Below are 57,671 nucleotides of genomic sequence, written 5' to 3'. Positions count from 1 at the left end.
CAGCCAGTTGGTGAGGAACACGTCGGCATTCTCAACCAGCTTGAGCAGCAGTTCCCGGCCGACTTCGTGGCGCAGGTCGAGCCCGACGCTGCGCTTGCCCCGGTTGCCCAGCTCCAGCATGTAATCCAGCGCGGTCTTGCCCTTGCCGGGTGCGAGCCCTCCGACCACCAGGGCACGGCCCGGGTCACCTCCCTGCGGGTGCTCGATCTTGATCACATCGGCACCCCAGTCCGCCAATGCCACTCCCGCGGCCGGGACGAAGGTCCAGGACGCCAGCTCGATCACGCGGACACCTGAAAGCACGTCGGTCATGTAAACCACCTCTGGGCCGTGCGGCACAAGGCCGCGCTCGGGGCGGGAGCAGCGCGGTCGTTCCTGATCAGGCTAGGAGACCGGAAAGCTCGGCACGCCCGTTGTAGCGTTCTACCGTAGTGACTACTGTATGGCTCACTATAAGCCTGTGCAATGGGACGGCCTCGATCTCGTGCGTACGGATTGAGGCCCTGTGGGAGGAGGCGGACAGCCGCGATGAACACCTTGATGCTGCTGGACATGGCCGTGTCGGGATTCGGGGACCGGGTAGCCCTCGGATCCCGCCGAAACGGCATCACTTACGCGCGGCTGCGAGCGGCCGCCGCCGTTGGAGCGAAGCTGATCAGGGAAGGGGGCCGGCGGACCGTCGTGTTCGTGGGCGAGAACGGCCCGGCCCTTCCGGTCGCGATGTTCGCCGCAGCCGCGGCGAACGTGCCGTTCCTGCCGCTGAACTACCGGCTCGCACCGGAAGCCATCGCCGACGCCCTGTCGAAGCAGGATGCCCCGCTGCTCATTGCCGGCGACAAGATCGCCGCACTGGCCGGTGAGGAGGTGACGTCGGTCCCGCTCGCGGACTGGCCCGCCCGCTGCCTGGCCGAGACTGACCTCGACCTGCCGGTCGAGTTCGCCGACGCCGACGACGTGGCCGTCCTGCTGCAGACCAGCGGCACCACCTCAGCGCCCAAGAGCGCGGTGCTGCGCCACCGTCACCTGGCATCGTACGCACTGGGCACGGTGGAGTTCGGCTCCGCCGGTACGGACGAGGCCACGCTGGTCGCGGTTCCGCCCTACCACATCGCGGCGGTAGCGAACTTGCTGACGAACCTGTACGCCGGGCGCCGCATCGTCTACCTGGACGCTTTCTCCGCCGCCGGGTGGCTCGACATCGTGCGGGAGGAGGGCATCACCCACACCATGGTCGTACCGACTATGCTGGCCCGGATCGTGGACGAGCTGGAACGCACCGGAGAGTCCGCGCCCGGCTCCCTGCGCTCGTTGTCGTACGGCGGGGCCAAGATGCCGCGCCCTGTGATCGAGAAGGCTCTGAAGTTGTTCCCCAGCACCGACTTCGTCAACGCCTACGGCCTGACCGAGACGTCGTCGTCGATCGCGGTGCTGTTTCCCGAGGACCACCGTCAGGCCGCCGCCTCCGAGGATCCGGCGGTGCGGGCCAGGCTGGGGTCGGTCGGACGACCTCTTCCGGGGATCACGATCGAGATCCGCGATGATCGGGGGGAGGTCTGCCCGCCGAACTTCCCGGGCGAGATCTGGGTTCGCGGCGCGCAGGTCGCCGGCGAGTACCTGGAGTCAGGCACACTGCTGGACGCGGACGGGTGGTTCGCCACGCGCGACCACGGTCACGTTGACGAGGAGGGATATCTGTTCGTCGGCGGCCGGTCGGACGACACGATCATCCGCGGCGGGGAGAACATCGCCCCGGCCGAGGTGGAGGACGTCATCCTGGATCATCCCGCGGTGGCCGAGGTCGCCGTCGCCGGGGTGGACGACGACGAGTGGGGCCACCGCATCGTGGCATTCGTCGTCACCAAGTCGGGGCAACCTGTCGACCCCGAGGACATCCGCGAGTGGGTGCGGGCCAGGCTGCGCAGTTCCCGCACGCCGGACGAGGTGTTGTTCCTCAGCGAGCTGCCGCAGACGGCGACTGGCAAGATCCTGCGGAGAGAGCTGGTAAAGCTGGCCGCGGGCTGACGACAATCAGCGAGGCCTTTCCGAAGCAATTCATCATCTCTTGCCTGCATCACCTGCCCCTAAGCCGAGGGGAGAGGCGCGAGCCCTCGCCTCTGGGCGTCTCTCCTGGCAGCAGACACCGTGCCTGCGGCCCGGCGAGGCGGGTGGCATGACTTGTCCGCCGTCAGCGGGCGGGGCCGCCGAATGGGCTGGCAGCTTAAGGAGGAACTGGACGTGGAAGAGACAGACGTGGCATTGCTCGTCATCCGGGTGTGCGTTGGACTCACCTTGGTGGCGCATGGCCTCAATCACGCCTTCGGCGGAGGCAAGATCGCCGGAACGGCGCGCTGGTTCGAAGGGCTTGGGCTGCGGCCGGGCGTTGTGCACGCCTGGTCGAGCGTGCTCGCCGAAGTGGCCGCCGGGCTAGGCCTCGTCTTCGGCCTTCTCACCCCGCTGGCTTGCGCTGCCGGGATCGGTGTGATGACGGTTGCCGGGGTCATCTCGCATCGTCGCAACGGCTTCTTCGTGTTCAAGGACGGTTACGAGTACGTTCTGATGATCGCGATGATGTGCGCCGCCGTCGCGCTCGCCGGTCCCGGGGCAGCCTCGATCGACCACGCACTCGGCCTCGAACTGGCCGGCGTGACCGGCCTGGCCGTCGCGGTGGGCCTCGGGCTGGTGGGCGCCGGGCTGCTGCTCGCCCTGGCCTGGCGTCCCACCCCGCCTGAGGTCTCAGAGGGAAACAAGTGACGGCGGGAGAAGCCAGGCCACTCGAGTCACACCCCTGCAATCATCGAGACGGTCTCGGCCACAGCAGTCCTCGGCAAGGCGTGGCCCAGACTGCTCTTCTCGGCCACTGACATTCGGTGGTGATGGGCAGCACCCCTCCTCGGCGGTCAACTCGCCGCGCCTGGCCCGCCTCATGCGGGTCACGCGCGATCCGCCGGGAACCGTGGATGCTGCCCTCTCCCCCGCGGACGGAACCTTGACGACACACGCCGCTCCCCGCCCAGGCCGATACCGCAGAGCGATGTCGTGGGCGAAAGCCACGCTTCCCCCGGACCGAGAATGTCGCCGATCAGGACGTCGGGTGCGACTCAGTCCACGATCGAAGTGTTGCATGCCGAAATGGTTTCGGTAAGACTATCGGTATGGCTATTACCCATGATGATCGTGCATTTTATGGGCCTGTCGCATCAGGGCCTGGCACGGTTGCGGAAAGGGAGCGGACATGACGATGACCGAGAGGGCGACGGCGTTGAACACGCCGCCGGTGCCGGTGCCCACCGCCCTTACGGAATTCTTCTGGGAGGGCGTGCGATCCGGAGAATTGCGGATCCTGCGCTGCCAGGCATGCAGGTACTTCGTGCACTACCCGCGCCCGCTGTGCAACAAGTGCGGATCCACCGACCTCGCACCGGAACAAGTCTCCGGACGGGCCGTCGTCTACAGCTACACGTGGGCGGCCCAGGCGTTCCATCCCTACTTCGTGGACCGCGTGCCGTACAACATCGCGGTGGTCGAACTGGTCGAGCAGCCGGGGCTCCGCATGACCACGAACGTCGTGGACTGCCCGCCGCAGACGCTGCGAACTGGCATGGCGGTCGAGGTGGTCTTCCGGCAGGTCGGCCCTGACCTGGTCCTGCCGCTGTTCCAGCCGGACACCACGGGTGAGCCGGTATCCACACAGAATGAGGAGGAGCGATGAAGGGCAACGAGCGGGTCGCCGCAGTTGGAGTGGGCTATTCGACCACCGGGCGGCGTACCGGCCTGACCTCCTGGCAGCTCGCGATCCAGGCGGCCACCGCTGCGCTCGCCGATGCCGGAATGACGGCGAAGGACCTCGACGGTGTCGCTCTGCTGTGGGGTGTGGCAGGACCCGCGCCGGAGGGCCTCGACGTGGTCGATCCGCAGGATCTCGGCTACATGCTCGGTGTCGAGGAACTCAACTGGTATGCCACCGCGGGGCCGTCCTACATCGGGCCCGCACTGCAGGCAGTCGCTGCGATCAAGGCCGGTTTCTGCCATACCGTGCTGACCTTGCGGATCATCAACCAGGCGGTCAGCGCGAAGGACCAGCTGGCCCGGACGGATGTCGCGCCAGAGCCGACCCCTGCCCTCGGCGACAGCCAGTTCACTGCACCGTTCGGCTCGGTCTCCCCTGTGCAGTCGGTCGCTGCGCTCCCCACCCGGCGACACATGGACGTGTTCGGCACCACAGAAGCGCAGTTCGGTGCGCACGTCGTGGCGCAGCGCCACCACGCGAGCATGAACGAAGAGGCGTTCTTCCGTGATCCGCTCACCGTGGACGACTACCTGGCCGCGCGGTACATCAGCACGCCGGTGCGAGTCCTGGACTGTGACTATCCGGTGGACTCGGCGTCCGCGGTCATCTTCACCAGCGGTGAACGGGCGCGCAACTGGCGGAAGAAGCCGGTATATGTGGAATCGGCGGCCTACTCGTCCGTGAAGTACATGACCTTTGAAAACCTGGACGACTTCACCCAGTCGTCGCCGTTCCACGCGGCCCGTGAACTCTGGAAGCGTACAGACCTGCGTCCAGAGGACGTAGACTGCGCCCAGCTCTACGACGGATTCACCATCATCGTCCTCCAGTGGCTGGAGGCGCTCGGGTTCTGCGGGCTCGGCGAGTCGGGCCCGTTCGTGGAGGAGGGGCATACGCGGCTCGGCGGCAGGATCCCGGTGAACACTGACGGCGGCGCGTGCAATGTGGGCCGCAGGCACGGGGCGAACTTCTGCATCGAGTCGATCCGCCAGCTTCGCGGTGAATGTGGGGAGCGTCAGGTCCCGGGAGCCGAGGTAGCGGTGTGGACCAACGCGGCTGGCCCGTTCTCCGGCGCCATGCTCATGACAGCATCATAGTCTCGAAATCCGCCGTCCCGTGGGTCTGCCGGCTCCACGGGACGGCGGCGACCCGTCCCCGCTGAAGAGCCGGCTTGAATGGACGCCCGGGGCCGGAAGACCGTCTCAGGCTTGTGCCCGGGCGCGGGCGAGCTGCTGACCCAAGCCCTCGATGGCGGTCGTCAGGCCAGCTTCAAAATCGTCGTCGGTGGCGAAGCTGCTCGACCAGTGCTCGACCGCTTGAGACATGACCGGCATGGTCTCCGGGTCGGCGATGGAGGCCAGTGCCTTCCTGTCGTCAGTGGGCTGGCCCGCAGCCGCATACAGCCGGTCCTGCAATACGCAGCCTCTGGTGTAGACAGATAGCGTCTTATAGGCGTGAAGGGCCTCACGTACCGGGAAACCGGCGTCCACGAGCACCTTCAGCTCCCGCTCCAGCCGTCTGAAGATGAGCTCCTTCGCTCGCTCCGACCGCATAGGGGCTCGCAGGACGATGAGGTCGCACAGGGCCGGGTTCTCGACGAAGACCCGCCGAAAGGCGCGGAAATAGTGCCGCAGGTGATCGTCCCAGGCGTAACCGGTGAACGTGGGCATGATCTCGTCGAACTGTGTGGCGGCCTGCTCGACAAGCGCGTCGATCAGCTCGTCCTTGCTGCGGAAGTACCAGTAGATACTGGTGACTCCGACACCGAGATGGCGAGCGAGCTTGGGCATGCTCAGCTCATCGACACTCTCCGCCTCGACGAGTTCGAAGGCCTTCGTGATGATCTCCTCACGGCTCAGCGACCCCCGTGGCCGACGGGTCGACCTTCCAGGCTTTGTCCTCGTCTGCCCTGCTCTCGGCGGCATGCGGATCTCTCCCAGCAGTGTGCCTTACAGTTAACATTACCGAAGCCAGTCTACGGTGGTTTGCCGTTACGGATACCGGAATCGGCGACTCTCATGCCGTCCAGCCCTCCGGGCCACGGTCGTCCCCGAGCAGGGCCGCCCCATCTCTTCGACGAGACTCCTTTCCGTGCGCTGACGTCCACCCAGACAGGCGGGATTTACGCGCTCCTCATTCTTTCATACATCACCGTATATCTTACGGTAAGCATGTTTGCAACTGCTTTCAAACTTCCTGTGAGCGCCGGCTGGGGAGCAGACACCCGCCGCGGACCCGCCTGGCGGGATGATCTGCACCAGGACTAGGGCCCTCTCGCCTTGCCCGTGCGACAAACCCGCCGCTAGCGGGAGAAGCAGGTAGTGACAAGACGTCCAGTTGGAAGTACCGTAAGCCTTACGAACTAACAGACGGCAGGCGTTTCAGCCGGAGCCAGGCTTTCCGGTGGTCGCGCGGTCGGCCAGGCGGAGTCTCGCCGAAATGCGTGCGCTTTGCGCCCGAAGTCCTTCAGAAGGAGGATCCCGTTGCTTCCCGAAGACGCGAAAATCATCTCCGTTGATGATCACGTGATCGAGCACAGGCAGGTCTGGCTCGACCGGCTCCCAAGTAAGTACCGGGACGTCGCACCCCGGATCGAACGCGTCGCCGACGGCAATGACTGGTGGATCTACGAGGGCGAGAAGGCCGGGAACTTCGCCCTCAACGCCGTCGCGGGCAAGCGTCCCGAGGAGTACGGCCTGGACCCCCGCTCCTACGACGACATGCTCCCCGGCTGCTACAAGATCGAGGATCGGATCCGGGACATGGACACCGAGGGGGTCTGGGCCCAGCTCTGCTTCCCGAACATGGGCGGCTTCGCCGGCACAGTGTTCTCCAAATCAAAGGACATGGAGCTGGCGAAGCTCTGCGTGCAGGCCTACAACGACTTCATTCTCGACGAGTGGTGCGCCTACGCGCCGGAGCGCCAGATCCCGCTCGTCATGGTGCCCTGGTGGGACGTCGAGGCGTCGGTCGCCGAGGTGTACCGAACGGCGGCCAAGGGGGCGAAGTCGTTCACCTTCATCGAGCTGCCACACCGGCTCGGCCTGCCCTCCTGGCACACCGACCACTGGGACCCGCTACTCTCCGCGGCCCAGGAAACCGACATGCCGATCTCGCTGCACTTCGGCTCTGGCGGCGCTCCGGACGTGTCACCCGAAGGCAGCTCGAAGAACTTCACGGTGGCGATCTCGCTCTTCGGGCTGAACTCCATGTCAGCCACCGCGGAACTGCTGCTGTCTCCCGTATTCCACAAGTTCCCGAACCTGAAGGTCGCACTGTCCGAGGGCGGCATCGGCTGGATGCCGTACATGCTGGAGCGGATCGACTTCGTCTGGGAACGGCACCGCTGGTATAACGAGGTCAACCGCGAGGTCCGGCCGTCCGAGCTGTTCCGCAAACACATCTACGGCTGCTTCATCTCCGACTACGCCGGGATCGCGAACCGGCACCTGATCGGGATCGACAACATCATGTTTGAGAGCGACTATCCGCACTCGGACAGCAACTGGCCGAACACCCGCAAGATCCTGGCCGAGGCGTTGCTCGACGTGCCGGACGACGAGGCGCGCAAGATGGTCGAGCTGAACGCCCGCCGGGTGTACAACTTCCCGGCCTGACCCTCACGTTCCGTGAGACGGGTCCGCTCCTGGTGTTTCGCGCCCGCTCCCACCGTGCGGTCGGAGCGGGCGCGCGGCATGCTCCCGGCTGGAGCCCGTCCTCCCTGGTGGCGAGAGTGTCATGCTGCTGCACGAGCCGCATGACACGCCCCGGACGGTTCAGGGGGCAGGAATGCCCAGCTCGGCGAGCACACGCCCGGTGTCCTGCCCGCTGGCCGGCGCGGTGCCGGTGACCTTGCGCGGCAGCGGCTCCTGGACCTCCACCGGGCCGTGCACGGTGTCCACGACCCACTTGTCGCCCCGCCTGTGCGCCGCTGCCGAAGGGGTGCCCGGAGTGTCGTCCGGGTCAAGTGCGGCGGCGCACACGTCGGCCATCGCCACGTCCCACAGCACACCGGAACCACTCGGCGAAGTGCTCGCCGCGAGCACCGCGGCGGCCAGCCCTGTGAGCGGATCGGCGATCGCGTCGCCGCAGAACAGAGGGTTTCCCTCGGCGTCGTACGCCAGAAGCCCGCTCGCCGCTGCCACGTCGTCGCCGAAGCCGACCCGGTTCGCGGACCTGCCGTACGCGGTGATGGAGATCCAGACGGTCCCGGAGGCGACCGCCTCGTCCGCGTCGAGGCCGAACCGGGCAAGCGCGCGAGGGCGCGACGCCTCGATGACGATGTCGGCAGCGCCCACCAGCCGGGCCATCGCGCGTCGCCCCGCTGGTGTGTCCGGATCGAGCACGACCGAGCGATGTCCAGCGTGAAGCAGCCGATAGAAGCCCCGGTTGCCGTCCCTGGCGCCGTCCGGCCGCCGCGGCGTCTCAACCTTGACGATGCGCGCCCCGGCGAGGCCAAGCAGGTGCGCGCAGAGCGGTCCCGCCCACAGTGCGCTGAAGTCCACTACGAGCAGATCGCGCAGCGGCCGCCCGCCTGGTCCCGGTCTGGGGAGCGCGACCGGTTCGGCGGGCGGCCGCACCGCTCCCGCGGCCACGCCGAGCAGTTCGGCGCGCTCGGCGAGTTCCGCCCCGGTATGCTCGCGCAGCCAACGGGCGACGCCGGGCCAGGGGTCGTCACCGACGTCGGCGCAGACCAGCGCACCGAGCAGCGCCGGGTCGTCCGGCCGCGCACAGGAGACCGCCGCCCAGCCATCCGCGGTGGGCAGCAACCGGCACGCCCCTCCCACGGACACCGCGCCTCTCCTGCGGCCCCCCGTGAAGGCCGCCCGCTCCGACAGCAGCCGGGCGCCGTCCAGCGGCACGGAGGTCAGCTCAGTGAATCGGTCTGCCAGCTCGTGCGCCAGGGTGGCGGCGTAGCCGGACGGCACCAACGGGGGCCCGTCCGGGCGGCCGGTGAGCGGCATGACGCCACTGCGGGCCCAGTCGGCTACCGGGTCCCGGGGGTACCGCGATATGTCGTCCCGTTCGTCGTCCAGCACACAGCAAAGGATACACTTTTAAAAGTTTTGCAAGATGTCGTACCTATTCCGTTAAAGCCGTGTGTGGTCGAAGGCGAGAGGCGGACACGATGACGGATCTTCCACTCCCTGCCGACGTCCAGCGACTGTCCGTCGCCGAGCTGGCCGCGGGTCTCCCCGGGCTCTCCGCCGGTGGACCACTGCTGGACTCTTCCGGGCGTGTACAACATCCGCTGGCGGTTGTGGAACTGACCGGCGAGGACGACGTGGCGACTCTTAGGACGGCGGCGGAACGCGCTCGCTCCTGCGACCGCATACTCGCCGGGTTTGCCGCCATGCCGCTGTCGGCCGCGTACGACAAGCTGATCGAGGCCCTCGATCTGACCCTGACCGGCCCCGCGGCCGGTGAGGCGGGACGCCCGTGCGTAGCCGTCCCGGACCTCAGCGAGGGGCTGGCCATCTTGGCAGAGGCTGTCGCACGCAATCCGCAGGCGTCCGTGCTGCTGGCAGGCGTGTTGCGGATGACCGAGCCGATGACGGTGCCGTGCGCACTCGACGCCGAGTCCTTGGCGTACTCGACTCTGCTGGGCGGGCCGGAGTTTCGCCGCTGGCTGGAGGGACGGCGGCGCAGGCCGGTGCCGGATCCGCCTGCGCCGCCGGTGCTCGCCGAGCGGACTGACGAGGCGATGCGGATCACACTCAACCGCCCTGAACGGCGCAACGCATACGGCAGGGCACTACGTGATGCGCTGGTGGAGAGCCTGCTCCCTGCGATCGTGGACGACAGCATCGCCCGTGTAGAAGTCACGGGGGCCGGGCCGTCTTTCTGCTCCGGCGGAGATCTGGATGAGTTCGGGCTGGCCCCGGACCCGGTGACCGCTCACCTGGTGCGCACCAGAGGCGGGGCAGGGCGGTTGTTCCACGATTTGGCGGACCGGCTCGAGGTACGGGTGCACGGCAGTTGCGTCGGCGCCGGTATCGAGTTGCCTGCCTTCGCCGGGCGGGTGGTCGCCGCGCCGGGCACGACTTTTCGGCTGCCCGAGGTAGGCATGGGGCTGATCCCTGGGGCAGGCGGCACAGTCAGCATTCCACGCCGGATCGGCCGGTGGAGGACGCTCCACCTCGCGGTCACCGGCACCCTCCTTGACGCGGAGACCGCGCTGGCCTGGGGTTTGGTAGACGAGATCGCCACCCATTGAACATTGGCGGCGGAGACGCCGACTGCACCACGAGTTGAATCTTCTTCGCAGGGTTTCCTGCGAGCGATCACAACTACGAGCGCGCCCCCGGGGCTGGCCCCGGGGGCGCGCTCGACGAGAGACTGATGCTCCCGTTCCTACGTGCTGCCCATGTCAGTCGGAGGCCGGCAGCGGCTTCGCGGTCTGGACCGACAAGACCTCCCCGTCCATCGTGAGCGGACCGCCTCCCGCCTTGACGCACAGCAACTCGATCCGGCGCGCCTCGTCGGAGTAGCGCTTGCCGAGCACGATGTCGGGGGTGGTGGGACCGCCGTTGGCCGCAACATCAACCTGCTCGTCTGCGCGAGCCAACAGCTGGCCGCCGCAGCGCAGCTCCACGTCTTCACCCGGAGCGCGGATAACGATCACCTCGGTCGTGCACACCCGGCTGCGCAGACGGTCCCCCGCCTTAACCAATCCCATCCTTCGTCTCTCCCTGACCATAGGCACCGACGTCGCAGCGCGCGCCAGTGCGGACATCCGCTTATCGAAAGCTATACGGTATATCTAACCGTAGCTGACTGGAGAGCGATAGGTAAACCCTGCAAAGCCACTGTCGCTCTCCGGCCTGCCACAGCGTCCCGCCTGTTCAGTCACCCTGTTCCGCATCCCAGACACGCCCCAGCAAGGACTCCACCAAGCCGAGCAGCGGACGATGGTCAGGGTTCCACAGGTCGTGACCTAGGCCCTCCAGCGTGTGAACCTCCACGCCCGGCAGCGCCTCCCGGTAACGGTCGGCCGTCGCGTCGGTCACCAGAACGCTGCGCCGAGTGCCCCGTACCACCAAGAACGGGCCGCGCAGCTCGCCCAGGCGGTCCCACATCGGCCGGTCGACCGCCTCACGCTGGATGGCCCGCACGGCGTGAGGAGCGACCCGCTCGGGGATGGGCACTCCGCGCAGGACTTGACTGAGTGCCTTGCGGGGCCAGGCTTCCGGCAGGGCAACGTGCTCAGCGCCGTAATCTCCGGCGAGGAATCCGCGAACCCGGCAGGGATGTCGCAGTGCGTAGCCGAGGCCGTAGCTGACCCCACGCGAGATTGCGACGACGGTGAAATCCCGCAGTCCGGCCGCCTCGGCCACCGCTTCCAGGTCGCACACGTGGTCGGCCAGGTCGTACCCGGAGTCCGGCACGTCGCTCGGCCCCCGGCCACGCAGGTCGACGGCCACCACCCTGCGCGGGGCCAGGGACTCGATCAGCCAGGCATACTCTCGGGCCAGCTCACCGAATCCAGGCACCACGAGCACCGCCCCGCCGGGGGCGTCGTCCCTGCCGCCCTCCACATAATGCAGTCGTACATCGCCGTTCGACGCCCATCCGCTGCGTACGGCCTGATGGGCTACGGATGTCGGCCTCACGAGAGGTTTGGGTCGCGGGGCAGCTTGAGCAGCCGCTCGGCGATGACATTGCGACCGATCTCCGAGGTGCCACCCGCGATGCTGAGGCACCGGTCGAAGAGGTACTCGAAGACGATTTCCGGCTCGCCATCGCTTACCGCAGCGTCCCCCGCGATCCGTAGCCCGAGTTCTGAGACCCGCTGAGCGTGCTCGGCCGAGAGCAGCTTGGTGATGTTGCCCTCCGGGCCGGGGCCGCCACCGGCGACCGCCCGGGCGGCCTGACGCAGATTGAGCAGCCGCATCGCCTGCTCCTCCGCGATCAGCCGGGCCACGGCTCGTCCCTCGGCCACATCGCTGGGCAGACGCCGGTCGAGCAGCGAGAGAACATCCAGTGCGGAAAGCCCCTCGCGACTGCCGCCACCGATGGAAACCCGCTCGTTGCCCAGCGTGGCCCTGGCGACGGTCCAGCCCCGGTTCACCTCGCCGACCACGTCTGCATCGGGGACGAACACGTCGTTGAGGAAGACCTCGTTGAAGAGCGCCTCACCGGTGATCTCGCGGAGCGGCCGGATCTCCACCCCGGGGGCGTGCATGTCGATCACCATGGTGGTGATGCCCTTGTGCTTAGGCGCATCGGGACCGGTGCGCACGGTGGCCAGGCCACGGTTGCAGTCCTGCGCCCCGCTGGTCCACACCTTCTGGCCGCTGACCCGCCAGCCGCCCTCCACCTTGGTCGCCCTGGCTTGCACGGCCGCCGCATCAGAGCCCGCCCCCGGCTCGGAGAAGAGCTGGCACCAGACCAGCTCGCCGCGCAGGCTCGGCCCGACCCACCGTTCGACCTGTTCGGGTGTGCCATGCTGCACCAGGGTGAGGACCACCCAGCCGCCGATGCCGAGATTCGGGAACTCGACGCCGGTCAGCTCCTCCTCGATGACGAGCTGCTCGACCGCACCTGCGCCGCGGCCCCACGGCTTGGGCCAGTGCGGCACCAGGTAACCGGACTCGACCAGAGCTTGGCGGCGCTCTTCTTCGGGCAACGCCGAGTAACGTTCGGCGAACGCCCGGGCGTCAGCGCGGAAGCGATCCGCCTCTTCGGGCAGATCAAGGCTGTAGGAGCGGCGGACCCCGGCGCGGGAAAGCCGCACAATTTCCTCCTCTGCGGCGGAAACCGGTCCGAACAGTGCGGCCGTCGCCACTGCCCGCCGCAGGAACAGGTGAGCGTCGTGTTCCCAGGTGAAGCCGATACCGCCGTGGATCTGGATGTTGGTCTGTGCGTTGCGCACCGCCGCGTCCAACGCGATCGACGCAGCGACTGCGGAAGCCAAGTCCGACTGGTCACCCCCCTGGCTGCCCGCGGTGAACGCCCGGGACGAGTCCCAGGCGACCGCAGTCGCCAGCTCGGCGGCGACCAGCATGTTCGCGCAGTGATGCTTGACCGCCTGGAAGGTGCCGATCGGCCGGCCGAACTGGACCCGGATCTTCGCGTACTCGGTGGCCATTTCAACGCAGGCGTGCGCGATGCCCGCGGCCTCCGCAGCCGTCAGCGCCCGTACCAGCCGCATCCCCGCTGTGCGGGCACCGGCCAGTACCCGGGCGTCGTCGATCGCGACACCTTTCAGAAACACCGCCGCCGCCCGACGGGTCGGGTCGATCCCGTCCAACGGCACGACATTCACGCCGGGGGCGTCTGCGTCCACCACTACGAGGTCGTCGCCGACTGCGAGAACCAGCAGCGCGCCGGGGACATGGCCACCGAGTACGAGACCGGCGTCCCCGCTGTAGGTTCCCGCGGCGTCCTTGGCCAGGACCCCGCCCAAACCGAGCGCGGCGGGCTGCGAGCCGTCGGCAAGGCCGGGCAGCACTTCCCGGCACAGTTCAGGCGATCCCGCTGCCGCTATCACTCCCGACGCGAGCACCGTGGGCAGGAAGGGCCCTGGGACCACCTCTCGGGCCAGTTCCTCGAGGACCACGGCCAGCTCGGGGACGCCGTAGCCCTGCCCGCCGTACTCCTCGGGCAGATGCAGTCCGAGCCAGCCCAACTCGCAGAGTTGCTTCCAGTACGGCGGAGCTGACTCCTCACCGCCGTCGAGCCGTTCGCGTGCCGCCGTACGCGCGTTCTGGTCGGCGAGAAACGCGCGCGCGACCTCGGCCAGCGTGCGGTGGTCATCCGTGATCGCCAGGGCCATGTGCCCCTCCACTTCCAGTTCACGATGTCAGCACGGAGGCGCCGAGCGCACTCCCATAAGCATTACCGTATGCTTTTCGAAAGGCGCAGACAACACCGGGCTGTGCACTGACATGTCCGGTGGCCTCGACCCGGCAACCGATACGAAGGACCCCTATGGCGTCTCCCTCGCGACTTCTGCCACTCCTCAACGAGTTGGGGCCGGCACCCAAGAATCCTCATCAGGGGACGCCCCGGCGCGAGCCGTCATCCGTTCGCCGGACGAGCCACCTCGACATGACCTGGCCAGGCGGGCTGGAAAACGACATGCACATAAACGCGGCAGCACGCGACCTCGTCACCGACACTGAGGCGAATCCCCGCGCCTTGGCTGATGCCACCCTGCATGTGACTGTGGACCGCAGCCGGACCCTTACCAGCGTGACCAGCAAGCCGAACCGGGATGAGCTTAGGGAGCTGGTAGGAACGGGCGGCGGCAGCGGCTACCGGTCCCGCCTGCAGTCCCTGGTACCCGATGACCTGGCCCAGGGGACCCCGCTGTACTTCCTGCTGGATGACCTGCCGGGTGTGACCCTCGTCGGGCCGTTCGCCTGGTGGCTGTGGCGCCAGGGAATGGCGGGGTACGCCAGCCGTTCCCAGGGCAGCACCGCGCGGCACATGCAGGATGTCTGCGCAGGATTCCGTTCGGACGGGCTGCCGATCAAACAGATGATCGACGGCGTGGACCCGCCTTACAACCTGGTGCCCGCGTTGGACCTGGCTCAGCCCGATGATCCGCTGGCCTGGCACCCGATCCCCGAGCCTCCGGCCGCCTCGCCCATGCTCAGGCGCCGCCGCCTGGTGGACGTCGTCGTGGTCGACGGAGAAGTGCGGGTGAACTCGCTTTTCCGGGACAGTATGTGGAGCCCTGAACGTGTCGAGATGGTCGTCCACGAGTACGGCCTGCATGCCACCGTGGATCGGGAGACGATGCGGCTATCTGCGATCAGCGCAGATCCGCGGGTACTCCCGTTTCAGACCTGCCCTGCCGCGGCTGCGAATGTGGACCTGCTGCTGGGCGAACCGATGGGCAGCCTGCGGCACAGGGTGCGTGAGCTGGTGATCGGCACCGATGGTTGCACCCACCTCAACGACGCACTCCGCGCACTCGCCGAGGTCCCGGTGCTGCTGGACCAGCTATCGGCTGTCGGGGGCCCGGGATAACCGCGGGTGAGCGGGCACCACCCACAGATTCCCGGAATTGCCCAGCGGGTCCGCCTACCCAAGCCGCCGCCTGGCTTCCTCCAATCTGCGGTGACTCTGCGCAGCCTTCATCCGGCGGTGTCGCGGCCGAGCAGATCGTTCAGGCGACGCTGCGCGTTGGCCAGCCCAAAGTCCACATCAGGTAGCTGCCATGGCCCACGGCACCTCATGCCTGGGGGACCGTAGGGGGACCGGCAGTATCGGACACTCCCGTTTCGGGGCGGTTTTTCCGATACTGTCCGGCCCCTCTACAACTTGCTCACCTGCGGGAATGCCAGTAAGCGGCAAGGCTCGGCATCACCCGGCATGCTGATCGTCAGACTCATAATCCGTGGGTCGTGGGTTCAAGTCCCACCCGCCCTACCCACCTCACCAGGTACGAGGCACCCTATCCCGCTTCCGCGGGCGGGGGAAGCAGGGGCTGGGAGACCGAAGGGGGACCGCCAGTCGCGGACACCCCTCCGCCAGCCCCCTTCGAGGCACCGGAGCCGCGCTGGCCTCCGCGGCCGCACGCGCCATCTCCGGAAGCACCGAGGTGTAGATGTCTGAAGTGATCAAGCTCCGCTGCCTCCGCTCGTCAAGGTCCATCAGGAGATTGCCCGCGGAGTCCGGACGGCGAGGCAGGGACGCGTCGTTCAGTCCTGCTGGTCAGCCGAAGTTGATCCAGGCCCGGGTCGCGCCTGTTCCCGGGGCGACGTCGAGGTAGTCGGCCCGGCCGTCGGCGTTGAGGTCGGCGAACTGGATCCGGCTGCCGTCGACGCCGACACCGCTGGCGACCTCGCCGCCCGGATACCAGTACCAGTCGCCGCCGTCGGGCTTGGGGCCGCCGTTCCGCCAGACATGAACAGAGCTGTCGTACTGCGCCAAGCCGCCCTCTCTGGGATCGACAGGGTTGATGCCGCCCTCTCTGGGATCGTCGGGATTGACGCCGCCCTCTCTGGGATCGGGGTCGGTGCTGCCTATGAGGATGTAGTCGGCAGCCCGGGACCCGTGGAGCGGGGCGAACCGGATTCGGTGGCCGGGCTGGCCGACGCCGCCGGCGATGGTGCCTTGAGGGAGCCAGTACCAGTCGCCGCCGCTGGGCTTCGGACCGCCGTTGAGCCAAGCCTGGACGGAACTGTCATCGTTGACCTTCACATAGTCAGCTCTGCCGTCACCATCAAGGTCCGCGAAACGGATATTCGCTCCAGATGCGCCGACACCGCCGGCGATCGTGCCCTGGGGCAACCAGTACCAGTCACCGCCGCTGGGCTTCGGACCGCCGTTGAGCCAAGCCTGGACGGAACTGTCATCGTTGACCTTCACATAGTCAGCTCTGCCGTCACCATCAAGGTCCGCGAAACGGATATCGGCTCCAGATGCGCCGACACCGCCGGCGATCGTGCCCTGAGGGAACCAGTACCAGTCACCGCCGCTGGGCTTCGGGCCGCCGTTGAGCCAGGCGCGGACGGAGCTGTCATCGTTGACTTCGATGTAGTCGGCTCTGGCGTCACCGTCGAGGTCGGCGTAGAGGACTCTGCTGGTGTCTCCGCCGTTGGTCCCGGACGCGATCGTGCCCTGCGGGAACCAGCCTCTGACGGGGGCCGGGGCCGGGTTCCCGCCGCCGGGTGCGCCGATCCAGCCGGCCCGCCCCACCTGCACCAGGCCGTGGTAGAACGCTCCCGCCATCTTCAGGTAGCCGGAGTCGTTGGGGTGCAGGAGGTCGGCCAGGTCGGTGAGCGTCACCGACGCCATGTTGACCAGGTAGACGTGCTTGCCGGAGGCCCACCGCGCCCCGATCTCCGGCCGGATCGCCTCGTTGAACCGACGGATCCGCTCCTGGGTCGTCCCCGAGTTGGACGGGACGATCGTCGAGACGAGGAGGGTCACGTCGGGGGCGGCCCGGAAGATCTGGTCGATGAGGGCTCCGAGCCTGGCCGGCGCGCCGTCCGGGTCGTCGTTGTTGTTCATGTCGTTGGTGCCGATGTGCAGCAGCACCACGTTGGGCCGGTACGTGGCCAGCGCCGCGTCGGTGATGCCGGCGAGCTGGGAGATCGTCCAGCCGGGGCGTCCCTCGTGGGCGTCGGGCGCCGGGCCCGAGCGTTGTGAGCCGACGAACGTGACGTCGGCCCCCTCCTCCCTCAGCAGGTCGTTGAGCATCGGCCGGTAGCCGCCGCCGTTCGAGCTGCCCGCACCGTGGGTGATCGAGTCGCCCAGCGGCATGATCCGCAGATTTCGCTGGAGGTTCGATGCCGTCCCCGCCCAGGCCGCCAGTTCCGCTTCCAGGAGCTCCCTCAGTTCCTGACTCTCGAACCGCAGGCCGAGCTGCGTCACGTTCTCGGCGACGGTGCGGCCGAACCAGCGTTCCAGCCAGGGCGCCTGGTTCCTGATCCAGCCGCCGGCCTTCGCGAGGGACGTGGCGAGTTGCGCCTTCGCCCACGGGGCGAGGTACTTCTCCCAGACGAAGCCGCCGGCCAGCCCGAGCAGGCCGGCGATGATGATGTCCCTGGTCGCCTCGACGGTGCCCAGGGTGCCCGCGAACACGTGCGAGACCAGCGCCGACATGACGCCGGTCATGGCGCCCTGGAGAGGGGTGCAGATCAGCGGGATGAGCGCGGCTCCCACGCCGCTGGCCATCATGGAGCCGATGCACAGCATCCTGAGCCCGTATCCGACGACGTAGCCGACGGCGAAGGCGGCGACGTCCTGCCAGAAACCGGCGCTGGTGATCTCCCCGGCCGGGATGGTGAGGACCAGCCCGCTGCCGCTGGGAGTCAGCTCCACCGAACCGGCGAAGTCGGGCCACACCGAGGGGTCGAACCGGTCGGGCAGCGGGGTCGGGCTGTCCGCGACGGCCTGCTTGAGCGCGCCGCCCAGGCTGCCGTGTTCCCTGATCTCCGCCTGCATCTCGGGGACGATGTCCCGCATGACGGCAGGGTCCAGGCCGAGGTCGGAGGCGTTGAGGGTGATGGTGATGGCCTGGTCGGCCGCTCGCGCCGGCATGGCGGGGGCGAGGCACACCACCATCAGGATGGACAGCAGGGGGACCACGAAACGACGGGAGAATGCCGATAAACCGCGCGCTTGCAACATCTTCCACCTATGTGAGGGAACGCTACGTAATCGGGCTGCAGCTCCCCAGGAAAGTACCGCCGGTCAAGTGATGGTGATCAAGAGGCGGATAGCGGGGGGGTGAACGCTGCGTGACACGTTCCCTCGATCGACGGGCTGCGCAAGGGGTTCTCGACCGCGACGGTGCAGGCGCAGGGTCGCCGCCCGTGCCTGGCCGCAGGCACGGGCGGGTCCGGCGGGTCAGCGGCTGTAACGCGCCACCGTGATCTTGTCGATCACCGGTGCGTACTGGGAGCGCAGGAGCACTCCCGGGAACGTCTTCGACGCGTACGTCGTCCCGTCGAAGTTCGGCATTTCCTCGCTGGAGAACCGGATCGTGTTGGCCCCCTTCTTCAACCTCACCGGCACCGTGAGCTCCCAGAAGTTGTTCTCGTGGAACGTGTGGGGGAACAGCACGCGCTGCGGCGCCCCGCCGTTGACGGCGATGTCGGCGTGCCGGGCCAGCGGGTCGGGGTTGTAGTGGGTGGCGGGTGACTGCTCGGGGTTGGAGTAGCGCACCCGCATCGCGTACGTGCCGGAAGCGTCGGCGCGTACGGTGAAGGTCAGGGTGTTGGCGTTGCCCGGTGCGCCGCCGATGCCGGTGACGGCGGACTGGCCACTGGCGAGGGAGAGCGGTTTCGCGGCCGCCGTGCCCGCGAGCTGGGCCGACTCCGCTTCGTAGACGGTGGCCGGCAGCGTGCCGGGGCGCACGTCCAGACGGTCGACGAGCACCGTGGCCGCGCGGCCGGTGACCGTGACCTTGTTGACGCCGCCGGACAGCGACACGGTCGCGGTGGAGTGGCCGCGCCGGGCGTCGTCCAGGACTTCCAGGCCGTTGACGGCCATCCGCGCCTTGCCGGGTCCCGACAGCTTGAGGTCCAGGACGGCGGCGTCGTCCGCAGCCGAGTAGACCCAGAACGTCACCGACTGGCCCCGGGAGACCGCCGCCGCGCCCGAGCCGGAGATTCCGGCGCCCTTGACGTCGTAGACCGCCCGCGCCCCGTGCAGTTCGGCCAGTTCGCCCTCGTACCGGGTGGTGGCCGCCGCGGGGTTGGGCAGCGTCAGGCGGATGCGGTCGATGATGGCGTCGCCCTTGGTGGTCTTGGAGCCGTCGAGGCTGCGGGCGGCCAGGGAGATGACGTGGGTGCCGGCCGTCAGTTCCACGGTGGTGCCGGCGTGGTCCCACACCACCCACTTGTAGCCGAGGGGCAGGTGGAGTTCCTGCTCGGCGCCGCCGTCCACGCGGACGAAGACGTTGGTCGGGCCCTGTTCGCGCACCAGGTCGTAGGTGTTGAGCGAGTTGGCGAAGACGCTCAGGTCGTAGCGGCCGGTCTGCGGCACCTCGACGGTGAAGTCGAGCACGCCGTCCGAGCCGGTGCGCAGGCCGCCGACGTTGTAGCGGCCGGAGGTGTAGAACTTCGACACGTCCGACGGGGAGCCTTCGGGTCCGTTGCGGCTGTAGCCGCCGCCGGTGTACTGCGCGTCCTCCGCCTCGTACGACCGTTGCCACAGGTGCGGCGGCGGGGCGGTCGTGGTGCCGGTCCCCGAGGGGGACAGGATGATCTCGTACGCGGACGACTCCTCCAGCGCCGGCAGGTCGACGACCACGGTTCCGTTCTTGACCGTGATGTCGCGTTCGGCGACGAGCGCGGGCTGCGGCGAGTCGCCGAGCTGCCCGGTCCACGGGATCTCCCTGATCCAGGCGTGCGCCTTGCGGCCGAAGAGCTTGGCGGGGACGTTCTCGAAGCGGATGTGGGCGGCGCCGCTCGCGCCGCCGAAGATCGTGCGGGCCTGTCTCTTGGCGGGGTCGAGCGTCGCGAGTCCCTGGAGGCTGTAGTTCTTTCCGGGGTACGGGGGCGTGACCTGGACGGTGTGGCCGCTCATCTGGCCGTAGGCGTGCAGCAGCCACCACTGGCCGTTGGCCCGGTTGGCCTGCACGGCGGAGTCGGACAGGTTGCCGTCGATGTTCCAGTACGCGATGTCGGCGTCGACCTTGGACTCCTCGATGGCCGACACCCACTGGATCATCTGGCCGGGCACCGAGGTGTGGTAGTTGAAGGCGTACTCGTTGATGTTGATCGGGAGTTTCTTGCCCTCGTACGGGGTGCCGGCGAAGACCTCGGCCTCCATCTCGCGGTAGCGCTGCGCGCCGGCGCGCACCTGGGCGGGGTGGCTGAGCTCGTGCCAGGTCATCACCTCGGGGACCGTGCCCGCCTCGACCGTGTGCTCAAGGAAGCCCTTGACCTGGGAGTACAGCACGCTGGTGTTGGGTCCGGCGATGCGGGCGCCGGGCATCCTGCCCTTGATGAGCGCGTTGATCTCGTCCCAGGCCTGGAAGTAGTGCCGCGGGTCGCTGAGCCAGCTGACGCCGTTGTAGCTCCACTCCCCCGTGCCGAACATGTTGCCTTCGGGCTCGTTGAACGGGACGAACACGATGTTGTCTTGATATTTCGGGTCGAGCGTCAGGACCTGGTCCACCTGCTTGGCGATCTTCTGTTTGAACAGGTCCAGCTTCTCCTCCGGTGTGCTGCCCGGCCACTGGTACGGGAAGCCGCGGTGGATGTCGGTCATGTAGATGTACACGTCGCCGTCGGTGCTGTCGGCCAGCGGCTTGACCACCTCCAGGGCGTCCGCCCCCGGATGCTGCGGGCCGTCCTGGGCCTTGGTCGAAACCGTGCGCAGCCGCATGCCCTCGATGAGGTTGTTCGTCGGCACCCCGGGCCCGTACAGGCCGTAGAGCGTGCCGGACGCGCCGCCGTGGAAGGCGCCGGTGTTCTTTGCCAGGTCGATGACGAGCTGGCCCTCCCGGATCACCGTGACCTCGGCGGTGACGGGGTGCCCGCCCGCCGTGCCCGTGACGGTGAAGGTCCCGGCGGCGGCGTATTTCTCCGGGTCCACGGCCGGCCAGGTGACGGGCAGGTCGCGGTCGTACCCGTCGGAGAAGGCGGCGCGGACGGCGGGCGGGAGGTCGGGTGCGGTGCCGATGACCGTCCGCACGCCGAAGGCGTCCTGGGCGAGGGCGGTGGGCGCCGGCGGGGCGCCGACCGCCAGCTCGGCCACCTGCTCGGGCGTGAGCGCCGCGGCGTAGATGCGGAAGTCGTCGATCGCGCCGCCGAACAGCGGGTCGGGGTAGAACGAGCGCCCGATGAACCCGGCGGACGTCGTCGAGGCGTCGATCAGCTGCGCCGCGGTGATCGTCGTGGGGGCGGAGGCCACGGCGGCCCCGTCGAGGTAGGTCGTGATCCTCCCGGCCGCCGTGTCGAGGGTGACGGTCAGTGTCTTCCAGGCGTTCGCGGGCAGCGGGGCGTAGCCGGTGACCTGCGCCTCCGCGCCGCCGCCCGCGGTGGTGACCGCCGTGCGCAACAGGCCGTCGCCGTTGTACGGGGTGCTGAACAGGTATCGGGTGTTGTCCTTGCCGAGCGCGTAGATCCACTGCCAGGGGGACGTGGTGCCGTCCCATTTGACCCGGGCGGACACGGTCAGGTCGGTCCTGTCCTTGATCGCGGCCAGCGGGATCCTGACGTAGGCGCCGTCGGAGGTGGGGGCGCCGCCGGGCAGGCTCAGCGCGTGCCCGCCCGCCGCGCCGTCCACCAGCGCCGCGGTGGCCGGGTTGACCAGTTCGCCGTGCAGGCCGTTGCCGGAGGAGTCGGTGATGGAGGCGGTGGTGAGGTCGTCGGTGTCGAACTCGTACACGAGCACGGGGGCCGGAGCGGCGGCGGCGGCCGCGATCCCGGTGGTCAGCGAGAGGGTGAGGGCCGCGGGAAGGAGTGCTGCGCACCAGGCCCTGATCGGTAATGCCATGGCGATGTCCCCTGAATGTGAGCGCTAACAAGGCTGTGGGGAGCAGATCGGCAACGCGACCGAGGGGTTTCGCGCAGGTTACTTGGCTGCTTTCCAGCCGTCAATGGGGCACTTTTCCGCGATGTCACGATTAGGTATCGCCGGTTGCGGCGGGTCTTGACGTCACTCTCATCGAGCGCGACAGTCGTGCCACATCGTTGAACCGGTTCGCCCGTACCGGGGAACGCAGGATGCGCCGGTGCGGCGCAGACCTGCCCACTTCCAGGAAGAAGGCGACGTCGGAGCAGCGATGCGAGGGAGCACTGCAACGCGACCGTCGAACCGGTTCGATGAATCAGGAGGTGTGAGTGGCGACGATCGGAGACGTGGCCCGGGAGGCCGGGGTGAGCCGCAGCACGGCGTCGTACGCGCTGTCGGGCAAGCGGCCCATCTCGGAGGAGGTGCGCCGGCGCGTGCTGGCGGCCGCCGAGGCGCTCGCGTACACGCCGAACGCCGGCGCCCGCGCGCTCGCCACCGCCCAGACCAAGGTCCTCGGTCTGCTCGCCCAGTTCCACGAGGACGAGTTCGCGCCCGCGATGCTGCAGTACATCCTGGGCGTCACCAACACCGCCCGTGACCTGGGCTATGACACGCTGCTGGTCACCGAGGCCGACGGGGTCCGGGCGCTGCGCCGTATCACCGACTCGCGGATGGTGGACGGCGTGGTGCTCATGAACATCGCCCAGGACGACGCGCGCCTGCCCATCCTGCGCGCCGCGCCGCAGCCCGGCGCGCTGGTGGGCCTGCCCGGCGACTGCGCCGGCCTGGACGTGTTCGACTTGGACTTCGAGGAGGCCGGGCGGGTGATGGTCGATCACCTGCACCGGCTCGGCCACCGCGAGCTGATCCTGATCTCCCAGCCGGAGCACGTGGTCGAGCGGGGCGGCGCGTACGTGTGGCGGCTGCGCGACGCCGCGCTCGAACGCGCCCGCCAGCTCGGGCTCACCCTGCACGCCGTCTACGGGGAGTCCCGGCAACCGGCCGTGGGACGCCTGCTCAACGACCTGCTCGACGCCTACCCGGCGGCGACGGGCCTGCTGATCAACAACGAGGCGGTCGCGGCGGCGCTGCCTTCCGTCGCCCATGAGCGGGGGCTGCGGGTGCCCGAAGACCTGTCGGTCATCGGCCGCTACTCCGCCGACTTCGCCGCCACCTTCTCCCTGCCCTACTCCCACATCGAGAGCGCGCCCGACCGCCTCGGCTCCATGGCCGTGCGCCAGCTCGTGCGCCGCGTGGAGTCCACGGCGGCCAGGAAAGAGCCGTTCGTGGTGCGCTTCATCTCGCCCGAACTGACCGATCGGGGCAGCACCGCGCCCCCGCATTCCCGCTAGCACCAGGCCCCCGACCCCCCACACGTACGACACGCTCGCAATGGGAGCGTTAACACTTGGAGTAATCGATGAACCGTCCGTCGGTGTCCACGAGGGCGGCGGTCTTCGGAACCGCCGTCCTGGCCCTGGCCGCCTGCGCCTCCACTCCGCCGCAGAGCGGCACCTCCTCCGCCACCGCGAGCGGCGCGTACACCTGGTGGGACCCGTACCCGCAGCACGACGCGGGCTCCGCCTGGGCTGAGCGGGTCGGCGCCTGCGGCGAGGAGGCGGGCGTCACCATCCAGCGCACCGCCTACGACACGACCGCCCTCACCAACCAGGCGCTCCTGGCGGGCCAGGAAGGCAACGCCCCCGACGTCATCCTGCTGGACAACCCGGCCGTCTCGACGCTGGCGGACGCCGGCATGCTGACCGCGATGTCCGACTTCGGCCTTGAGGTGAACCGGTTCGACGAGAACCTCATCGCCGCCGGCGAACTGGACGGCAAGACGTACGGCATCCCCATCGGCGCGAACACCCTCGCCCTCTACTACAACAAGAAGATCCTGGACGAGGCGGGCGTCGACCCGGCCTCGATCACCGACTGGGCCTCGCTGGACGCGGCGCTGAAGAAGGTCAAGGAGGCGGGCAAGAAGCCGATCACCTTCGCGGCCATCGGCACCGAGGAGGGCTCCTTCCAGTTCCTGCCCTGGTTCTGGGGCGCCGGCGCCCAGCTCACCCAGCTCGACTCGCCCCAGGCCGTCGAGGCGCTGGAGCTGTGGACCTCCTGGGTCAAGGACGGCACCGCGCCCAACTCGGTCATCAGCAACTCGCAGAACACCACCTGGGAGGAGTTCCTGACCGGCGAGTTCGCCTTCGCCGAGAACGGCACCTGGCAGATCGACAGCGCCGCGAAGGCGGACTTCCCGACCGGCATCGTGCAGATCCCCGGCAAGGACGGCGGCGTCGCCCCCACCCCCACCGGCGGCGAGTTCATCACCGTCCCGGTGCAGAAGGACACCGGCCGCTACGACGTCACCAAGAAGATCCTCGAATGCATGACGACGCCCGAGGGCCTGGTGGAGACCGGGACGACCTTCGCGTACTACATCCCCTCGACGGCCGCGGGCCAGGAGGCCATCCTCGCGCAGGACGCCACGCTCAAGCCGTGGGTGGACGCCGTGCGCAGCGCCAAGGGCCGTACGAGTGACAACCTCGGCACCGACTACCCGAAGATCTCCGAGGCGCTGTGGACCGGCGTGCAGAAGGCGCTGAGCGGCGCGGCGAGCCCCGCCGACGCCCTCAAGGAGGCCCAGGCCCGGGCCAAGCAGGCCGTCGGCGGCTGATCGGAACGCCGATGGCCTCATCTCGCAGCATCGGGGCGGTGACCCGCCCGGCGCACCGGGCGGCGCGGCGGCCGTTCAGGTGGCCGGCGCTGGCGTTCCTCGCCCCGCTGCTGGTCTACCTGCTGCTGTTCTACGCCTATCCCCTGTACCGCAACATCGAGCTCAGCCTGCACGACTACACGCCCCGCGCCTTCATCCAGGGCGACCCCGAGTTCACCGGCCTGGAGAACTACGTCAAGATCCTGGCCGACGACGCGTTCCTGAGCGCGCTGGGCAACACGGCGCTGTTCACGCTGGGCTCCATCGCCGCGCAGTACGCGCTCGGGCTGGCCCTGGCGGTCTTCTTCCACCGGAGTTTCCGGCTGTCGGCGGTGCTGCGGGCGATGTTCCTGGTGCCGTGGCTGCTGCCGCTGATCGTGTCCGCCTCGACCTGGTCGTGGATGCTGAACAGCGAGCACGGGATCGTCAACGCGGCCCTGCAGGCGTTCGGGATCGGCCAGATCAACTGGCTGACCTCGCCGGACACCTCGCTGCTGGCGGTCACGATCGCCAACATCTGGCTCGGCATCCCGTTCAACCTGGTCATTCTGTACGCGGGACTGCAGAACATCCCGGCCACCCTGTACGAAGCCGCGGGGCTGGACGGCGCGAACGGCTGGCAGCGGTTCTGGAGCATCACGTTCCCGCTGCTGCGCCCGGTCTCGGCGATCACGCTGCTGCTCGGGCTGATCTACACGCTCAAGGTCGTCGACATCATCTGGATCATGACGAGGGGCGGGCCCGCGGACGCCTCGACGACGCTGGCCATCTGGTCCTACCGCGAGGCGTTCGGCACCGGGCAGCCCGACTTCTCCCCCGCGGCGGCGGTCGGCAACCTGCTCATCCTCATCGCCTTCGCCGCCGGGCTGCTGTACGTGCGGCTGCAGAGGGAGACGCCATGAGAGCGTGGAAGACGGCCGTGGGCGTCGTCCTGGTGATGGTGATGCTCTTCCCGGTCTACTGGATGATCAACGTCTCGCTCACGAAGACGAGCGACATGCGGGCCGACCCGCCGCACTGGTTCCCGTGGGACCCCACGTTCGAGGGGTACGCCGCCGCGTTCACCCAGCAGCTGCCGGCCCTGGCCACCAGCCTGTTCATCGGGCTCGGCACCGTCGTGCTCACGCTGGCGGTGTCGCTGCCGGCCGGCTACGCGCTGGCCAAGCTCCGCCCGCGCGGCGGCCGGGCGATCGACTTCCTGCTGCTGGTCGCGCAGATGATCCCGGCGGTCGTCATGGCCATGGGCTTCTACGCGATCTACATCAGGCTCGGCCTGCTCAACACCGTCCCGGGGCTCATCGTGGCCGACTCGACGCTCGCCGTGCCGTTCGGGGTGCTGCTGTTCCGGGCGTTCATGGCCGGGATCCCCGGCGAGCTGCTGGCGGCGGCGCAGATCGACGGGGCGAGCACGTGGCGGACGTTCCGCTCGATCATCCTGCCGCTGTCACGCAACTCGGTGATCACGGTGTCGCTGTTCACGTTCCTGTGGGCGTGGTCGGACTTCATCTTCGCCTCCACGCTCAACCGCAACAGCGACGTCATCCCGATCACGCTCGGCATCTTCCGCTACATCGGCAACAACACCACGCAATGGAACTCGATCATGGCGACCGCCGTGATCGCGTCCGTCCCCGCGGCGTTCCTGCTGATCCTCGCGCAGCGCTACATCGCCGCCGGGGTCACCGCGGGCGCCGTCAAGGACTGAAAGAAAGGGTTTCACCATATGACCAGCCCCGTGCTGCCGTCACACGGCCGGGCACGCCCCCTCGGGCTCGCGCAGGTCAGGCTCACCGGCGGGTTCTGGGGCCACCGGCAGGCCGTGAACGCCACGGCGACGCTGGCCCACTGCGAGTCGTGGATGGAGCGCCTCGGCTGGCTGGCCAACTTCGACCGGGTCGCCGACGGGACCACCGGGCCCGGCCGTCCCGGCTGGTCGTTCTCCGACTCGGAGGTCTACAAGCTGCTGGAGGCCCTGGCCTGGGAGAGCGCCAGGACCGGCGACCCGGAGGCGGAGGCGGCGATCAAGCGGCTCACCGCCCGCGTCGCCCGCGCCCAGGACCCGGACGGCTACCTCAACACCTGCTTCGGCCACGGTGACCAGCCGCCGCGCTACAGCGACCTGGAGATGGGCCACGAGCTCTACAACACCGGGCATCTGCTCCAGGCGGCCGTGGCCCGGCTGCGCACGCACGGCGAGGACGACCTGGTACGCGTCGCCCGCCGTGCCGCCGACCACGTGTGCCGCGCCTTCGGCCCCGACGGGCTCGACGGCATCTGCGGCCATCCGGAGATCGAGGTCGGCCTGGCCGAGTTCGGCCGCGCCCTGGGCGAGGACCGCTACGTCGAGCAGGCCCGCCTGTTCCTCGACCGCCGCGGCCACGGAAGGCTGCGGGACATCCCGCTGGGGCGGGCGTACTTCCAGGACGACGTACCGATCAGAGAGGCGGACGTGTGGCGCGGCCACGCCGTGCGGGCGCTCTACCTCGCCGCCGCGGCGGTCGACGTCGCGGTCGAGCGCGGCGACGACGACCTGCTGCGCGCCGTGGCACGCCAGTGGGAACGCTCGGTCGCCCGCCGCACCTACATCACCGGCGGCATGGGCTCGCGCCACCAGGACGAGGGCTTCGGCGAGGACTGGGAGCTGCCTCCCGACCGGGCCTACTGCGAGACCTGCGCGGGAGTGGCCTCGATCATGGTCTCCTGGCGGCTGCACCTGGCCACCGGCGACGTGCGCTACACCGACCTCATCGAGCGCACGCTCTACAACGTCATCGCCGCCTCGCCGAGCGACGACGGCCGGGCCTTCTTCTACGCCAACCCCCTGCACGAGCGGGCCGCCGGGCGGCCCGCCGACCCGGACGAGGTGAGCCCGCGGGCCGAGGCGGGCGCGCGGGCCGCCTGGTTCGACGTCTCCTGCTGCCCGACGAACGTCGCCCGCACCCTGGCCAGCCTGCACGGTTACCTGGCCACCAGCGACGACGACGGCCTGCAGATCCACCAGTACGCGCCCTGCGAGATCCGCGCCGAGCTGCCGGGCGGGCGGGCGGCGTCCGTGGACGTCGAGACCGCCTATCCCGAGAGCGGGACCGTCCGGGTCAGGATCGCGGCCGACGCGGACGCGCCCTGGACGCTCACCCTGCGCGTCCCCGCCTGGGCCGCGGGGGCCACGCTGACCGAGGGCGGCCGGACCCTCCCGGCCGGGCCGGGTGTGGTGAGCGTGCGGCGCGCCTTCCGCGCCGGCGACGAGATCGTCCTCGACCTGCCCATGGCGCCCCGCTTCAGCTGGCCCGACCCGCGCATCGACGCCGTACGGGGGTGCGTCGCGGTGGAACGCGGGCCCGAGGTGCTGTGCCTGGAGTCCCTCGACCTGCCCGATGGCGAGCTCGACACCCTGGTGGTCGATCCCGGTGCCGTGCCCCGGGCCGTTCCCGGTGGAGCCGTGGTCCGCGGCCGGGTGCTCGGCCTGGACGGCGGGGCCTGGCCCTATCCCCCGGACCCGGTCCGCGCCGCCCGCGGCGAGTGGTTCGACGTGCCGCTGGCGCCCTACCACCGGTGGGCGCGGCGGGGCCCGTCGAGCATGCGTGTCTTCCTGCCCCTTTCCTCTGCTCAACCCCCACCAGAAGGAGAGTGATGTCCATGTCCCGCATCCGAGTGCTCGCGTTAGCCCTGGTCACCGCGGCCGCCACCGTGGTGACCCCCGCTCCCCCGGCCGCCGCGGCCGGGGCGACGCTGACCGTCGACGTCTCCCGCCCGTTCCGCCCGGTCACCCACGCCGCGACCGGCGGCCTGTACGGGCTGGCGGAGAACTCCCGCCCGGCCGACTCCACCCTGCTGCCGATCAAGGTCAACTCGCTGACGCAGCCCGCGCCCGGCGTCGGCCAGCGTCCCAACGGCCAGCCGCCCGGCGGCGACTCCCTGCTGATCGCCCCGCAGGCCGACCGCGTCGGCGCCGGTCAGTACATCCGCATGCCGGACATCTACCCTAATTTCCCCTACCGCTGGGTGAGCTGGAACGACTGGCTGGCCAAGGTCGACACCATGGTGCGGGCCCGCCTGAACGCCACCACCGTCACCAACGTCCTCGGCTGGGAGCTCTGGAACGAGCCCGACTACACCTGGGACACCGCCGCCGCGGGCGACTTCAACGAAGGCTGGGTCCGTACGTACCGGGCCGTCCGCGCACTCGACCAGCAGACGCCGATCGTCGGCCCCAGCACCGCCGTCTACAGCCGCTCCTGGATGCGGGCGTTCCTGATCCGCGCCCGCGACACCGGCACGCTGCCCGACATCATCTGCTGGCACGAGCTGATCAACCCCGACAGGATCGCCTCCGACGTCGCCGACTACCGCAACCTGGAGGCCTCGCTCGGCATCAGCCCGCGCCGCATCTCCATCAACGAGTACGCCGCCCCCGCCGAGGTGGACGTGCCCGGCCGGGTGGCCAGCTACGTCGCCAAGCTGGAGCGGGCCGGCGTCGAGTCCGCCCACCGCGCCTTCTGGTACGAGTACGGCACCATGAACGGCCTGGTCGTGAACAACAACCAGCCGACCGGCACCTGGTGGCTGTACAAGTGGTACGGCGACATGGCGGGCAACATGGTCACCACGACGCCCGGCGGCCAGACGGGCCTCGACGGGTTCGCCGCGTACGACCCCACCCGCAGGATCGTCAACGTGGTCTTCGGCGACGAGGCGGGCACCAACACCATCGAGCTGACCGGGCTGCAGGCGCTCGGCTCCAGCGTCCGCGTCACCCTCCTGTCCACCCCCTCCCGGGGCCGCTTCACCGCCGTGACCGCCCCCACCACCGTCTCCACCTCCACCCGCACCGTCTCGGGCGGCCGGCTCAGCGTCTCCGTACCGAACATGTCCGCCACCAGCGCCTACCAGCTCGTCGTCGAACCGGCCTCCGGCGTGCCCGCCTACCAGCAGCGCTACGAAGCCGAGAACGCGTCCGTCTTCCGCGCCCTGCGGCTGACCTCCTCCAGCGCGTCGGCGGGCGGATACGTCGGCCGCATCGACAACTCCGGCACCCCGCGCACCGACAGCTACGTCGACTTCATCGTCAACGTGCCCGAGGCCCGCACCTACACCATGACCATCGGCTACGCCAACGGCACCGGCGCCACCGCCACCCAGGGCCTGGCCTACAACGGAGGCGCCTGGCGCACGGTCAGCTACCCGCCGACCGCCGGCTGGGGCCAGTTCGGCGCCACCATCAGCACCACCGTCGACCTGCGCGCCGGATACAACGTGATCCGCCTGGCCAAGGGCTCGCCCTACTTCGCGGGCGGCACCGGCTACGCCGAACTGGACTACATCCAGCTCACCTGACCACGAAGGGACCCTCCGCGCCATGACCACCGTGTTCTCCCCCTGGGAGATCCCGTTCAGCTACCACGGATCGTGGTTCTGCTTCTCGCCCGTGGTGGCGGAGGGAACCTACGCGGAGGAGGTGCATCTGGTCTCGCACCAGACCGGCATGCACCCGGTCATGAAGCTGATCCCCGAGACCACGGCCGCGATCACCGCAACCCCGCACCGGCTCACCTGGCACGACGGTGAGCGCCTGATCGACCTCGCCTACGAGAACGTCGACACGGTGCGGGTGCGCGGCCGCGGCCTCGGGCTGCGCCTGCTGGCCGCCGACCCGGTGCTGACGCCGTTCAGCGGACCGTACTTCTATCAAGACCCCGTGGACGGCTCGTACGTCCTCACCCTCTACCAGACCGGCCGCCGCTACCGGATCACCCTGCTCGCCGGGCGGGCCGAGCACCTGGGCGCGCAGGCGCTCGGCGCCGCCGAGCGCGGCATCCGCCTGAGGGGCGCGTGGGAGATCGCCATCGAGGAGTACGAGACGGCACGCGCCCCCTACACCGCCGGAACCCCCTTCGACCAGGTGGCCGAGGCGGCGCGGGCGGAGTTCGGCACGTTCGCGGAGGCGGTCGCGCCGTGGCGCGGCGACGACACGCCCGCCGCCGAACTGGCCGCCTACGTGCTCTGGTCGGCCACCGTGCGCCCCGCCGGGTTCGTCACCCGCCCGGCCGTGCTGATGTCGAAACACTGGATGGACAAGGTGTGGAGCTGGGACCACTGCTTCAACGCCATCGCCCTCGCCGGCGGTCTGCCCGGCCTGGCCTGGGACCAGTACCGCCTCCCCTTCGACCACCAGGACGCCGCCGGCGCGCTCCCCGACTCCATCACCCACTCCGAAATCCTCTACAACTTCGTCAAACCACCCATCCACGGCTGGGCCCTGCGGCATCTCCCCCCGGCGCCGGACGTCTACCCGCTGCTGGAACGCTGGACCACCTTCTGGCTCACCGCCCGCCGCGCCCCCGGCCACGAACTGCCGCACTACCAGCACGGCAACGACAGCGGCTGGGACAACGCCACCACCTTCGACCCCGAACGCGTCGTGCAGAGTGCAGACCTGGCCGCCTTCCTCATCCTCCAGCTGCGCGCACTGGCCCGCCTGGCCCCCTCCGGTCCGTGGAACGCGCAGGCCGGCCGGATGCGCGACGCCCTGCTCGCCGAACTGTGGGACGGTGACCGGTTCGTCGCCCGCGGCGTGCTGTCGGGACGTACCTGGTCCAGCTCCAGCCTGCTCGACCTCATGCCGATCGTGCTGGGCGAAGAGCTGCCGCGCCCCGTCCGCGCGGCGCTGGCCGCCCGGATCGAGCGGCACCTGACCCCGTTCGGCCTCGCCACCGAGCTGCCGGACTCACCGCACTACCAGGACGACGGCTACTGGCGCGGCCCCATCTGGGCGCCCTCGACCGTACTGATCGAGGACGGCCTGCGCCGCGCCGGTTACCCGCAGCTGGCCGACGAGATCAGCAGCCGCTTCCGCGCGCTGTGCGAGAAGGCGGGGTTCGCCGAGAACTTCGACGCCCGCACCGGCCAGGGCCTGCGCGACCGCGCCTACACCTGGACGGCCGCCGCCTACCTCCACCTGGCCGCCGCCCACAAGAGACGGACGTCGCCGCCTGAGCTGGACAGTTGATGGACGGGCAGGGAGATTCACGCGTGCCCGTTCGAGGGTAGTGGTCACCCGTACGACGGTCGCACGATGCCAGGTACGGACCATGGACAACCCAACGGACAAATCACTCGGACCTCCGGCTCCGGCCGGGATCCCCCGCAGGCCGGGGAACAGCAGGCTGCTCGCCATGCTGGCCGCGGCCGAGCACGGAATCCTCTACCTGGTGTCGTTCGCGCTGCTGGCCCTGGGCGTCGGCATCCTCGCCCTCATGACCCTCACGATCGTCCAAGGAGGCGTATCCGGCGCCGAGAAAATCATCATCATCCTGGAAGAGCTGCTCCTGGTGCTGATCGTGCTGGAGATCTTCGTGACGGTGCAGACCCACCTGGAGGGCGGCCGCCTGCAGCTGGAACCGTTCATCATCGTCGGCATCATCGCGATCATCCGGCACATCCTGTCGGTGGTCGTCCGGCTGACCATCCCGGTCAACCCGGCAGAGAGCCGCCAGCAGCTCACGGAGCTCGCCATCTACGCCGGCAGCGCCTTCATCCTGGTTGCCGCCCTGGCACTGACGCGGTGGTCGCGACGCCGGCCCACCCCGCCCGGCACAGCGCTCCCGGACGAGACCTGACCGATCCTCCTACCTCCAGGCGTCATCCGGGATTCGATAGAGCGCCCGGATCTCGGTGAGCCACCCCGAGTCGATGAAACGCCCGGTTATCCGGCCGACCAGGGTGAGAAAGGCGGACAGAGATCGCATGTCTCCAGGGAAATCCAGCCCCGCCAGGTATTGGCCGAGCACTGATCCCGGCCCGTCTCACCGTCATCCACGGGGCCCATCGCCTCGACGAACGCGCCGTCGTGGAAATGATCCAGGTCGTGGATCCCATCGACGTGGCGATCGTACTCCACCCGGAAGACGCTGCGCCCTCCCCTGCTGAGCACATGTTCTTCGAAATAGCTCCCACTGATGCCGAGGACGTGCGTCCAGCCGAGATTCCGGATCCGCCCTTAAAAGCCGGGCAACCTCCTCGGGGTCGTCGTTCTTCACCCACAGCCCCGAAAAGCGCGTAGCGAAACCACGCGCTGCCAGCAGACTCCACTGGTCCACGAGGGGAAACGCTTCTCTCATTCCGGCGTTCAAATCTTCCCTATGCAGCCGAGCGATATCGGGTTGCTTGTGGGGGTTCTCGACAACTACATGTTGGCAGATGGGCGAATCTCGGCTCTCCGACGGCGTTGTCACCCTCTCCCCGCTGTGCCTGGACGACCTGGACGCGCACCTGGCCGGTGAGGACGACCAGCTGGTGCGATGGCTCAACGGAGGGCCCAGCACTCGGGCCGGAACCGAGGCGTACATACGAAAGTGCATGCAGCAGTGGAGCACCAACGGCCCGCTGCGCGCCTTCGGGATCCACGTCGCCGTCCAGGCGGACCTGGTAGGCACCATGGACGTGCGATTCGGGATAGAGGACTTGGCGGAAGACCAGGTGAGCCTCGCGTACGGGCTCTACCCGCAGTGGCGGGGACGCGGCCTCGCCACCCGCGCGGTCCACCTGGCCTGCGGATTCGCAGCCGCCCAAGGGGCGACACAGGCGGTGATCAGGGTGGAGCCGGAGAACGCCGCGTCCGTCGCCGTCGCGCAGCGGTCCGGTTTCCGCTACGTCACACAGATCCAGGATCCGGACGGCACCCAGTTCAAGTGCTACGTCCGCGACCTGAGCGCGGGCTGACACCCTCAAGCAGGCAGGCCGGAACTCGAACCATCTGGATGGGTGTAGCGGTCACGGCCCGCCAGGAGCGCCACGTATACCTGCGCGAGCGCGAGTACGGCGACGAGCACGAGGACAGGCGTCCAGGTGCCGCTGTAGTCGGCGAGCCAGCCCGCGGCGACCGGGCCGATGGCGGCGAGCACGTACCCCACCGACAGGGCCATGCCCGACAGGCGGGTCGTGTGCAGATGCGTCCTGGTGCGCAGCCCGATGAGGGCAAGCGCGACGACGATGGCGCTCCCCGCGCTGATCCCCGCCAGGAGAGCCCACACCACCGCCCAGCCCGGCACCCACAGCATGCCCGCCATCGCGGCCGCCATCGGGACGCTGACCAGCACGCTGGCCGCCCGCTGGTCCGCCTTCCGGCCCATGACGGCGATCACCGCCAGCCCCGAGACGATGCCGACGGCGTGGTAAAGGAAGAGGTGCCAGCCGGCCGTGCCCGCGTCCACCCCGTGTTCGGCCTCGATCGCGGGCAGCCAGTTGGCCAGCAGGTAGAACGTCGTGGACTGCAGTCCCATGAACAGCGTCACCTGCCATGCGGTGGCCGACTTCCACATCGGCCTGTCCCGCGGGGCGGCCGGCGCGGGCTCAGCGCTGAGGGCCGCGGGGGTGTACGAGTCGCGCATGCGCATCGCCCAGACCGCCGCCGCCACCAGCGCAAGACCGGCCCAGACCGCCAGCGACCAGCGCCAGCCGCCTCCGGTCGCGGCGGCGATCGGCACGGCGACGCCTGACGCCAGCGCCGCGAAACCTGTCATGACAGCCGTGTAGATGCCGGTGACGCGCGAGAGGTCGCCGGGATGGTCACGCTTCACCACCGCGGGGACGAGCACGTTGCCGACGGCGATCGCCCCGCCGACCACGACGGTTCCGGCCCACAGCCATGCGAGGCCCGGCAGCGAACGCAGGGCGGTACCGGCCGCCAGCGCCGCCATCGCCCACAAGATCACCGGGTCGGCGTCGCCGAAGCGGCGGCTGAGCAGGTGGACGAGAGGCGACAGAAGCGCGAAGGCCAACAGAGGCAGCGCGCCCAGCACGCCCAGCGCGGTGTTGCCCAGCCCGGCGTCAGCGCCGATCAGGTCGAGGACCGGCCCGACGGAGGTCAGGGCCGGACGCAGGCAACTGGCCACCAGCAGGACGGCGACGAGCTTGAGCGCAGCACGCCCGCCGGGCCCGCCGGTGGCCGGGACCGTCGAACGGGCGGGAACGCCGGTGGTCATAGGGGTTCTCCCAACGCTGCGACGTAGGTGCCGCCGTCCCATGCATGCCTTCTCTGTTCAGCACGCGCAGGGACAGATGAGCCGATTGGTTCATATACGTACCAGAGCAACGCGGCCGGGAGGGATGGGCCGCCGTCTGTCAGATGCGGAGTCCGGCGGGTCCGCGTGCCGTGGCGGCGGCCAGTTCCTTGACCCGGGAGGCGGGCGCGGGAATGCCGGGCGACGCCTGAACCCAGGCCACCAGTTCGTGTCCGGCCAGGCCTGGCGGCGGCTGTCCCCTGTACACCTGGGCGAACAGGGGGGTGTTGGGTTCGCTGCGCCAGCTCTCCGCGAGTATGCCGAGGTCCACCGTGTCGAAGCCGAGGGCGTCGAGGAGGTCGGCCACCTCCTGCTTGGCGGGCCGCCGTCGTGCCGGAACGGCCGCTGGATCATCGGTCGAAGGCGCCCAGTTCGGACAGCCGCAGGTCCGGGTCGCTGCCGGCGCGCGTGACCACGCGGGTGAACGCGTCCGCCAGGCGGTGTGCGGTGGCCGGCTCGAACAGGTCGGTCGAGTACTCCAGCCAGCCGCCGACCCCCTCGGGCCCCCGGTACAGGTCGAGGGACACCTCCACCCGCGCCCGGCCCAGGTCGGGCTGCGGGACCACCTCCACGGTCAGGTCGCCCAGTTCGGTGCGGAGCAGGTCGGCGCTGGGCAGGTGGTGGGTGAGGTTGAACATCGCCTGGCACAGCGGCGGACGGCTCAGGTCGCGGGGCAGGTGGAGGGCGCCCAGGATGCGGTCCAGCGAGGTGCCGGCGTGGGCGAGGGCCTTGAGGGTGCTGACCCGGGTGCGCCGCAGCAGCTCACTGAAGGTCGGGTCGCCCGACAGGCCGGCCCGTGCGACGAGCGTGGTGGAGAAGTAGCCGATCAGCGGCGCCAGCTCGGGCCGGTCCCGCCCGGCCACGGGCACGCCCACGCAGAAGTCGTCCTGACCGGCAGCTGTGCCCAGCGTGACCTGCCAGGCCGCGAGCAGGGCCATGAACAGGGTGGCCCGGTGGGCGCGGGCGACGCCTTCCAGCCGGTCGACCTCCAGGGGCGGCACGGCCACGTCCGTCTTCGCGCCGCGGCCCGTCCAGCGGGCGGGGCGGGGACGGTCGAGCGGCAGGTCGAGCGGCGGCGAGCCGGCGAGCCGCTCGGTCCAGTAGTCCAGGTGGTCCCGGCCCTCCTCGGCCCGGCGCCGCTCCGCCGCGGCGAAGTCGCGGTATTGCAGGGGCAGCTCGTCCAGCCGGGGCGGGCGGCCTTCCCGGTGGGCGGCGTAGCATTCGCCGAGTTCGCGCATGAGCACGTCGAGCGACCAGTGATCGGCCACGATGTGGTGCATGACGATGCAGAGCACGGCCTCGTCGGGGGCCAGGCGCAGCAGCCCTGCCCGCCACGCGGGAGCCGCCCCGAGGTCGAACGGCCGACCGGCGTAGTCCACGATCGCCGCCCCGACGGCGTCGGAGCCGCTCTCCTCCGCACGCCCCGGCTCCAGGTGGTCCAGGCGCACCTCGCGGGGATCGTCCACGGTCTGGGCGGGCAGGTCGCCGTTCAGGACGAAGCGGGTGCGCAGTGTCTCGTGGCGGGCGGCTATCGCGGTGAACGCCGCGGCCAGGCCGGCCTCGTCGATGGGGCCGCGCAGCCGTACCGGCCAGGTGATGTGGTAGGCGCTGTCCTCTGGGTTGAAGCGCTGCAGGAACCAGAGCCGCTCCTGCCCGGTGGACAGCGGCCAGGTCTGCCGCTCGCCGCGGGCGAGCAGCGCCTGGCGCAGCGCCGCACGGCGTTCGGGGGGCAGCGCGGCCAGGCGCCGCCGCAGTGCCTCGCGCTCGTCCGCGCCGGAATTCCGGGTGCTCAACGGCCCTCACCTCTCAGACGGCCGACGGAACGACCCTCATCCCGGGGCTGCTCATGAGCCCCCCTCGTTGATCGGCGGCATGCTCCCGCCGGCGCCGTGGGAACGCTCCCATGAGGCTAGGGTCAACCTTCGCCCAAGGTCAAGATCCTCTTCACCGTACGCCCGGGACTCGATCCGGCCGCACCGTTGCCGCCCATTGCCGACCGCCGGGGCGATCGCTAAGCTCCTGCTGGGAGCGCTCCCAATTCTTCCCCCCGACAGTCCAAGGAATGCCGCTCGTGCCACAAAGACTGCTGGAAGGGATCACAGAGAGTCTGTCCGACGACGACCTCGGACTGCTCCTGCTGATCAGGCACTTCGAACGCAAACTGCTCGATCTGTTCGGCCAAGGACTCGTCCAGGGCACCACCCACACCTGCCTGGGGCAGGAGTACGTGCCGGTCGCCCTGGCTCCGCTGCTGGACGAGCGAGACTACGTCTTCAGCAACCACCGCGGTCACGGCCACTACCTGGCCAGGTTCCGCGACCCGTACGGACTGCTGGCGGAGATCCTGGGACGGGAGGGCGCGGTCTGCGGAGGGGTCGGCGGCAGCCAGCACATCCTGTCCGGCCGCTACCTGTCCACCGGGATCCAGGGCGAGAGCCTGCCGGTCGCCACCGGCGTGGCCCTGCGGCTGCGGGACGCCGAGCCGGGCGCGCTGGCGCTGGCCTACATCGGTGACGGGACGTGGGGGGAGGGCGCGGTGTACGAGGCGCTCAACATGGCCGCGTTATGGCGGCTCCCGCTGGTCGTGGTGACCGAGAACAACGGGATCGCGCAGACCACGCCGACCTCGGCGCAGCTGGCGGGCACGATCGGCGACCGGGCGCGGGCGTTCGGCTGCCGGTTCGCGCACTTCACCTCGCGGCACGTCGACGAGATCAGGGACGGACTGCGCCCGCTGGTCGAGCGGACCCGGGAGGGCGCGGGCCCGCTCGTGGTGGAGTTCGCCACGCACCGGCTCGGGCCGCACAGCAAGGGCGACGACACCCGCTCCGCCGAGGAGCTCCGGCACGCCCACGAGCACGACTGGTACCCGCGCGAGGGCGCCCCCGTGTCCGACCGCTTCGCCCGTATGGACGCCGAGGCGCGCGGGCTCGTCGAGGCCGTGGCCGGCGAGGTGCTGGCGCGGCCGCTGTCGGGACGGCTGGGATGAGGACGATGCGGGTCGCGGAAAGCCTCAACCAAGCTCTGCACCAGGTGCTCGACGGCGACGCGTCCGTGCGGGTGCTCGGCGAGGACGTGCTCGATCCGTACGGCGGAGCGTTCAAGATCACGAAAGGCCTGTCCAGCCGTTTCCCCGGCCAGGTGCTGGCCACCCCGATCAGTGAGAACGGCATCGTCGGCGTGGCCGGCGGCCTGGCCCTCGCGGGCGGCAAGGCGATCGTCGAGATCATGTTCTCCGACTTCGTGACCCTGGCCTTCGACCAGATCGTGAACTTCGCCGCCAAGTCCGTCTCCATGTACGGCCGGCCGGTGCGGCTGCCGCTCGTCGTGCGCTGCCCGTCGGGAGGCGGTCGCGGGTACGGCCCCACCCACAGCCAGAGCCTGCAGAAGCACTTCATCGGCGTGCCCGGCCTGGCGGTGTACGAGGTCTCCCCGTTCGACGACCACCACGAGCTGTTCGGCGAGATGCTCGCCCGCGGCGAGCCGTGCCTGCTGTTCGAGGACAAGATCCTCTACACCCGGCAGGTCTTCGCCGGCGGGGTCGCCGGCGACCTGTTCCGGTACGACACGCTGCCGGCGACGCCGGAGACCGGTCAGGTGACCAGGGTGTACCTGGACGACCCCGAGCAGGCGGACTGTGTGATCATCGCGCCGGGCGGGATGACGCACCGGGCCCTGGCCGCCATGCGCACGCTGCTGCTGGAACAGGAGATCACCTGTCTGCTGCTCGTGCCGCGCCGCCTCTACCCCTTCGACGTGGCCCCGCTGGCGCCGCTGCTGGAGCGGGCCGGCGCCGTGGTCGTCGCCGAGGAGAGCACCGCCGGCGGCACCTGGGGAGCCGAGGTGGCGCAGCAGGTGCACAGCCGGCTCTGGGGGCGCCTGCGGCGGCCCGTCTCCCTCGTCCACTCGGCGGCCAGCGTGATCCCGTCGGCCGCCCATCTCGAACGTGACGTGCTGGTGCAGGACACCGCGATCGTCCGCGCCGTACAGGAGCTGCTGTCTTGACCGAACTGCGCGTGCCCAAGCTCAACAACAACGACACCGAGTACGTGCTGGTCGAGTGGCTGGCCGAGGACGGTGCCGCGGTGGTGAAGGGCGATCCGGTGGTCGTCCTGGAGACCTCCAAGGCGGCCGAGGAACTGATGGCCGAGGCCGACGGCGTGCTGCGGCGGACGGTGGAGGTGGGCGCGACCTGCCGGCTGGGGGACGTGATCGCCCACATCTCCGGTGATGCGGCGCCGCCGCCCGTCGCCGAGGTCCGCCCGGCGCCCGCCGCCGGTCAGGACGCCGGCGCGCCGGTCGTCACCGCGCCGGCCCAGGCGCTGATCGACGAGCATGGCGTCGACCCGGCGCGGATCCGCGCGCTGGGCAAGAAGGTGATCAGGCGTTCCGACGTGGAAACCCTGCTGGAAACCGTCACGGACGACGGTGCCGGGGCGCAGCGGTTGCCGGCGGTCCAGCGGGCCGTGGCCGCCGCGGTCACGCGGTCCCACCAGACGATCCCGGCCGCCTTCACCGCGGTGAAGGTGGACGCCGGGCCGGCCATCGCGCGGGCGCGGGCCCTCAGCAAGGAGACCCGGACGCTGATCGGGCTGCCCGAGCTACTGGTCTCGGCGGTCGCGTCGCTGCACGACTCGTTCCCGATGTGCTTCGCCGAGCCGGTGGTGACGGACGGCGGCGAGGTGACCGTACGCCCCTCGCCGGAGCCGAACGTCGGGGTCACCGTGGACGTCGGCCACGGCCTGTACGTCCCGGTCCTGCGTGACGCCGGCCGCCTGCCGGTCGAGGAGATCGCGCGCCGGCTCACCGCGTACCGGACGAAAGCCTCACAGGGGACGTTCCGCGAGGATGACCTGGCGGGCGGGAACATCGTCGTCACCCTGCACACCGACGCGGCCGTGCTCCTCGCCGTGCCGATCGTGTTCCCCGGGCAGACGTGCGCGCTGTCGCTCTGCGCGCCGCAGCCGGAGTTCGTCCTCGGCCCGGACGGGAACGTGGTCAAGCGCACCACGGTCACCCTCGGGCTGGCGTTCGACCACCGGGTCGTCAACGGCCGTGAGGCGGCGGCGTTCCTGAACGCCGCGCGCAGGGCCCTCACCCCGTAGCGAAGGGCCTGCCGGGGGCCACGGGCCCCCGGCAGCGGCTCACCCCGACAGGGCTTGCCGCGCCTCTTCCTCGCTCATCGCGTCGATCTCCTGGACCAGCAGGTCCTCGACGGCCTCGGCCAACTCCGCGACGGTGCCGCAGCCGAACACGACCCGGATCGGCACCTCCACCTCCAGCATCGCCCGCAGCCGCGCCGCGACCCTGGTGGTCATCAGCGAGTGCCCGCCGAGCTCCAGCAGGTCGTCCAGCACGCCGACGCGTTCGAGGCCGAGCACCTCGGCCCAGACCTCGGCGACCAGCGCCTCGCTGTCGCTGCGCGGGGCGGTGTGGTCCGTCCCGGCGACGCGGTCCGGCTCGGGCAGCGCGGCCCGGTCGAGCTTGCCCCGGGAGGTGAGCGGCAGCTCCGCCAGGCGTTGCCACCGGGTCGGCACGAAGCCCTTCGGCAGCCGGGCCGCGGCGTGCGCGCGCAGCTCGGCCGGGTCGGCGGGTCCGGTGAAGTACGCCACCAGGTCCTCGCCGCGGGCGGCCACGGCGACCTGGCCGGCGCCGGGGTGGGCGCGCAGCGCGGCCTCCACCTCGCCCGGCTCGATCCGTACCCCGCGGACCTTGACCTGGTCGTCGAGCCGGCCCAGGAACTCCAGCAGGCCGTCGGACCGCCACCGCGCCCGGTCCCCGGTGCGCAGCCGCCGCGCGCCGGGGGCACCGTACGGGTCGGGTTCGAAGACGGCGGCGGTCCGCCCGGGCAGCCCGGCGTAGCCGCGGGCGACCCCGGCGCCGCCGATGGCCAGCTCGCCCGCCGCGCCCGGCGGCAGCGGCTCCCCGCGGGCGTCCAGCACCCGCACCGACGTGGCCGGCAGCGGCCGCCCGATCGGCGGCGGCCCGCCCGCGGCGGTCGCGTCCAGCTCGGCCCAGGTGGCGATGACCGTGGCCTCGGTCGGTCCGTAGGTGTTGAGGAGCCGGGCGCCGGGGCCCTCGCGGTGCCAGCGGGCCACGGCCGCCGCGTCGGCCTGCTCGCCGCCGAGGATCACCAGCCGCAGCGCGGGCGGCCAGGCCACCTCCGCCGGCGACTCGACGAGCCGGTGCCAGTACGCGGTCGGCAGGTCCAGCACGGTGATCCGCTTCCCGTCGGGACCGGCGAGCAGGTCGGGCAGGCTCGCGGGGCCGTCCGGCAGCGGCAGCACCGCCGCCCCCGAGGTGAGTGCGGGGAAGATCTCCTCCACGTGGGTGTCGAAGCCCAGCGACGCGAACTGCACCACGTGGTCCCCGGGCCCGAGGCCGTACTCCCGCCGCATCCACCCGACCCGGGCCGCCACGGAGCCGTGCTCGACGAGCACCGCCTTGGGCAGCCCCGACGACCCCGAGGTGGTCATCACGTAGGCGACCCCGCCGGCCGGGGTCCCCTCCCCCACCGCGCGCACGCCGTCCGCGCCGATCAGCCAGGCGGCGCCCGCGGCGGCCAGGGCGTCGGCGTGCCGGGCGGGCGGGTCGGCGGGGTCCAGCGGCAGGTACGCGGCGCCGGCCCGCCACACGGCCAGCAGTGCGGCGATCACCTCGGCGGACGGCGCCAGCCGCACGGCCACCACGTCGCCGTCCCGCACGCCGCTCTCGCGCAGGGTACGGGCGATCTCGCCCGCCCGGTCCCAGAGCGCCGCGTACGACACCACCTGGTCACCGCAGCGCACGGCGACGGCGTCCGGCATGGCGCGGACCACGTCCGCCACCTGGTCCAGCACCGTGCCCTCGACCGGCTCGACGGGGCCTTCGGCCATCGCCGCCATCGTCTGCTCGTCCTGCGCGGCCCAGACGGGCAGCCGGGAGACGGGCGTGTCCGGGCTGCTCACGGCTCCGGCCAGCAGGGTCAGGTAGCGGTCGGCGATCGTGGCCACCTCGCCGGCGTCGAACACCGCGCCGTCGTACCCGAAGCTGATCGACAACTCGTCCCCGGCGGGCCAGACCTCCACCACCAGGTCCACGACGATCTGGTCGTGGCCGCCCGCGTAGTGCGTCATCCGGACGCCGCCGTATACGCGCTCCCGTTCGGCGGCGTAGTCCTGCATCATGAAGACGGTCGGCAGCAGGTTCTCCACGCCGCGCGCCAGCCGCTCCAGCAGCGGCGCGGGCCGGCCCATCGCCTCCAGCGTCACCTTCCGGACCCGCCCGAGCAGTTCGGCGAAGGTCGGATCGCCGGTGAGGTCGCCGCGCAGCGGCAGGGTCTGGGTGAGGTTGCCGACCATCCGCTCCAGCTCGACCCGGTCCCGCCCGGCGGTCACGGTGCCGACCACCAGGTCCCGCTGGCCGCTGTGCCGGAACAGCAGCGCCTGGTAGGCCGCCATGAGCACCTGGAACGGGGTCGCCCGATGGGCCACGGCCACCCGCTCCACCTCGGCGAGCAGCCGCGCGCCGAGCGTCACCCGGTGATACCCGCCCTCCCGGACGGCCGCCCGGGGGCCGGGGCGGGCGAAGGGCAGCTCGGTGACCGGGAACCCGGCCAGCGCCCCGGCCCAGTACGGCATGGCCTTGTCCGCCCGGCGCCGCTGCCAGCGGGCGTAGTCGACGGGCTGGATCGGCAGGCCGGGCAGGCGGGCGGGGCGGGACTCCACGGCGGCGGCGTAGAGCTCGCCCAGGTCGTCGAGCATGATCTCCAGGGAGTGCCCGTCGGCCAGGATGTGGTGCAGCGTCAGGCACAGCACGTGGTCGTCCGGGGCGGCCTCGATGACGGCGATCCGCAGCGGGACCCCCGCGGCCAGGTCGAAGGCGGCGTGGGTGCGCTCGGCGACCAGAGCGGCCACCTGCTCCCCCGCCGCCTCCAGCCACTCGACCGGGGGAGCCCAGCCGGCCGGTCCGGCCACCGCCCAGGGCGTGCCGTCCTCCTCCACGAAGGCGGTCCGCAGGTTGTCGTGCCTGGCCACGAGCGCCTGGATGGCGGCGGTGAACGCGTCGCGGTCGAGCCGGCCGCGCAGACGCCGTACGAGGTACATCGTGTACGAGGCGTCTCCGGGTTGCAGCCGCTGGAGCATCCAGAGCCGCTCCTGCACCGGCGACAGCGGCGCTTTCACGAGCCGGCCGCCAAGTCGTCGAACAGCCCTTGGCGCTCCTCGTCGCTGAGGCCGTCCAGCTCGTCGCGGAGGGCGGCGACGTCGGTCAGGCTGAGCTCGGCGTCGCCCAGTTCGTCGAGCTGGGCGGCGAACCCGGCGATCGTCGAATACTCGAACAGGGCCACGATCGGCACCTCGAGACCGTACCTGGCCTGCACCCTGGCGATGATCTGGATCGCGGCGATCGAGTGACCGCCGAGCTCGAAGAAGTCGTCGTCGGCGCCGATGGGCTCGGTGACGTCGAGCACGTCCGCCCAGATCTCGGCGAGCTCGGACTCGACCCCGGCGGCCGGGGCGGTGTAGGACGCGGTGCCGTCGCGCGTCCACGACGGGGCGGGCAGGGCGGCCCGGTCGAGCTTGCCGTTGGGGGTGAGCGGCAGGGACGTCAGGGTCGTGTGCCGGACCGGGACCATGTAGTCGGGGAGCGTGGCGCCCAGCCGCTCGCGCAGCGCGGCCCAGTCCACGTCGTCATCCCGCGGGACCAGGTAGGCCACCAGACGGCCGTCCCGGACGGCGACCGCGGCGTCCTTCACCTCGGCCGACGCGCGCAGGGTGGTCTCGATCTCGCCGAGTTCGATGCGGAATCCGTTGACCTTGACCTGCTGGTCGGCGCGGCCCAGGTACTCCAGCCGGCCGGTGGGCGTGATCCTGGCCAGGTCGCCGGTGGCGTACATGCGGGCGCCGGGGGTGCCGGCGTGCGGGTCGGGCAGGAAACGCGCGGCCGTCTGGCCGGGCAGCCCGTGATATCCCCTGGCGACCCCGGCGCCGCCGATGTACAGCTCGCCCACCTCGCCGTCGGCGACCGGCGTCCCGTCCTCGTCCAGCAGGTGGAGCGAGGTGCGCCCGATGGCCGAGCCGAGGTCCACGGACCCGGGTCCGGGCCGCACCCGGCCGGCCGTGGACCAGACGGTGGTCTCCGTGGGGCCGTACACGTTCCACACCTCGGCGCCGTCGGCCAGCAGCGCGTCGGCCAGGTCGCGGGGCAGCGCCTCACCACCGCACAGCCGGGTCCTGATCGTCGCGGGCACGCCGCCGGACTCCAGCAGGACGCGCCAGCCCGCCGGGGTCGCCTGCATGATCGTGACGTCCTCGGCGGCGGCCCGTTCGCGCAGCGCCCACCCGTCGGAGGCCTCCCCGCCGGCCGCGATCACCACCCGGCCGCCCGTGTACAGGGGCAGCAGCAGCTCCAGGACCGAGATGTCGAACGACAGCGTGGTGACGGCCAGCCACCGGTCCTCCGGCCCGATCGGCAGCTGCTCGGCGAACGACTCCAGGAGGTTCGCCACCGCCCGATGCGGCACCCCCACCCCCTTCGGGCGCCCGGTGGACCCCGAGGTGAACATGAGGTACGCCAGGCTCTCCCCGTCCGGGAACTCCCCCGGCCCGGACGGCGCGGCGCCGCCGGTCAGCGGCCGGCCGCCGGGCGAGAGCGTGAGCACGGCGGGAGCGCCGTCCAGCAGCGCCGGATCGACGCCCTCCTGGGTCAGCACCAGGCCGATGCCCGCGTCCTCGCGCATCATCCGCAGCCGTTCGGCCGGGAACGCCGGATCCAGCGGCACGTACGCGCCGCCCGCGGCCCACACGGCGAGCACCGCCACGAGCATCCCGGTGGTCCGTTCCAGGCACAACCCGACCGGCGTCTCGGGGCCGACCCCGTGCCCGCGCAGCACACCGGCGAGATCCTCGGCCCGCCGCCGCAGCTCGCGGTAGGTCACCTGGCCGTCGGGGGCGGTCACGGCCACCGCGTCGGGCGCCTTGTCCAGCCACTCGTCCAGGCGGCTCCAGATCGTGGCCCCCGTGTCGTCGATCAAATCCATATCGCCTTTCGGTCTCGCAGGCTGGACGGGCGCGTGTCCGTCCAGACGGTGTCGATGAGGGCCAGGCATTCCTCCCGGTGCCCGGCGCTCATGTGCTCTCCTCGGCGACCAGCAGCGTCTCGACCTCGCCCAGCGTCGCCTCGATCGACTCGCGGGGCAGCAGGGCGGTGTCGGCGAGCAGGTCCAGCCGGCAGGTGTGGGTGGCGGGCCCGACGGTGCAGAACACCTCGGCGTCCACCTCCGGCCAGGCCCCCACGGGGAAGATCCGGCCGGGGGCCGGGTGCCGCGGCAGGTTCGGCCAGCCTGCGGCGGCCCGGACGTCGTTGAAGTAGGCGGTGGGCGGCGCCCCGGTCTCCTCGATCAGCGCCCGCTGGGCCGCCGGGTCGTAGCGGGCGTGCCGGTAGGCCGCCAGCACCCCCCGGTGCGCGGCCCGCACCACGTCGGCGAGCGGCTGGCCCGGGGCCACGTCCAGGACGAAGATGCCGTCCTGGACGAGGGTGGCCACCATGGGCGCCAGCCGGGGGTCGTGCCGGTTGCCCACGATGAGCTGCAGCGCGACCGTGCCGCGGCCGGTCAGCCGCGACAGCAGGGACGCGTACGCGCCGAGCAGCACGCTGCTGGTGCTCACCTCCCAGCGGGCGGCCAGGCCGGTGACCGCCGCGCCGAGCGCCGCCGACTCCATGCCGAGCTTGACGAACCTGGGCTCCTCCGGTGTGCCGGGCGGCGTGGCGAACAGGGGACGGGGCATCCGTTCCAGCGCGGCCCGCCAGTACCGCATGGCCCGCTCGCAGCGTGCCGTCCCCGCCGGTGAGCGTTCCTCTTCGGCCAGGTCGAGCGGCTGCGGCGCGGCCGGCGGCAGCGGCTCGCCGGCCAGCAGCCGCGGCCACTCCCCCGCGATGACGTCCAGGGCCCGCCCGTCCACCGCCATGTGGGTGAACGCGAACGCCAGCGCGCGCGGCCGGCCGCCGTCCATGACGACGGCGCAGCGCAGCGGGAGCTCGCCGGCGTAGTCGAACCCCTTGGCGGCGAGCTCGGCGGCGATCTCCCCCGCCAGGATGCGGGGCCTGGTCCCGGCGGCGTCGATCAGCTCGACCGTCAGCCCGCCCTGCCCGGCGACCCGCTGCACCAGGCCGGCCGGATCCCCGGCCAGGTGGCCGGGGATCCAGGTGGTCCGCAGGCTGTCGTGCCGTGCGAGCAGCCGCGCGAGGGCGGCGAGGACGGCCGGCAGGCCGGGCTTGCCGTGCACCGGCAGGACCCAGGGCATGTTGAAGTACGGGTCGCCCGGGGGCAGCCACTCGGTGAGCCGCCAGATCGCCCGCTGGCCCCAGGTGAGCGGCCCGTCGCCGGACCTGGCGCCGGTGAACTCGACGGTGACGGGGCTGGTCATGACGAGTGGCCCGCCGGCCGGGACAGGTGGTCGACCAGGGCGTCGAGGGTGTCGTGGGCGCCGTCGAACTCGACGTCGACGCCGAAGGTGTCCTCGATCGCGTCGATCAGCCGGATGTAGCCCAGCGAGGTGAGGCCGAGCGCCGTCAGCGAGCAGTCGGCCTCCAGCACCTGTGCCGCGGTGATCTCGCCGTCGCTGGCCTCGGCGATCAGCGCGGCCAGGCGTTCCCTCATCACGCCTCCTCCCGCAGCCGGGCGACCTCCGCCGCGATGCCCGCGGCGGTGGCGTCGTCGATGAACAGCTCGAAGGAGAGCTCCACGCCGAACCGTTCGGTGGTCCTGGCCATGATCTGGGTGATCGTGAGGGAGTGGCCGCCGAGGTCGAACAGGTCGTCGTCGGCCTCCACCTCGTCCAGTTCGAGCTCCTTGGCGAAGATCGCCTGGATCTCCCGTACGAGCTCGGCGTCCGCCGGCCCGCCCTTGACGGCGGTGGCGGCGGCGACGGACGCGGCGGGGACGGGGGCGGGCAGCGGCAGCCGGTCCAGCGGCGCCTCCGGGTCCGCGGCGAGCGCCGCCAGCAGCGCGACGAGGTCGTCGCGGACGCGCTCGGCGCCCGCCCGGTCGAGGAGTGCCGGGTTGTACTGCAGCCGTGCCGCCGTGCCGGTCTGGTCGTCGACGATCTGCAGGTGGAGGGTGTTGCGCACCCAGCCGTTGAACATCATCCACTCCACCGACGCGCCCAGCCCGGGGAAGAGCGGGCTCGTCTCCGGCCGCCGCCGGTAGCTGAGCGACACGGGGGTGAGCGCGGCCCGCGGGCTGATCCCGTCGACGGCCCTGGCCAGCGGGACCTCGCGATGGCGGTACATCCGCCGCAGCTCGGCCCGCAGGTTCCTGGCGGCCTCGCCGAACGTGCCGCCCTCGGGCGTGCCGATCACGGGCAGTTCGCTGACGAAGGTGCCCAGGTGGTCCCGGCTCTGGTCGGTCCGCGTCGACAGGTCCACGCTGATGGCGGGCCGGGCGTTGCCGTACGCGTGGAGCAGCGCCCCGTACGCGGCCAGCACCGCCTCGAACCGGGTGACCTCCAGCCGCCCGGCGAGCCCGCCGAGGTCCTCGACGGCGAAGTCGAGGGCGGCGCCGGGCGCCGCGGCCACGGACACCCCGCTCAGGCCGGGCAGGCACAGCTCGCGCGGGTCCTGCCACCGGTCCGCCCAGTACCGCCGCGCGTCCGGCAGCCGTTCGGCGAGCCTGAGCCGCTGCTGCTCGGTCACCTCCGGGTAGGTCAGCGGCAGCGGGGCCGGTGCCGTTCCCCCGTACCAGGCGGCCAGATCCCGCAGCAGGATGTCCTTCGACTCCCCGTCGAACACCGCGTGATGGGCCTGGAACAGCAGCACGTGCCGCTTGGTGTCCTCCCTGATCAGCGTGAACCGGGCGGCGGGCCCGCCGGCCGGGTCGACCGGCCGGGCCAGCTCCTCCTCGAGGTCGCGGCCGTGGCCCAGGGGCGGCATCGCGCCGGGGACCACGCGCAGCTCGCCGCCGTCCTCGGCGAGCACGCCGCCCAGCACGGGATGCCGGCGCGCCACCTGCGCGCACGCCTCCTCCAGGGCTGCCACGTCGAGCGGGCCGTCCAGCCGGACGGCCAGCGGCATGTGAAAGGCCCGCCCGGCGGCGCCTGCCCGCTCGGTGAGCCACATCCCCTGCTGCGCAGGGGAGGCAGGCCATGATCCGGTCATCTTTCGCCTTCTTTCCGCGCTATCTCCATCGGGCCCGCCGGGCCCGTTTCCATCACCTGGTCCGCCTGCTCGATCAGGTCGCGCAGGCCGGACTTGACGACCTTGCCCGAGTGGTTCCTGGGCAGGCGGTCCACGAAGACGACCCGTTGCGGCAGCTCGTACGAGGCCAGCCGGGTCATGAGGAAGGCCCGCAGCTCCGTCACCTGCGGCGCCCGCGTCCGGGGCACCACGGCGGCGGCCAGCACGGTCCCCAGCACGGGGTGCGGCACGCCGGTGACCGCCGCCTCGGCGACCTCCGGGTGCTCGTGCAGCGCGCCCTCCACCTGCACGGTCGACACCTTGTACGCCCCGGACTTGACGACGTCGCTCTCCCGGTCGACGAGATACAGGTAGCCGTCCTCGTCCAGATAGCCCAGGTCGCCCATCCGCACCCATCCGTCGCGGAAGGTCTGCGCGCTGGACTGCCGGTCCCGGTAGTACGAGCGCGCGGCGGCGGGCGAGCGCAGCCAGATCTCCCCCGTCTCCCCGGTCGCCCGCGGCTCGCCGTCGGGGCCGGTGATCCTCAGCCCGCTGCCGAGCGCCGGCCGGCCCAGGGCCGCGGGCCGCTCCGGGTTGTAGATCATGACGGTCTGGGCGGGCGCCGCCTCGGTCGAGGTGTAGTAGTTCGTCACGGTCGCCTTGGGGAACGCCTCCGCCAGCCGCGCGCACAGCGCCGCCGGCAGGGCCGAGGCCGCCGACCCGAGCAGGACCACGCCGGAGAAGTCGTGCCGTTCGTGCAGCCCGGCGTTCAGCAGCTCCAGGGCCATCGCGGGCACCAGGAACACGGTCCCCACCCGCCGCGACTCGATCAGCCTGGCGAACCTGCCCGGGGTGAAGCGGGCCAGGGTCAGCACCGTCGGCCGCGCGTCCAGCGCGTTGAGCAGCATGACCTGGCCGGCGTTGGTGCCGATCGGGAACGCGTGCAGCAGCAGATCCGAGTGCCCGAACCTGCGGCGGTTGGCCCGGGGGGCGCTGCCGTAGGTGAGGTTGGCGTGGGTGGCCGCCACCGCCTTGGGCCGTCCCGTGGTGCCGGAGGTGTAGAGGATCTGCGCCAGATCCGCCGGACCCGGCGGCTCGGGGTCCTGAGAACCGGGCTCCACCTCCGCGGGCACGGCGCTCCAGTGGTCGCCGCCGGGCGGCGTGGCCGACGCGGCGTGCAGCACGCCGGTCGCCGAGCAGTGCTCCAGCATGTACGCCACCTCGGCCGGCGCGAGCCGGTCGGAGATCGGCACCGCCACCCCGCCGGCGAGCTGCGTGGCGCAGTAGGCCACCGCGAAGTCGAGCCAGTGGTCGGCGCCGAACAGCAGCCCCACCCGGTCGCCGCGGCGCACCCCGCGCCGGACCAGCCCGCGCGCCAGCGCCTCCGCCCGCGCCTGCCAGTCCGCGAAGGTCAGCGTGCCGGCCCCGGCGACCTCCAGCGCGACCCGGCCGGGCTCCTCGGTGGCCCGCCGGGCCAGTAAATCCGGAACGATCATGACTCGCCTTCCGCTCTGCGCTGCAACTCCTGAACACCGACCAGGTCATCGGGCAGCGCGTCGGGAACCTCCCGATCGAACCCGGCCAGCACCCGCACCCGCATCGCGACCGCCACGATCAGCGCGATGACCAGGCCGAAGATCACGTACATCAGCCCGACCCCGCGCCCCTCGCCGGTCCCGAGCAACACCCCCGCCGTGGTGGCCAGCGGCCCGTCGGGCGCCATCAGCGGCTCGAACACCGCGGCTCCGTACGGCGCCACCAGCCCGAACCCGATCGGCAGCGTCGACCAGGCGATGAGCGTGTTGAGCGCGATGACCCGCCCGTGGAACCGCTGCGGCACCTTGACCTGGATGATCGTCGCGTACACCCCGTTGACCAGCGTGAGGCAGAGCGACATCCCGAACGCTCCCGCGGCGATGGCCACCAGGTCCGCCCGCAGGCCGACGAGCACGCAGAACACCGACAGCGCGAGCGTGAACATCAGCACGCCGTGCAGCCGCCGGCGGCTCGGCCCGCCCCACACGGCCATCAGCGCGCCGCCGGCCAGCACGCCGATCCCGCCCGCCAGCGACACCCGCCCGACGTCCTGCAGCGTCGCGAACGACAGCACCAGCGGCGAGATCATCAGGAACAGCGGCGACAGGAACACGTTCAGGACGGCGAAGTACACCAGCATCCCGCGGAAGCCGCGGTTCCCCCAGACCAGCCGCCAGCCGCCGGCGATCTCCGCCAGGACCGTCTCCCGCCGCCGCCACGCCATGCTGCGCGGGAACCGGACGGCCAGGACGATCGCGATCGCGATCGTGTACGACAGCACGTCGATGACCAGGATGCCCTCCAGGCCGATGACCGCCATCAGCCCGACCGCGACCAGCGGCACCGCCACCTGCGCGGTGCCGGTGACCATCTGCACCACCCCGTTGGCGTGGCCGAGGAACCGCTTGGGCACGAGTTGCGGGATGGCCGAGGCGTAGGCGAACCGCTGGAAGGTCAGCGCGATCGACAGCAGCGCGAGCAGCGGGTAGATCTGCCAGATGGCCAGGTTTCCGGTCCACAGCAGCACGCCGAGGATCAGCTGCGAGCTGCCCGCGGCGACGTCGCCGGCGATCATCACCTTGCGCCGGTCGTGCCGGTCCACGATGGCTCCGGCCAGCGGCGCGACCAGCATGCCGGGCAGGAGCGCGAGCACCGAGAAGAGCGCGAAGTCCACCAGGGAGCCGGTGGTCGTGTAGATCCACAGCGGCACGGCGAACTCGGTGAGCGACGCTCCCAGGATCGACACCAGCTGCGCGGCCGCGACCGCCGCGAAGCGCCCCATCCCCGGCCGGACCACCCGCGCCGTGTCATCAGAGTCACCGGAGTCGCCGCCGGCCGGGGCGGATCTGTCGGACACGCCGTCCAGCCACCAGGTCGAGCGGGGGGTGCGGTGCAGGCGCTCGGCCTGTCCGGCGGCGATGGCGCGGTGGGTGCCGGTCACGATGACCGCCAGCTCCTCCGCCCGATATTTCAGGAAATAGTGGCCTGCCTCGTCCAGCACCACCAGAGCCGTCAGCTCCGACAGCACGTGCCATTCGCGGTAGCGCTCCTGATAGAACTCCATCGCCGGATCACGCTCACCGGCCAGCGCGATCACCGGCGCCCGCAGCCGGGCCGCGGACCCCTCGAACAGGCGGGTGAAGTACTGCTCCGCCTGCCGGGTGCCGCGCCGCCGGTTGGCGACCATGAGCTGGAGCTGGTCGCGGCCGACCTCGTCCACGTCCAGGCCGGCTGCCCGCAGGTCGTTGATCCACGCCTGGTCGCCGCGGAGGCGCTCGACGAGATCGGTCAGACCGGCGAGGCGGCCGCGCGGGCGGGCGAAGGGGAAGACGCCGCCCAGGTACACAGCCTCGACCTCACGCCCGGCCTCCTCCAGCCGGCGGGCGATCTCGGCGATCAGCATCACGCCGAGCCCGCAGTGGCCGTACAGGGTGACGGGGCCCTCGACGCCGTCGAGGATCTCCTGGACGCAGCCGTCGGCGACCTCGTCCAGCGGGCGGGCCTCCTCGCCCAGCTCGTGACCGGGCACCGCGATGGAGTACAGCGCCCAGTCGGCGGGCAGCGCGTCCGCGAGCGGCTGGTAGATGACCGCGCTGCCGCCCCCGTACGGCGCGCAGACCAGCGTCGAGGTGGTCGTCCTGGCGGGGGTGAGCCGGTGCAGCAGGCTGCGCGGGCCGTCGGCGGCCGACTCCAGCAGCGCGGCCAGCTCCCGTACGGTGCGGTGCTTGAACAGGTCGAGCACGGTGACGGCACGCTCCGGCGCCACCTGCCTGAGCCGGGCCACCACCCGCATGGCCAGCAGGGAGTGCCCGCCGAGATCGAAGAAGTCGTCCGTGGCGCCGACCTCGGGGACGTCGAGCAGTTCGGCCCAGACCTCGGCGACGGCCCGCTCGGCCTCGGTCCGCGGCGGCTCGTGCCGGCCGGTCGTCTCGGGGGCCGGGTCGGGCAGGGCCGCCCGGTCCACCTTGCCGTGCGACTTCAGCGGCGGCGGCTCGTCCAGCCACACATACCGGGCGGGGATCATGTAGTCGGGCAGCCGCTCGGCCAGCCACGCCCGCACCTCGGCCGTCTCCCGCGGGGCTCCCGGCTCGCCGAGGAGGTAGGCCACCAGCAGGCCGCCGCGCATGTCCATGATCGCCGACGTCACGCCGGGGCAGCGGGCGAGCACCGACTCGACCTCGGCCAGCTCCACCCGGTAGCCGCGGATCTTCACCTGCAGGTCGCGGCGGCCGAGGAACTCCAGGTTCCCGTCGGGCAGGTGCCGGGCCAGGTCGCCGGTCCGGTACATGCGGGCGCCGGGCGGGCCGTACGGGTCGGGTAAGAACCGCTCCGCGGTCAGCGCGGGACGGCCGAGGTATCCCCGGGCCAGCCGGTCCCCGCCCAGGTACAGCTCTCCCGCGACGCCGATCGGCACCGGCTGCAGATGCTCGTCCAGCACGTACGACCGCGCCCCCGGCAGCGGCCGGCCGATGGGCAGCGTCGTCGTCGTGCCGCCGGTGCCCTCGACCGGGTAGGTGGTGACGCCCACCGTCGCCTCGGTCGGCCCGTAGTGGTTGACGACCCGGCACCGCCCGGACGCGGCCAGTTCCTCGGCCCAGTCGCGCGGCGCCGCCTCGCCGCCGAGGATCAGCAGCTCGCGCGGGAGCACGTCGGCCTGTAACGCGGCCAGGTGCGACGGGGTGATCTTGAGGTAGTCGATGCCGGTGTCTCTGACGTACTCGGCCAGTTCGTGCCCCGCCGTGCGCGACGGGATGATGTGCAGCGTGCCGCCGGTCATCAGGCAGGCGTAGAAGACCGTCACCCCGAAGTCGAAGGCCAGCGACTGCAGCAGCCCGTACGAGCCGCCGGGTTCGAGGCCCAGCCGCGCCCGCAGCCCCGCGAGGTAGACCAGCGCCTGCCGGTGCTGGATCTCGACGCCCTTGGGCCGTCCGGTGGTGCCGGAGGTGTAGATGACGTAGGCCACGTCGTCCGGGGTCGCCTCGCGGGTGGCGGGCGCCTCGGGTCCGTCGTCGCCGAGTGCGCCGGCGCCGTCGAGGGTGACCGTGGCCAGGTCGCCGGGCAGCCGCTCCCTGGAGGGCGCGTCGGTCACCGCGATCCGCACCCCGGCGTCCTCCACCACGTACGCCAGCCGCTCCCCCGGATGCTCCGGGTCCATCGGCAGGTACGCCGCCCCGGCCTTCAGCACGCCGAGCACCGCCACGGCCAGCCCGGCCGACTGCTCCAGGCAGACCGCCACCCGGTCTCCCGGCCCGGCTCCGAGGCCCCGTAACCGCCGGGCCAGCCGTTCGGCGCGGGCGTCGAGCTCGCCGTAGGTGAGCGTGACGTCTCCTGCGACCACGGCGGCCGCTCCGGGTTCCTGTCCGGCGATGACCTCGTGCAGCAGCCGGATCCCGGCGGGCGGCGCCGGCTCGGCGACGCCGAGGTCCAGCACGCGCCGCCGCTCGTCCGGGGCCAGCAGCGGCAGCCGGGAGATCGGCAGGCCCGGGTCGGCGACCGCCGCCCGCAGGAGCGTCTCCAGGCAGCCGGCCAGCCGCCGCGCGGTGTCCTCGCCGAACAGCGCGGTGGCGTACACGAGCTGCCCGTGCAGCCCGCCGCCGCCCTCGAAGAGGTAGAGCGCCAGGTCGAACCGGCTGGCCACGGTGGGGATCGGGTACTGCTCGGCGCCGAGCCCGGAGGTGTCGAGGGTGGCGCCGCGGTAGTTCTGCAGCGCGAACATGGTCTGGTACACCGGCGTGCGGCTGACGTCCCGTTCCACGGCCAGCTCGGTGACGAGCCGGTCGAACGGCAGCGCCTGGTGCGCGAAGTCGTCCAGGGCGGCGTCGCGGACCCGGCCGAGCAGTTCGCCGAAGGTCGGGTCGCCGCTCAGGTCGGCCCGCATGGCCAGGGTGTTGATGAACGGCCCGACGATCCCCTCCAGCTCGGGCAGCTCCCGTCCGGACACCGGCGAGCCCACCGCGAAGTCGTCCTGCCCGGCGAACCGGCCGAGCAGCACCTGGAAGGCGGCGAGCAGCGTCATGTACGGCGTGGCCCGGTGCGCCTTGCCCAGCTCCGCGATCGCCGCGGTGAGCGCGGGCTCCACGACGACGTCCACGGCGGCGCCGGTCCAGCGCTGTTCGGCGGGCCGGGGCAGGTCGGTCGGCAGTTCGAGGGCGGGCACGCCGTCCAGCCGGGACACCCAGTGGCGCAGATCGTCGTCGAAGGCCCGACCGTGCTGCCACTGGGCGTAGTCGCCGAACTGCAGCGGCACCGGGGGCAGCTCGCGGCCCGCGTGCAGCGCCAGCAGTTCCTGGAACAGGATGTCGCACGACCAGCCGTCGGTGATGGCGTGGTGCATGGTGAGCAGCAGCACGTGCTCCGGCGGGGCGCCCTGCGACGCGAGCCGCACCAGCAGGGCGCGCAGCAGCGGCGGGCGGGCCAGGTCGAACGGCCGGGCCAGCTCACGATCGATCTCGCCGGGGTCGCCGGTGACGCGGAACTCCACGATCGGTTCCTCGGCGATCACCACCTCGGGGCGGCCGTCCGGGGTGGTCACCAGGCTCGTGCGCAGGCTCTCGTGCCGCCGTGTGAGCTCGGTCAACGCCCCGGCCAGCGCGTTCTCGTCGAGGTCGCCGGTCAGCCGGACGGCGAACGGCACCGTGTACGCGCTGGTGCCCGGCGCGTACTGCTCCAGGAACCACAGGCGTTCCTGCATCGCCGACGGCGGCGGCGCGCTGCCGGGATCTCGGCGCGGGACGCTGACCTTGGCGGCGCGTGCCCGCAGGCGACGCTCCAGCAGAGCCTGCTTGGCAGGTGAAAGGGCGCTCCTGGTCACGCGTCTATCTCCTCGGAACACGCGGTGGTGCCGGTACCCGTATGAGGCCCGCGCCGTTGCCGCCCCGGACCGGGATGTGCTGAAATGCGATCGGCATAGCCGCGAGGCCAGGCCAAGATCGGAGTTTGGGAACGCTCCCACGCCGAGGCTAGGTTTAGCCTCCTTCCAGGTCAAGCACTTGATTCACATTTTCGACTGCTCAGCGTGGTCTAACACCCACCATTCGCGATGTGTGCATGTAGTCAGGTGGTTTCCGGCTGCCGCGAATCTCCGTGCCTTGACAGTCAGGAAACGCTTTCCGTCAGAATTTTGGGAGCGCTCTCACGGACCGGGGCGCCCGGCCGTGGCGCTCGCCCGTGATGTCCCTGACCGGGGGATCTCCGCGAACGCTGCCCGGCGCGTGGCTCAGCCGGTGATGCCGTCGAGCAGGGCCAGGTCGTCGTCGCTCAGCCGCAGGCCGCCCGCCGCGATGTTCTCCTCCAGGTGCGTGAGCCGGCCGGTGCCGGGGATGGCGAGGATGTGGTCGCCGCGGTGGAGGGTCCAGGCGAGCCGCACCTGGGCCGGCGTGACGCCGTGGGCCTGGGCGACCCGGGCGACCTCGGCCTGGCCGGTCTCGTCGGGGCCGTCGTGCCCGGTGCCGCCGGGGACCGAGGTGGCGACGGTGAAGAAGGGCACGAAGGCGATGCCGTGGGCGGCGCAGGTGTCGACGAGGGCTTCGTCCTGCCGTTCGGTCAGGCCGTACCGGTTCTGCACGGTGGCCACCGGCGCGATCGTCATCGCCTCGTTCAGCTGGTCGGCGTCGATGTTGGAGATGCCGAGGTGGCGGATCAGGCCCGCGTCGCGGAGTTCGGCGAGGGCGCCGAAGTGTTCGGCGACGGAGCCGGGCTGCTTGTCCAGGCCGAGGCCCCAGCGGAGGTTGACGAGGTCGAGGTGGTCGAGCCCGAGCTGGCGGATGTTCTCCTCGACCTGGCCGCGCAGCTGGTCGGGCCGGCCGTATTCGAAGGCGCCGTCGCGGGTGCGGGCGGCTCCGACCTTGGTGGCGATGACGAGGTCGTCGGGGTAGGGCTGGAGCGCGGTGCTGATCAGTTCGTTGGCGGAGCGGGTGGGCATGAAGTAGAAGGCGGCGGTGTCGATGTGGTTGACGCCGAGTTCGACGGCGCGGCGCAGGACGGCGATGGCGCCGGCGCGGTCTGTGGGCTTCTCGTCCCAGGGCATGCCGGGCAGGCGCATCGCGCCGAAGCCCATCCGGTTGACGGTACGGTCGCCGAGCTTCCAGGTTCCTGCGGCGCCGGCGTTCGGCTGGTTGGTGGTCGTCATGTTCTCAGCGTGCGAGCGGGCTCGGGCGCTTGTCAGGGTTTGGCAGCAAGCTGCCGATCCGTCCACGGCGCGGCCGGATCGGTCAGAATCGATGGAGTGAGGATGAGCGACGGGCTCGTACGCGCGGGCGAATCGGTCACGATCGTGCGTGGCGAGGAAGAGCTGTTCCGGCGGACGGGTCACCTGTTCGCGACCGTCACCGACCTGGCATGCGCGGCGGCCGGTCTCACCAGCTGGGTGGCCGACCATCAGCCGGACGCGATCGCGGGGCGGCTGGGCGAGGTGCGCATCCGCAAGATCTATCCGTCCGGGCTGCTGCTGGACTCGGCGTCCTCGCGGGAGCTGGCGCGGCGCCGCGACGAGCTCGGCGCGCGGATCCGCATCACCGCCGAGGAGATCAACGAGACGATCGTCATCGACCGGCGGGTCGTGATTCTGGCGGGCGACATCAGGACGGGTCAGCGCAGTTACAGCGTGATCACTCAGCCGGAGACCGTGCAGGGTGTGATGTCGCTGTTCGAGACGGCGTGGCGGTCGGCGACGGATCTCGCCGTCTACAGCGCGCAGGTCGCCGAGATCCGCGAGCTCGCGCCCGCGGTGCTGGACCTGCTCGGCCAGGGGGTCAAGGACGAGGCCGCCGCCCGGCAGCTGGGCCTGGGCCTGCGGACGTATCGGCGGCGGGTCGCCGAGCTGATGGCCGCGCTGGGCGCGGACTCGCGGTTCCAGGCGGGTGTACGGGCGCGCGAGCTGGGCCTGGTCTAGAGCCGGACGATAGCGTCGTTAACGGATATCTGTTATCGGCTCTTGACTGGCATCACCGCTAACGAAATACTGTTGCCATTGATTACATGCCGTCCGGTCACGGGCATGCGGCCGGAAGGTGCTCGCGGGGCCAAGGACCGGACGAGAGCCGGTTCCGTACCGACAAGGAGCATGATGGTCTTCTACGGCAGCAGATTCACCTTCGAACCGGACAGGCCGCCGCGCCGGCACCTCCTCGGCACGCCCAGCCGCCGTACGGTGTTCAAGGTCGCCGCGGCGGGCACGGCCGTGGCGGCGGCGGGCGTCCGGGCCGCCCCGCCCGCCGCCGCTCAGGCGTCCGCCGCGCCGGGGGCGACGGTGCAGGTCGCCATGACGGTCAACGGGCGGCTGCGCCGGGTCACCGTCGAGCCGCGGGTGACGCTTCTGGACGCGCTACGGGAGCGGCTCGGGCTCACCGGCACCAAGAAGGGCTGCGACCGGGGCGAGTGCGGGGCGTGCACGGTGCTGGTCGACGGCGAGCGCATCAAGTCGTGCCTGACGCTGGCGGTGATGCGGCAGGGGGCCGAGATCACCACGGTGGAAGGGCTGGCCCGCGGAGACGAGCTGCACCCCGTACAGGAGGCGTTCATCCGCAACGACGCCTTCCAGTGCGGCGCGTGCACGCCCGGTCAGATCATGTCCGCCGTGGCCTGCATCGACGAGGGGCATGCGGGATCGGCGGCGGAGATCCGCGAGTGGATGAGCGGCAACCTGTGCCGGTGCGCGGCGTACCAGAACATCGTCGCCGCCGTCGCCGACGCCGCCAAGGAGGTGCGGCGATGAGGGCCTTCGGCTACACGGTCGCCCGCGATCCGGCCGAGGCGGTGCGGGCGGCCGCGAACACCCCCGGCTCGACGTTCGTGGCGGGCGGCACCGACCTGCTCAACCTGATGCGCGACGGCGCGGAGGCCCACGACCACCTCATCGACGTCAACCGGCTGGAACTCAGCGACATCACTGCCGGCGCCGGCTCGCTGCGGATCGGAGCGGCGGCCCGGATGCGGCGGGTCGCCGAGCACCCCGGCGTGCGGCGGGACTTCCCGGTGCTGTCTGAGGCGCTGCTGG

41 protein-coding genes (2 of these 41 running past the window's edge) are annotated in these 57,671 nt (G+C 71.0%); 22 read left to right on the top strand and 19 right to left on the bottom strand.

Annotated elements, in window-relative coordinates; translation table 11 throughout:
• Positions 1-312: the start of a CoA transferase gene (locus AB0J42_RS20700; protein WP_364296674.1), read on the bottom strand. The gene continues 909 nt to the left of window position 1, outside the view; only the first 312 of its 1,221 coding nucleotides appear in the window; its start codon is at positions 310-312; its stop codon lies beyond the left edge, outside the window.
• A 216-nt stretch (positions 313-528) separates the two neighbouring features.
• Here AB0J42_RS20700 and AB0J42_RS20695 point away from each other — a divergent pair, with 216 nt between their 5' ends.
• The 4 genes from AB0J42_RS20695 (at position 529) to AB0J42_RS20680 (ending at position 4,884) form a co-directional block, all read left to right on the top strand.
• Positions 529-2,022, top strand: coding sequence for a class I adenylate-forming enzyme family protein (locus AB0J42_RS20695; RefSeq protein ID WP_364296672.1), 1,494 nt, complete (start codon positions 529-531; stop codon positions 2,020-2,022).
• A gap of 213 nt (positions 2,023-2,235) precedes the next feature.
• Positions 2,236-2,751: a DoxX family protein gene (locus AB0J42_RS20690; protein WP_364296670.1), complete on the top strand. Its 516-nt coding sequence runs from the start codon at positions 2,236-2,238 to the stop codon at positions 2,749-2,751.
• 481 nt (positions 2,752-3,232) lie between these two features.
• Positions 3,233-3,709, top strand: a complete 477-nt coding sequence (locus AB0J42_RS20685; RefSeq protein WP_364296668.1) for an OB-fold domain-containing protein — start codon at positions 3,233-3,235, stop codon at positions 3,707-3,709.
• Positions 3,706-4,884 carry a thiolase family protein gene (locus AB0J42_RS20680; protein ID WP_364296666.1) on the top strand — a complete coding sequence of 393 codons (1,179 nt, stop codon included), beginning with the start codon at positions 3,706-3,708 and terminating at the stop codon, positions 4,882-4,884. The genes AB0J42_RS20685 and AB0J42_RS20680 overlap by 4 nt, the downstream gene beginning before the upstream one ends.
• 105 nt (positions 4,885-4,989) lie before the next feature.
• On the opposite strand, the gene AB0J42_RS20675 is transcribed toward AB0J42_RS20680, so the two are convergent.
• Positions 4,990-5,712, bottom strand: coding sequence for a TetR/AcrR family transcriptional regulator C-terminal domain-containing protein (locus AB0J42_RS20675; RefSeq protein ID WP_364296664.1), 723 nt, complete (start codon positions 5,710-5,712; stop codon positions 4,990-4,992).
• Between the two features lie 600 nt (positions 5,713-6,312).
• Here AB0J42_RS20675 and AB0J42_RS20670 point away from each other — a divergent pair.
• On the top strand, positions 6,313-7,404 hold the full coding sequence (locus tag AB0J42_RS20670; RefSeq protein WP_364296662.1) for an amidohydrolase family protein: 1,092 nt from the start codon (positions 6,313-6,315) through the stop codon (positions 7,402-7,404).
• 159 nt (positions 7,405-7,563) lie between these two features.
• Here the strand turns inward: AB0J42_RS20670 and AB0J42_RS20665 are convergent, their stop codons facing one another.
• Complete coding sequence (locus AB0J42_RS20665) at positions 7,564-8,826, bottom strand: CoA transferase (RefSeq protein WP_364296660.1); 1,263 nt, start codon at positions 8,824-8,826, stop codon at positions 7,564-7,566.
• A gap of 221 nt (positions 8,827-9,047) precedes the next feature.
• On the opposite strand from AB0J42_RS20665, the gene AB0J42_RS20660 reads away from it, so the two are divergent.
• Complete coding sequence (locus AB0J42_RS20660) at positions 9,048-10,004, top strand: enoyl-CoA hydratase/isomerase family protein (RefSeq protein ID WP_364296658.1); 957 nt, start codon at positions 9,048-9,050, stop codon at positions 10,002-10,004.
• A 153-nt stretch (positions 10,005-10,157) separates the two neighbouring features.
• Here AB0J42_RS20660 and AB0J42_RS20655 read toward each other — a convergent pair whose 3' ends face one another.
• The 3 genes from AB0J42_RS20655 to AB0J42_RS20645 all read right to left on the bottom strand — a co-directional run bounded on the left by AB0J42_RS20655 (position 10,158) and on the right by AB0J42_RS20645 (position 13,565).
• A complete protein-coding gene (locus AB0J42_RS20655; protein ID WP_364296656.1) occupies positions 10,158-10,466 on the bottom strand; it encodes a hypothetical protein in 309 nt (102 codons plus the stop codon).
• 166 nt (positions 10,467-10,632) lie between these two features.
• A complete protein-coding gene (locus tag AB0J42_RS20650) occupies positions 10,633-11,325 on the bottom strand; it encodes an alpha/beta fold hydrolase (RefSeq protein WP_364296654.1) in 693 nt (230 codons plus the stop codon).
• 71 nt (positions 11,326-11,396) lie between these two features.
• On the bottom strand, positions 11,397-13,565 hold the full coding sequence (locus AB0J42_RS20645) for an acyl-CoA dehydrogenase (RefSeq protein ID WP_364296652.1): 2,169 nt from the start codon (positions 13,563-13,565) through the stop codon (positions 11,397-11,399).
• 275 nt (positions 13,566-13,840) lie between these two features.
• Here AB0J42_RS20645 and AB0J42_RS20640 point away from each other — a divergent pair, with 275 nt between their 5' ends.
• Positions 13,841-14,767: a DUF2889 domain-containing protein gene (locus AB0J42_RS20640; RefSeq protein ID WP_364296650.1), complete on the top strand. Its 927-nt coding sequence runs from the start codon at positions 13,841-13,843 to the stop codon at positions 14,765-14,767.
• A gap of 687 nt (positions 14,768-15,454) precedes the next feature.
• Here AB0J42_RS20640 and AB0J42_RS20635 read toward each other — a convergent pair.
• A complete protein-coding gene (locus AB0J42_RS20635; RefSeq protein WP_364296648.1) occupies positions 15,455-17,836 on the bottom strand; it encodes a GDSL-type esterase/lipase family protein in 2,382 nt (793 codons plus the stop codon).
• Positions 17,837-18,097: 261 nt separating this feature from the next.
• Complete coding sequence (locus AB0J42_RS20630) at positions 18,098-21,697, bottom strand: LamG-like jellyroll fold domain-containing protein (RefSeq protein ID WP_364296646.1); 3,600 nt, start codon at positions 21,695-21,697, stop codon at positions 18,098-18,100.
• A gap of 347 nt (positions 21,698-22,044) precedes the next feature.
• Here AB0J42_RS20630 and AB0J42_RS20625 point away from each other — a divergent pair, with 347 nt between their 5' ends.
• The 9 genes from AB0J42_RS20625 (at position 22,045) to AB0J42_RS20585 (ending at position 33,149) form a co-directional block, all read left to right on the top strand.
• A complete protein-coding gene (locus AB0J42_RS20625) occupies positions 22,045-23,067 on the top strand; it encodes a LacI family DNA-binding transcriptional regulator (protein ID WP_364296644.1) in 1,023 nt (340 codons plus the stop codon).
• A gap of 68 nt (positions 23,068-23,135) precedes the next feature.
• Positions 23,136-24,392 carry an extracellular solute-binding protein gene (locus tag AB0J42_RS20620; RefSeq protein WP_364296642.1) on the top strand — a complete coding sequence of 419 codons (1,257 nt, stop codon included), beginning with the start codon at positions 23,136-23,138 and terminating at the stop codon, positions 24,390-24,392.
• Positions 24,393-24,430: 38 nt separating this feature from the next.
• On the top strand, positions 24,431-25,333 hold the full coding sequence (locus AB0J42_RS20615) for a sugar ABC transporter permease (protein ID WP_364296640.1): 903 nt from the start codon (positions 24,431-24,433) through the stop codon (positions 25,331-25,333).
• Positions 25,330-26,136, top strand: a complete 807-nt coding sequence (locus tag AB0J42_RS20610; protein WP_364296638.1) for a carbohydrate ABC transporter permease — start codon at positions 25,330-25,332, stop codon at positions 26,134-26,136. The genes AB0J42_RS20615 and AB0J42_RS20610 overlap by 4 nt, the downstream gene beginning before the upstream one ends.
• Before the next feature lie 18 nt (positions 26,137-26,154).
• The gene (locus tag AB0J42_RS20605) at positions 26,155-28,062 is read left to right on the top strand and encodes a beta-L-arabinofuranosidase domain-containing protein (RefSeq protein WP_364296636.1); all 1,908 of its coding nucleotides are present in this window, start codon (positions 26,155-26,157) and stop codon (positions 28,060-28,062) included.
• Between the two features lie 5 nt (positions 28,063-28,067).
• On the top strand, positions 28,068-29,765 hold the full coding sequence (locus AB0J42_RS20600; RefSeq protein WP_364296634.1) for a CBM35 domain-containing protein: 1,698 nt from the start codon (positions 28,068-28,070) through the stop codon (positions 29,763-29,765).
• A 22-nt stretch (positions 29,766-29,787) separates the two neighbouring features.
• Positions 29,788-31,437, top strand: coding sequence for a hypothetical protein (locus tag AB0J42_RS20595; protein WP_364296632.1), 1,650 nt, complete (start codon positions 29,788-29,790; stop codon positions 31,435-31,437).
• An 82-nt stretch (positions 31,438-31,519) separates the two neighbouring features.
• Entirely contained in the window at positions 31,520-32,047 is a 528-nt protein-coding gene (locus tag AB0J42_RS20590; protein ID WP_364296630.1) for a phosphate-starvation-inducible PsiE family protein, read from the top strand.
• A 580-nt stretch (positions 32,048-32,627) separates the two neighbouring features.
• Positions 32,628-33,149, top strand: coding sequence for a GNAT family N-acetyltransferase (locus AB0J42_RS20585; protein ID WP_364296628.1), 522 nt, complete (start codon positions 32,628-32,630; stop codon positions 33,147-33,149).
• A 5-nt stretch (positions 33,150-33,154) separates the two neighbouring features.
• On the opposite strand, the gene AB0J42_RS20580 is transcribed toward AB0J42_RS20585, so the two are convergent.
• From AB0J42_RS20580 to AB0J42_RS20570, 3 genes are all read right to left on the bottom strand, one after another.
• Positions 33,155-34,411 (bottom strand): MFS transporter, encoded by a 1,257-nt coding sequence (locus tag AB0J42_RS20580; RefSeq protein WP_364296626.1) that lies wholly within the window; start codon positions 34,409-34,411, stop codon positions 33,155-33,157.
• Between the two features lie 139 nt (positions 34,412-34,550).
• Positions 34,551-34,796 (bottom strand): hypothetical protein, encoded by a 246-nt coding sequence (locus AB0J42_RS20575; RefSeq protein WP_364296624.1) that lies wholly within the window; start codon positions 34,794-34,796, stop codon positions 34,551-34,553.
• A 43-nt stretch (positions 34,797-34,839) separates the two neighbouring features.
• On the bottom strand, positions 34,840-36,282 hold the full coding sequence (locus AB0J42_RS20570) for a condensation domain-containing protein (protein WP_364296622.1): 1,443 nt from the start codon (positions 36,280-36,282) through the stop codon (positions 34,840-34,842).
• Positions 36,283-36,560: 278 nt separating this feature from the next.
• Here AB0J42_RS20570 and AB0J42_RS20565 point away from each other — a divergent pair, with 278 nt between their 5' ends.
• From AB0J42_RS20565 to AB0J42_RS20555, 3 genes are read left to right on the top strand one after another with little or no spacing between them, the layout of a single operon-like run.
• Complete coding sequence (locus tag AB0J42_RS20565) at positions 36,561-37,478, top strand: thiamine pyrophosphate-dependent dehydrogenase E1 component subunit alpha (RefSeq protein WP_364296620.1); 918 nt, start codon at positions 36,561-36,563, stop codon at positions 37,476-37,478.
• A gap of 5 nt (positions 37,479-37,483) precedes the next feature.
• On the top strand, positions 37,484-38,494 hold the full coding sequence (locus tag AB0J42_RS20560) for a transketolase C-terminal domain-containing protein (protein WP_364296618.1): 1,011 nt from the start codon (positions 37,484-37,486) through the stop codon (positions 38,492-38,494).
• The gene (locus tag AB0J42_RS20555; protein ID WP_364296616.1) at positions 38,491-39,594 is read left to right on the top strand and encodes a 2-oxo acid dehydrogenase subunit E2; all 1,104 of its coding nucleotides are present in this window, start codon (positions 38,491-38,493) and stop codon (positions 39,592-39,594) included. The genes AB0J42_RS20560 and AB0J42_RS20555 overlap by 4 nt, the downstream gene beginning before the upstream one ends.
• 39 nt (positions 39,595-39,633) lie before the next feature.
• Here AB0J42_RS20555 and AB0J42_RS20550 read toward each other — a convergent pair whose 3' ends face one another.
• From AB0J42_RS20550 to AB0J42_RS20515, 8 genes are all read right to left on the bottom strand, one after another.
• Positions 39,634-42,651 (bottom strand): condensation domain-containing protein, encoded by a 3,018-nt coding sequence (locus AB0J42_RS20550; RefSeq protein WP_364296614.1) that lies wholly within the window; start codon positions 42,649-42,651, stop codon positions 39,634-39,636.
• Positions 42,648-44,507, bottom strand: a complete 1,860-nt coding sequence (locus tag AB0J42_RS20545) for a non-ribosomal peptide synthetase (protein WP_364296612.1) — start codon at positions 44,505-44,507, stop codon at positions 42,648-42,650. Before AB0J42_RS20545 ends, AB0J42_RS20550 begins: the two co-directional genes overlap by 4 nt.
• 88 nt (positions 44,508-44,595) lie before the next feature.
• Positions 44,596-45,894, bottom strand: coding sequence for a condensation domain-containing protein (locus tag AB0J42_RS20540; RefSeq protein WP_364296610.1), 1,299 nt, complete (start codon positions 45,892-45,894; stop codon positions 44,596-44,598).
• A complete protein-coding gene (locus AB0J42_RS20535; RefSeq protein WP_364296608.1) occupies positions 45,891-46,127 on the bottom strand; it encodes an acyl carrier protein in 237 nt (78 codons plus the stop codon). The genes AB0J42_RS20540 and AB0J42_RS20535 overlap by 4 nt, the downstream gene beginning before the upstream one ends.
• Positions 46,127-47,623: a condensation domain-containing protein gene (locus tag AB0J42_RS20530; protein WP_364296606.1), complete on the bottom strand. Its 1,497-nt coding sequence runs from the start codon at positions 47,621-47,623 to the stop codon at positions 46,127-46,129. The genes AB0J42_RS20535 and AB0J42_RS20530 overlap by 1 nt, the downstream gene beginning before the upstream one ends.
• Positions 47,620-49,137, bottom strand: coding sequence for an AMP-binding protein (locus AB0J42_RS20525; RefSeq protein ID WP_364296604.1), 1,518 nt, complete (start codon positions 49,135-49,137; stop codon positions 47,620-47,622). Before AB0J42_RS20525 ends, AB0J42_RS20530 begins: the two co-directional genes overlap by 4 nt.
• Positions 49,134-54,488, bottom strand: coding sequence for an amino acid adenylation domain-containing protein (locus tag AB0J42_RS20520; RefSeq protein ID WP_364296602.1), 5,355 nt, complete (start codon positions 54,486-54,488; stop codon positions 49,134-49,136). Before AB0J42_RS20520 ends, AB0J42_RS20525 begins: the two co-directional genes overlap by 4 nt.
• A gap of 405 nt (positions 54,489-54,893) precedes the next feature.
• Positions 54,894-55,805 carry an aldo/keto reductase gene (locus AB0J42_RS20515; protein WP_364296600.1) on the bottom strand — a complete coding sequence of 304 codons (912 nt, stop codon included), beginning with the start codon at positions 55,803-55,805 and terminating at the stop codon, positions 54,894-54,896.
• 102 nt (positions 55,806-55,907) lie between these two features.
• On the opposite strand from AB0J42_RS20515, the gene AB0J42_RS20510 reads away from it, so the two are divergent.
• The 3 genes from AB0J42_RS20510 to AB0J42_RS20500 form a co-directional block, all read left to right on the top strand.
• Positions 55,908-56,567 carry a DNA-binding response regulator gene (locus AB0J42_RS20510; protein ID WP_364296598.1) on the top strand — a complete coding sequence of 220 codons (660 nt, stop codon included), beginning with the start codon at positions 55,908-55,910 and terminating at the stop codon, positions 56,565-56,567.
• A 369-nt stretch (positions 56,568-56,936) separates the two neighbouring features.
• Positions 56,937-57,389, top strand: coding sequence for a (2Fe-2S)-binding protein (locus AB0J42_RS20505; protein ID WP_364296735.1), 453 nt, complete (start codon positions 56,937-56,939; stop codon positions 57,387-57,389).
• Positions 57,386-57,671, top strand: the 5' end (the start) of a protein-coding gene (locus AB0J42_RS20500) for a xanthine dehydrogenase family protein subunit M (RefSeq protein WP_364296596.1). 698 nt of this gene lie beyond the right edge of the window; only the first 286 of its 984 coding nucleotides appear in the window; its start codon is at positions 57,386-57,388; its stop codon lies beyond the right edge, outside the window. Before AB0J42_RS20505 ends, AB0J42_RS20500 begins: the two co-directional genes overlap by 4 nt.

The sequence above is a fragment of the Nonomuraea sp. NPDC049649 genome (genome assembly GCF_040675175.1).
Classification (GTDB): domain Bacteria; phylum Actinomycetota; class Actinomycetes; order Streptosporangiales; family Streptosporangiaceae; genus Nonomuraea.
Note: the sequence above shows the minus strand (reverse complement) of the source record. Positions and strands in the feature narration are given on the sequence as shown.

Bases quoted from the DNA above. Each gene is read 5' to 3' on its own strand.
- AB0J42_RS20695 (WP_364296672.1), top strand. From the start codon at position 529: ATGAACACCTTGATGCTGCTGGACATGGCCGTGTCGGGATTCGGGGAC.
- AB0J42_RS20685 (WP_364296668.1), top strand. From the start codon at position 3,233: ATGACGATGACCGAGAGGGCGACGGCGTTGAACACGCCGCCGGTGCCG.
- AB0J42_RS20680 (WP_364296666.1), top strand. From the start codon at position 3,706: ATGAAGGGCAACGAGCGGGTCGCCGCAGTTGGAGTGGGCTATTCGACC.
- AB0J42_RS20675 (WP_364296664.1), bottom strand. From the start codon at position 5,712: ATGCCGCCGAGAGCAGGGCAGACGAGGACAAAGCCTGGAAGGTCGACC.
- AB0J42_RS20655 (WP_364296656.1), bottom strand. From the start codon at position 10,466: ATGGGATTGGTTAAGGCGGGGGACCGTCTGCGCAGCCGGGTGTGCACG.
- AB0J42_RS20645 (WP_364296652.1), bottom strand. From the start codon at position 13,565: ATGGCCCTGGCGATCACGGATGACCACCGCACGCTGGCCGAGGTCGCG.
- AB0J42_RS20640 (WP_364296650.1), top strand. From the start codon at position 13,841: ATGACCTGGCCAGGCGGGCTGGAAAACGACATGCACATAAACGCGGCA.
- AB0J42_RS20630 (WP_364296646.1), bottom strand. From the start codon at position 21,697: ATGGCATTACCGATCAGGGCCTGGTGCGCAGCACTCCTTCCCGCGGCC.
- AB0J42_RS20620 (WP_364296642.1), top strand. From the start codon at position 23,136: ATGAACCGTCCGTCGGTGTCCACGAGGGCGGCGGTCTTCGGAACCGCC.
- AB0J42_RS20610 (WP_364296638.1), top strand. From the start codon at position 25,330: ATGAGAGCGTGGAAGACGGCCGTGGGCGTCGTCCTGGTGATGGTGATG.
- AB0J42_RS20605 (WP_364296636.1), top strand. From the start codon at position 26,155: ATGACCAGCCCCGTGCTGCCGTCACACGGCCGGGCACGCCCCCTCGGG.
- AB0J42_RS20600 (WP_364296634.1), top strand. From the start codon at position 28,068: ATGTCCCGCATCCGAGTGCTCGCGTTAGCCCTGGTCACCGCGGCCGCC.
- AB0J42_RS20595 (WP_364296632.1), top strand. From the start codon at position 29,788: ATGACCACCGTGTTCTCCCCCTGGGAGATCCCGTTCAGCTACCACGGA.
- AB0J42_RS20590 (WP_364296630.1), top strand. From the start codon at position 31,520: ATGGACAACCCAACGGACAAATCACTCGGACCTCCGGCTCCGGCCGGG.
- AB0J42_RS20585 (WP_364296628.1), top strand. From the start codon at position 32,628: ATGGGCGAATCTCGGCTCTCCGACGGCGTTGTCACCCTCTCCCCGCTG.
- AB0J42_RS20580 (WP_364296626.1), bottom strand. From the start codon at position 34,411: ATGACCACCGGCGTTCCCGCCCGTTCGACGGTCCCGGCCACCGGCGGG.
- AB0J42_RS20560 (WP_364296618.1), top strand. From the start codon at position 37,484: ATGCGGGTCGCGGAAAGCCTCAACCAAGCTCTGCACCAGGTGCTCGAC.
- AB0J42_RS20545 (WP_364296612.1), bottom strand. From the start codon at position 44,507: ATGGATTTGATCGACGACACGGGGGCCACGATCTGGAGCCGCCTGGAC.
- AB0J42_RS20540 (WP_364296610.1), bottom strand. From the start codon at position 45,894: ATGACCAGCCCCGTCACCGTCGAGTTCACCGGCGCCAGGTCCGGCGAC.
- AB0J42_RS20535 (WP_364296608.1), bottom strand. From the start codon at position 46,127: ATGAGGGAACGCCTGGCCGCGCTGATCGCCGAGGCCAGCGACGGCGAG.
- AB0J42_RS20530 (WP_364296606.1), bottom strand. From the start codon at position 47,623: ATGACCGGATCATGGCCTGCCTCCCCTGCGCAGCAGGGGATGTGGCTC.
- AB0J42_RS20525 (WP_364296604.1), bottom strand. From the start codon at position 49,137: ATGATCGTTCCGGATTTACTGGCCCGGCGGGCCACCGAGGAGCCCGGC.
- AB0J42_RS20515 (WP_364296600.1), bottom strand. From the start codon at position 55,805: ATGACGACCACCAACCAGCCGAACGCCGGCGCCGCAGGAACCTGGAAG.
- AB0J42_RS20510 (WP_364296598.1), top strand. From the start codon at position 55,908: ATGAGCGACGGGCTCGTACGCGCGGGCGAATCGGTCACGATCGTGCGT.
- AB0J42_RS20505 (WP_364296735.1), top strand. From the start codon at position 56,937: ATGACGGTCAACGGGCGGCTGCGCCGGGTCACCGTCGAGCCGCGGGTG.